Source organism: Xenorhabdus szentirmaii DSM 16338 (assembly GCF_002632585.1).
Lineage (GTDB): Bacteria > Pseudomonadota > Gammaproteobacteria > Enterobacterales > Enterobacteriaceae > Xenorhabdus > Xenorhabdus szentirmaii.
Genome location: NZ_NIBV01000003.1, coordinates 1 through 57,671 on the forward strand (window position 1 = coordinate 1; position 57,671 = coordinate 57,671).

Consider the following 57,671-nt stretch of genomic DNA (forward strand, 5'->3'; position numbering starts at 1 on the left):
TTCCTTTGGCGAGAAAGATGCCTACTATAGCAACTGACCGCCTTTCTTAGAAATTGCACTTATTAGTCGAATCCAAGATATATTAATAAATAAGAACCATAAAAATATACTCTCATATATAATTACTGAGTTTTATGAAACATGAAGAACACATAAAAACATTAAATAAATACTCACAATTTGAATAATGAAAAATAGTTATCGCCTAATAATACAATCACATAGGTTTAATTATCATTGATAACAAAAGATATACTGATAGCTTATTTCAACAACACTCCCCCAAATATACTCTAAATATTTTTATTGACTTTTATTTGGCAAAAAAAACAAAAAATAAAGACTTGATTTGATTTGTGCTTTATGAGATTAATATTTATTGTCTTTACCATTCCTAACAAACCCCAATAATACACTTTAAATATAATAACAATAGTTAATTATTTTTTTGAGTTCCTTTCAATTAATTAAAACCATGAAATTTTGATTAAATCCCTTTTAATGACTCGATTATTCCGCATTTGCACTTGGTAATTAATAAAAAATAACAATAACTTAAGGAAAATCATGCAGAGAGCAACATTATTAAACGAAGTCAAGTACCTATTTTTATTATCAGGCCCCATCATCATCACTCAGCTGGCCAGAACCGGGATGGGCGCTATGGATGCCATCATGTCAGGTCATTATTCAACTAATGATTTGGCTGCTGTGTCCCTGGGAGGCAGTATTTGGTTTCCCATTTTTATATTGGGGCATGGCGTTATTATGATGTTGTCTGCTGATGTGGCAAAACACAGATCCCATAATGATATTGAAGAAATAAAAGAGAGCACAAATAGCTACATATCTGCCTCATTTTTTCTGTCAATCCCCATTATTATTTTCCTGTTTGCAGCTGTGCAACTTTTGTCTTTCATTGGTGTTAATGAAGAAGTGGTGAACATTACGGAAGGGTATATCACCGCAATGGCATTTGGCGTACCCGGCCTCATGATATTCAATGTATTTCGTTCATTACTGCAAGGGTTGGAAGATACAAAAATTGCCATGTATATCTCCTGCCTTGCTTTTGTCATTAATATACCTATCAATTATGCGTTCATATTTGGCAAGTTTGGTCTGCCGGAGATGGGAGGTATAGGCGCAGGCATTGCGACGACTATAGTCAATACGCTTAGCGCCATTGCACTAATTTTTTATTTTTTATATAAAAAAGAATATAAAAAATACCAATTTAAGCTCTCTCTTAAATTTAATAAAAAATTAAAGCAGCTATTTTCAGTGGGTATTCCAAGTGGAATGGCTCTTTTTATTGAAGTACTCTTTCTCGACATCATTTCATTTGGCGTTGCTACCCTTGGCCCCATTTACATTGCGGCAAATAACATCATATTGGTCATAGCTGCATTGATGTTTACCGTAACCGGTGGCTTTTCTACTGTTACCACTGTGAAAGTAAGTTACCTCAATGCCAAAAGAGATTTCCAATCAATGTTGCGTTTTAGCATCATAGCCACCGCAACAGGATTATTCATATCCTTTGTGCTCTGCACTATTTTCTACCTATACCCTGGTGCTATTATTAAGTTGTATACAAAAGACATGCTGGTGATCGATGTAGCCATGAGCATTGTGCTCTTTTTATGTTTTTTTCACTTATTTGATGCTTTTCAATTCATGTTGTCAGGTATTTTTCGAGGGTTGCATGAAACTAAAATAGTCTTCTATGCCCCGATCGCAGGTTATTGGCTCATCGGTATTCCTGTGGGTTTTATTCTGGGGCTGACAGATATCGTCACAGAGAAAATGGGATTGGTTGGCTTTTGGTATGGGCTTGTTGTGGGATTGATTATCAATGCAATCGTATTTTTAATCCTGTTAAGGGCAAAATTTAAAAGATTAACCAGATAAGCAGTCATGAGAGCCTGTCCTGTTTCATTCACTTGGGACAACTTAGGATCGGCTCTTCATCTTTTACCTTATTGTGCCGTATAACCGCCATCAATCGCGTAAAAAGCCCCGTCGTAAATGAACTTTCATCCGATAATAAAAATGCCACTGTTTTAGCCACTTCTTCTCTGCTTGCCATACGCTTCATCGGGGCGTATTTGCCATATTTTCCCTGACTTCAGCAGGGGATTTATTCATATGTGGTGTCTCAACATAACCCAGCCCAACCGCGTTAATACGAACACCTTTACCTGCAAATTCCAAAGCTGCCGAGTCGTTTGTTCAGCATCGCAAAATCAGCGGCCGGTAATAATGACTGTTGCTCCCCGCTGAAATAATTCTTTTGCAATTCCTTCTCCGATCCCCGTAGTTGCACCAGTGACAATTGCAATTTTTCCGTCAAAATAGCTCATCGTTCCTCTCCATACCGTTCGTGTCTTCACCCATTCATTGTTGTGCAAATACCCAATAAATGATGAACATATTGATATAATTGAAATAATAAGATGAGATTTATGTCACTTATTTGATTCCAAGAATGAACAGCAACGATTTTGCAGAAAGCTCAGGCGCACGAAAAATAAAGGCTAAGCTTTAGTTATTTACTTTTTTCAATGGTTTCACCAAGGATTCCAGTCCTTCAATTTTAATTGCTAAGGTCATTTCCATCAGTATCCCCAATTTACCCTGCGGAAACTCTCCCTTGCGGGCAAACCACAATAAATATTCCTCCGGTAAATCGATCAGCATGCGCCCCTTATATTTGCCGAATGGCATCGCTGTATTGGCTATTTCCAGCAAATTTTCTTTGTTCATTTCATCCACCTTTCTGACTACGTATAAAATTAAATATAAAAATAGACCCTGTATAAAAGAAAAAGTGGCATCTGCCAAGATGCCACTTTGTTTTTTCAATATGCAAATAGCCGGAAGGGATTAAAAACCAATGATCAACCCGGTAATTGCCGCAGACAGGAAACTTACCAGCGTAGAACCGAACAGCAGTTTCAGACCAAAACGTGCGACGGTATTACTCTGTTTCTCATTTAATCCTTTAATGGCACCGGCAACAATTCCAATGGATGAGAAGTTGGCAAAAGAAACCAAAAATACGGACAAAATGCCTTTCGAACGTTCGCTCAGTTCACCTGCGATTTCTTGCAATCCCTGCATCGCCACAAATTCGTTGGAAACCAGTTTTGTCGCCATGATGCTGCCCACTTTCAGCGCTTCATCACTGGGAATACCAATGATCCACGCCAGTGGGTAAAACACATATCCCAGACATTCTTGGAAAGTGATGCCAAATGCTAAATGAAAAATGGCATTGATACCCGCAATCAGGGCAATAAAGCCAATCAACATCGCAGAGACAATTAAGGCAACCTTGAAACCTGCCAGAATATATTCACCCAGCATTTCAAAGAAACTTTGCCCCTCATGAAGATTACTCATCTGAATGTCTTCTTCACTCTGAATGGAATAAGGGTTGATGAGCGACAGAACGATAAATGTACTGAACATATTGAGAACCAGTGCTGCAACAATGTATTTCGCATCCAGCATTGTCATGTATGCTCCCACAATGGACATGGAAACCGTAGACATTGCCGTCGCAGCCATTGTATACATCCGGCGCTCAGACATTTTTCCCAATACATCTTTATATGCAATAAAGTTTTCTGATTGCCCCAGAATCAATGAGCTAACCGCATTAAACGATTCCAGTTTGCCCATTCCATTCACTTTAGACAACACAGTGCCTATTGCCCGAATAATAATCGGCAACACTTTGATGTGCTGCAAAATACCAATCAGAGCAGAGATAAAGATGATAGGACACAATACATTCAGGAAGAAAAACGCAAGGTTAGCTTCTATCATGCCACCAAATACAAAACTGGTACCTTTTGCAGCATAAGACAACAAATGGACAAAGAGACTGTTAAACGCTTCAACAATCCCCAAACCCACATTCGAATTCAGGAAGAACCATGCCAGAAAAAGCTCAATGATAAGTAATTGGATAATGTAACGGATCTGAATATCCTTTCGGCTATTGCTTGCTAAAATCGCTAAGCCGCCAATCACAACCAATGCGAGTAAAAAATGGAAGATATGAGACATAAAAGAGCTCCAAACATGATACTGTGCAAATTTATAACTGCATTTTATGCAATGCGTAATAGTGGATTATGATAATAATCACATTAAATTACTATTACGCGGGTATAAATTTTTCTCTAACTCACCTAATCATGTCTTCCCTGGCACTGGTTTCAGATAGCTCGGATTCAGAAGAAACAGCGCTATTTCCCTAATAAACGAAGCATTTCTTCTTCATCAATCACAGGAATACCGAGTTCATTCGCTTTCGCCAACTTAGAACCCGCCGCTTCACCGGCGATAACCAGATCAGTTTTTTTCGAAACACTCCCAGTCACTTTTGCGCCCAACGCAGCCAGCTTATCTTTAGCCTCGTCTCTGGATAAACGGCTCAATGACCCTGTCAGTACGACTGTCTTACCGGCAAGCGGGCTGTCAATTTCATCCAAATTCGGGCTTTCAACGGATTCCCAGTGGATACCTATAGTATTGACCAAATCATCAATAACTGCCTGATTATGTGGTTCATTGAAGAAATTCACCACATGGCTGGCTACAATACCACCCACGTCTTGTACTTCAATAAGTGACTCAATGTCCGCTGCCCGTAGTTTTTCCAATGTTCCAAAGTGGGAAACCAGATTGGCGGCAGTCGCTTCCCCGACTTCTCTAATTCCCAAAGAGTAAATAAAACGTGCAAAAGTCGTTTTTTTGGATTTCTCCAAAGCATTAATCACATTTTGCGCAGATTTAGGCCCCATTCGCTCCAAACCCGTTAATTTTCCGGCAGTTAAGCGGAAAAGATCCGCAGGGGTTTTGACATACTCTTTATCAACAAGCTGCTCAATGATTTTTTCCCCCATGCCATCAACATCCATCGCCCGCCGAGAAACAAAATGCCTCAATGCTTCTTTGCGCTGCGCCCCGCAGAATAAACCTCCCGTACAGCGGGCAACGGCTTCTCCTTCAACACGTTCGATATCTGAGCCGCAAACCGGACAATGTTCCGGAAAAATCACTTCCTGTCGTTCTGTCAACTTGTCTTCATGAACAACACCTACGACCTGTGGGATCACATCTCCAGCACGACGAATAATAACAGTATCACCAATACGCAATCCTAGACGTTCTATTTCATCGGCATTGTGCAATGTGGCATTGCTGACCGTCACACCGGCAACTGATACCGGTTCCAAACGTGCCACCGGTGTAATTGCACCTGTACGCCCGACTTGGAATTCAACATCCCGCACGACAGTCATCTGCTCTTGAGCCGGAAATTTGAACGCAGTTGCCCAGCGAGGCGCCCTGGAAACAAAACCCAATGTTTCCTGTAGCTCAATAGAATTAACTTTGGCTACAATACCGTCAATATCAAAACCCAATGTAGGACGTTGCTGCTCGATATCACGGTAAAAATCCATGACTTGCTGAGTTCCCTGACACAGTTTCACTTTCTCACTGACAGGCAACCCCCACTGCTTAAATTTCATCAGGCGCTCATAATGGCTTTCAGGCAATTCACCGCCTTCCAAAACACCAACACCATAGCAATAAAAAGTAAGCGGGCGTTTCGCAGTAATACGAGGATCAAGCTGACGCAGTGATCCGGCAGCGGCGTTACGGGGATTGGCAAAAACTTTATTGCCTGTACGACGAGCTTCTTCGTTAAGTTTTTCAAACCCGGCCTGTTTCATGAATACTTCACCGCGAATTTCAACACGGGCAGGGATATCTTCCCCTTTCAGGCGCAAAGGGATCGCGCGGATAGTACGAACATTAGTGGTAATGTTTTCTCCCATCGTTCCATCCCCACGAGTTGCGGCCTGTACCAACTCTCCATTTTCATAGAGTAGGCTAACCGCCAAACCATCAAGTTTCAGTTCACAGCAAAACACCAAATCCTGACTATCTTTTAGACGATCGTGAACCCGCTTGTCAAATGCCAAATAACTTTCTTCATCAAATACGTTGTCTAAAGACAACATAGGGATCTCATGGCGAACTTGCTCAAAAGCCGTTAATGGTGCTGCACCGACACGTTGTGTGGGAGAGTCCGCTGTAATCAACGCGGGATGTTCTTCTTCCAGCGCTTTTAATTCTCGCATCAAACGATCATATTCTGTATCAGGGATCTCTGGTGCATCCATGACATGATACAAATACTCATGATGACGCAACAATTCTCTTAATTTTTTGATTTCTATTATAATATTTTCCATGATTTCTCACCAGAAATGAAAAAACCCCCGACTGGCGGGGGCTTTAAGACTAAACAGGGGATTTATTCACTGACGTTGAGCGTATTACGAATACGCGCTTTATAGTGTTCGATCATCTGCGGTGTAAGCATTTTACGCTCACCATCCAGAACCACTCCCCCTACATCAGAGGCAATGCGCTGTGCTGCCTGTAACATCAGTTTAAAATTCTGATTGGAATCACCATATGAAGGCACAAGCATAAACATAGAGATACCCGGTGTTGTAAAGTCTGTCATCTGATCTGGATCAAATGACCCCGGTTTTACCATGTTAGCCAAACTGAACAATACAGCACCACTGCCCGATGGATCCAAGTGACGATGAAAGATATTCATGTCACCAAAACGGAAGCCTGCCTGCAAAATGCTTTGAAGCAATACTTCACCATTCAGCTCCTGCCCATGATGAGCAGAAACATGCAGTACCAGTACTGTCTCTTTTGGAGACTGACCAGATTCAGCCGGCACTTTATTTTCTTCTGCTTTTGGCTGTCCTTCAACATCGTCAGCAATTGGCTCTGCTGCTCCAACTCCTGTTTGCTCTGCCTGATAAACCGAATCAAATAACCCCAGTTGTGGCTCTTCCCGTTGTTCTTCAACAACTTTTGCGGCAACGACTGGTTCATCCGATTGAGATCTCACAAGCAAAGGATCAGAATCATCATTTGGCATTGCCACTGATGATTCTGATGTACGACGTTTTATAACCGGCTCTTCATGATGTTCAATATGCGGTTTCCCCGAATTTTGAACATGCGGCTTCACCGCACTATCAGATGGCTCATCGCCATCATTATTTCCATTTCCCGTCTCTTCCTGACGCTCCTGTTTATGACGTTTAACTGGGCGATCACGAAAGAGTGATGAACGCTCTTTACGGCTGGTCCACAACCCATGTAATAGCAAAGCTATTATGGCTATCGCACCAACAACGATTAATATCAGACGCAAGTCCTGCATCATTGCTATCTCTGTTGTTTAAATTAATTGCCACCACGGCGGAATATTCTTTAGATAAGAGTATTTGTCAAACAGGACAAGTGCAAGTATCTATATACTTTTCTTATCATAAAGAGATATTCCCCCTGTTTTTCGGATGTTTTTTATACATAAAACTACTAGTCAGTAGAAAATCCTGCCTATATCATACCTTCTCAATCATCTAGGAGAGAATAAGAAAATATGACGAATTCGACAAAGTCGCGAAAACGTTTAAGTGGATTTCATTATATTGCTCAAGGTTGGCAACTGATTACCCGCCCTGGCATTAAGAGATTCGTTTTATTGCCTTTATTGGCTAATATCTTGCTTTTGGGTGGCTCATTTTGGTGGCTATACGGAAAACTGGATGTGTGGATACAATGGACTTTAGATAAAATACCAAACTGGATGCAATGGTTGAGCTATCTGATTTTTCCACTGGCTGTGATTTCTGTTGTGCTGGTTTTTACCTATTTCTTCAGCACACTGGCTAATTTTATTGCAGCTCCGTTTAATGGGTTGCTGGCCGAGAAACTGGAAGCTGACCTGACGGGTTTCCCAGCACCAGATACCGGCGTTATCGATTTACTCAAAGATACTCCCCGTATCCTAAAACGCGAATTGGTGAAGATTTTCTATTATATCCCCCGGGCTTTGGCGCTGTTATTGCTTTACTTTATACCCGGTATTGGCCAGACCATCGCACCCATTCTTTGGTTTATTTTCAGTGCATGGATGCTGTCTATCCAATACAGCGATTATCCATTTGATAATCACAAAGTCAGCTTTACTGCAATGCGCAATACCCTGCGGCAAAACAAGGTTGATAACCTTCAATTTGGCGCAGCAGTCAGCGTACTAACCATGATCCCCATCGTAAATCTGTTTATTATGCCTGTTGCTGTCTGTGGAGCGACCGCCATGTGGGTTGATCGCTATCGTGATCAGCATGCCCTGAATCGCTAATCACCAATCAAAAACCTTGAATTGGCAGGATAACCCTCTGACATATTTACAATTTGTTTGGGGGTTAATCATGAAGTGCCACAAAATCTTCTCTGCCTGCCATAAATAACCTAATAAATATAAATAATCATCAAATATTCTTTTATATAATAAGAATATATTGAAACTTTATTTCCATAAAGAAGATGTTAGCGTATGGTTAATCAGTATATAACGGTATTTTAGGGGTAATCAAACAATGAGCAAAATTTATGAAGATAATTCGTTGACAATTGGCCACACTCCGCTGGTACGCTTAAAAAATTTCGCTGATGGGCGTATTTTGGCAAAGATAGAATCCCGTAACCCCAGCTTCAGCGTAAAATGCCGTATCGGTGCCAATATGATTTGGGATGCTGAGCAGCGTGGTGTTTTAACGAAAGATAAAGAACTCATTGAACCAACCAGCGGAAATACTGGGATTGCACTCGCTTATGTTGCAGCTGCCCGAGGTTATAAACTGACATTGACTATGCCAGAAACCATGAGCCTTGAACGTCGCAAGTTGCTCAGGGCATTAGGCGCTAATTTGGTATTGACTGAAGGTGCAAAAGGCATGAAAGGGGCTATTGAAAAAGCCAACGAGATCCACGATAGCAACCCTGATCGCTACATACTCCTCCAGCAATTCAGCAACCCCGCCAACCCCAAAATTCATGAAAAAACCACCGGGCCTGAGATTTGGGACGATACCGAAGGTAATGTAGATGTGTTTGTCGCTGGTGTAGGAACCGGCGGTACGATTACCGGGGTTGCCCGTTACCTGAAAAATACACGAAAAAAACAAGTGACAATCGTGGCGGTAGAGCCTGAAGATTCTCCCGTTATCAGCCAGAAATTGGCAGGTGAAGAGCTTAAACTAGGGCCACATAAAATTCAGGGAATTGGGGCTGGTTTTATCCCTGATAACTTGGATTTAACATTAATTGACCGCGTATTTAAGATAAGTAACGAAGAAGCCATTAAAACCGCACGTGAACTTACTGAAAAAGAAGGCATTCTTTCAGGTATTTCTTCAGGTGCCGCTGTTGCTGCCGCTGTTAAATTATCTCAAGAAAATGAATACAAAGACAAAAATATTGTTGTCATTTTACCCTCATCAGCAGAGCGTTATCTCAGTACAGCACTATTCTCTGACTTAATTAACGATTAAAAGTTACTCTGTACCATTTTCTTTACGTTGACAAAAAAGCGCCTCTTAAGGGTGCTTTTTTGTGCATCAGATCAAAGTTTAAAGCTTTCCTAGATGATTTATTTAAGTAGCTTTAGTATTTAACCAGTAATTATTTTGATGCACGAAATTAATCGCTAAATGAGGCATCTAAAGCGTTGCTCAATTCAAGCCGTTACCCTGATAGTTTGTATTAATGCCAGCCATCGTGTGAATTAACATTAAATCAACAATGGAATGCATCAAGTGTGTTAATTTTTTGATAATGGTTAATATACCCAATGGGGTTCAAGTTAGCTAAAAAGCTCAGCTTGAGAATTGACGGATATACACTGTTTTTCATTATCAATTCAACGGTTGTACAAGCCAGCGCGAATTCAACGATTCTACCTTAGAATTCGCTTGGCTTATCAACGAACAACATTTAAGTTATTGAGGAAATACTATGTTCCAGCAAGAAGTTACTATTACTGCACCAAACGGCCTCCACACTCGTCCTGCTGCGCAATTCGTCAAAGAAGCCAAAGGCTTTTCTTCTGATATTACCCTGTCTTCCGGAGGCAAGTCTGCCAGCGCAAAAAGCCTGTTTAAGCTGCAAACGTTGGGATTAACTCAAGGTACAGTCGTAACAATTGCTGCGGAAGGCGAAGATGCTCAGAAAGCCGTTGAACATTTAGTAAAACTGATGGGTGAATTGGAATAATCTTCCCGCTTAATCAAGCCAATTTGTTTCTCTCGGTTCATCCCCGGAATGTAAAATCCGGGGATATTTAGAGCCTCCGCCCATGAAGGCTTAACAAAAGTAATCACACCCGCGGTAAGGTCATTAAGGTCATATAGTATGATTTCAGGTATCTTAGTATCACCAGGTATCGCTTTCGGTAAGGCACTATTACTGAAAGAAGAACCCATTATTATAAATCAGAAAAAAATCACGTCTGAACAAATCGAACACGAAATCTCCCGCTTCAAGCAAGGCCGCGACAAATCTTCCTCTCAATTAGAAACAATAAGAAAAACAGCAGAAAAAAATCTGGGCGAAGAAAAAGCCGAAATCTTCGAAGGGCATATCATGTTGCTTGAAGATGAAGAATTGGAACAGGAAATTGTCAGCCTCATCAAAAACAATCTGAGCACGGCAGATGCTGCTGTTTACTCCGTGATTGAAGATCAGGCTAAGGCACTGGAAGAGCTGGATGATGAATATTTGAAAGAACGTGCTGCCGATGTGCGTGATATCGGCAAGCGCTTGCTGAGAAATATTCTGGGTATGTCAATTATTGATTTAGGCTCAATTGAAGAAGAAGTCATTTTAGTTGCCAATGATCTTACTCCGTCAGAAACAGCACAACTCAATTTAGATAAGGTGCTGGGCTTCATTACTGATTTGGGCGGCCGTACATCTCATACATCCATTATGGCCCGCTCCTTGGAATTACCTGCAATCGTTGGTACGACCAATGCAACCACACAAATAAAAAATGGCAGTGACTTAATTCTGGATGCGGTCAACAACAAAATTTATATAAATCCATCCGATACTGAAATTGAACAGCTTAAAGCCGCAAAAAACGAATATCTGACAGAAAAAACGGAGCTGGCAAAGCTAAAAGACCTACCTGCCATCACGCTGGACGGCCATCAGGTTGAAGTCTGCGCAAACATCGGAACGGTACGTGATGTCACGGGTGCCGAACGCAATGGTGCAGAAGGTGTTGGTTTATACCGCACTGAATTTTTGTTTATGGATCGTGATGCCCTGCCAACTGAAGACGAGCAATTTGAAGCTTATAAAGCAGTGGCGGAAGCGGTTGGCAATCAGGCCATTATCGTCCGGACAATGGATATTGGTGGGGATAAAAACCTGCCTTATATGAACCTGCCAAAAGAAGAAAACCCATTTCTTGGCTGGCGTGCAATTCGCATTTGTCTTGACCGTAAAGAAATTCTACACTCTCAATTACGTGCTATCCTAAAGGCTTCTGCATTTGGTAAACTTCGGATCATGTTTCCAATGGTGATTTCAGTTGAAGAAATACGAGAGCTGAAATCTGAATTGTCACTGCTTAAAAATCAATTGCGCAGTGAAAACAAAGCATTTGATGAATCAATTGAAGTCGGCATTATGGTGGAAACCCCCGCAGCGGCAACGATTGCACATCATCTTGCAAAAGAAGTTGACTTTTTTAGTATTGGGACAAACGATCTAACTCAGTATACTCTGGCGGTAGACCGTGGTAATGAGCTGATTTCTCATCTTTACAACCCGATGTCACCAGCAGTGTTGAGCTTAATCAAACAAGTCATTGATGCCTCACACGCAGAAGGAAAATGGACTGGCATGTGTGGAGAACTTGCAGGTGATGAACGCGCGACACTATTGCTCTTGGGCATGGGATTGGATGAATTCAGCATGAGTGCGATATCAATTCCACGCATTAAAAAAATCATCCGTAATGCCAATTACAATGATGCGAAGGCACTGGCAGAGCAAGCGTTAACTCAGCCAACAGCACAGGAATTGATGGATTTGGTTGACACTTTTACCAGAGAAAAAACACTCTGCTAAACATATTAGCCAGGACACGGTCCCATTAAAATAATTAGGAGAAGATTTATGGGTCTGCTTGATAAATTGAAATCTCTGGTTTCAGACGATAAGAAAAACAGCGGCAGTATTGAAATTATCGCCCCATTGTCAGGTGAAATAGTCAACATTGAAGATGTTCCAGATGTTGTTTTTGCCGAAAAAATTGTAGGCGATGGTATAGCCATTAAACCAACTGGCAATAAAATCGTTGCTCCTGTTGATGGCACCATTGGCAAAATCTTCGAAACCAACCATGCTTTTTCTATCGAATCTGATAGTGGCATTGAGCTGTTCGTCCATTTTGGTATTGATACTGTTGAACTGAAAGGGGCAGGCTTCAAGCGCATTGCCGAAGAAGGCCAGCGGGTCCAAAAAGGCGATTTGGTTTTAGAGTTTGACCTGGCATTTCTGGAAGAAAGGGCTAAATCAACCTTAACTCCTGTTGTTATTTCCAACATGGATGAAATCAAAGAGTTATCCAAAGTTAGTGGTTCAGTTGTCGTGGGTGAATCCGTTATCATGCGCATCAAAAAATAACTGTTCATCTCAAATAATGTGAGTAGCACATGAAACGCCACTGTTTTATCAGGTAATTTTCTTAAGTTAGCCTGATAATACAGGGGCGATTTTTTTATTCACTCCCCATCATTGGAATTATCTCCATTAATGCGGTGAGTCCGGAGAAATTTCTTCCCACTTGCAGGATAACGGCTTTTGCCACTGCCAAAGACGCGTGATTATCAAGTTGGCATCGATACTGGGGTTCATACCCTTGCATATAAGCGTGTTTGCTCATGGCACGAACCACTTTTCTGGCATAGCCTTTTCCTCTGAAAGCCTCCAATGTCAGCACACCAATATCAGCAATTTGTGCATTCGACCAAGGATACATACTCGCAGCACTGACCAGATGTTCATGTTCAAAAGCTCCGAATACCAACCAATGCTCCAGCTCTACATAAGTGCTGCCCAAATCCTGCTCAGGAGCTGAAGATTGGAACTCCGAAAAAACTGTTTCATCCCCTTCTTTCGTTAGCTCACGTAAAGCCCCTTCTGACTTTTCCTGCATCAGGACATTTTTTCAGTATCAGAGAAATAAAAAACATAGTCAGCATCATACAAAATAATATCTGCTTCCTTCAATTTCTGCCGAAAAATAGATTCAGACATCTTATCTTGGTGATAAAGACCTGCTTTTTCAGCCAATTGTGGGGTCAAAACAGCCATGACCCGATGATCTGACGTTTCCAGCACTTTGACTCGGCTCTCTTCTTTCAGATCCTTATTAGTTACCAAGGTAAAAACATCATCACGATAGAGAACATTCCCATTCGATAATAATGAAGAAAACCCAAAATCCGTTATTATTTTTGAAAAAAAAGACATATTTTTTTACTCGTTTCGGTTGGAATCAATCATATTAATTTCATTTCATAAAACAGGTAAAAATAAGCCAATGGAAAATAAAAGGATGTGTTAATTAAATACACCGGTAGATAAATACCTGTCACCGCGATCGCAAATAATGGCTACGATAACTGCACCAGGGTTTTCTGCCGCAATGCGCAATGCACCGGAAACTGCACCGCCTGAGCTTACCCCACAAAAAATACCCTCTTGTTGTGCCAGCAAACGCATCGTTGTTTCAGCCTCTTTTTGCGTAATATCCAAAATGTGATCCACCAGATCTTTCTGATAAATACCGGGCATATAGGCCGGGGACCAACGACGAATACCGGGAATATGGCTGTTTTCTGCGGGTTGCAACCCTATTATCTGGATGTTGTCTGACTGCGATTTCAGATAGCGACTCACACCGGTAATCGTTCCTGTTGTCCCCATGCTAGAAACAAAATGGGTGATCCGCTTCTCTGATTGCTGCCAGATTTCCGGACCTGTGGTATTAAAATGAGCTAAAGAATTATCCGTATTATTGAATTGATCCAGTACCTTCCCTTCCCCATTTCTCTCCATTTCTTGCGCCAAATCCCGCGCCCCTTCCATTCCTATTTCCTTGCTGACCAGAATTAATTCAGCACCATAAGCACGCATTGATGCCTGCCTCTCAAGGCTCATATTCTCAGGCATTAATAATTTTAAATGATAGCCTTTGACTGCTGCAATCATCGCCAATGCAATGCCCGTATTACCACTTGTTGCCTCGATTAGCACATCACCGGGTGTAATTTCACCACGTAATTCAGCTTGCCGGATCATAGAAAATGCCGCCCTGTCTTTCACTGAACCAGCAGGGTTATTTCCTTCCAGCTTTACCCAAATTTCTGCATTAACACCTTTTGTTAATCGCTGTAATTTTACCAGTGGTGTATTACCTATAAAATTTTCCAAACTTGCCACAGAGTTACCCAATTCATATGAGAATGAAGAATCAAATAATCATATTCATAAAATTGTAGCAAGATGTTAAAGAAAAAAATCCCTGTTTTCTGCTTTGGCAAAATACAGGGATTTAATGATAATGCTTTTAAATCAAGCAGATTCAGCGAGTCGCAAGACCTTTAAAGGTTCTTCTTTCACATACAAGCGGGCTCCCGTTCCCCCCAGGAAATAATACTCTCCTCTGGCAGGTGTTGATAAATGATCCTGCAAAATCACTGACAACAATTCTTCTCCCCAACCGATAGGTTGTACAGATAAGACAGAAAAATGCCCACGCGGAATAACTTCAACAATCTGAACCGCCAAAGGACAAGAGGCTGTCCGCTGCATATTGAGTATCATATCCCACGGACGGAAAAAAACATCCACACTCCCCTGATGCAGGGGTTTGATATTTAATGGCAAAATATTGCCGCCAATCCAGAGCAAGGAATCTTTAATCTCCCCTTGCAGTTTGTTCACATTCCCCATGAATTCAAGTACAAAACGGCTTTCTGGTTCACGCCAAACCTGTTGAGGCGTACCCACCTGCTCAATGCATCCTTGATTCATAACAACAACTTTGTCAGCCACTTCCATGGCTTCTTCCTGATCATGGGTTACAAATACACTGGTAAATTTCAATTCTTCGTGTAATTGACGCAGCCAGCGGCGCAATTCTGCCCGCACTTGTGCGTCCAGCGCGCCAAACGGTTCATCCAATAAAAGGATTTGGGGTTCAACGGCTAATGCTCTTGCCAATGCGACACGCTGTTTTTGCCCGCCTGAAAGTTGCGACGGATAACGGTCAGCCAAGTGCGATAACTGCACCATATCAAGCAATGACATGACTTTATTACGCAATTCAGTGCTATCCGGGCGTTGGCGACGAGGAAGCACTGTCAGCCCGAAAGCCACATTATCGAAGACGGTCATATGGCGAAAAAGTGCATAGTGCTGGAATACAAACCCTACACGTCGCTCTTTCGCATGCATTCGGCTAACATCCTGACCATGAAATTTCAATTGGCCCGAACTTTGTTGTTCAAGCCCTGCAATGATCCTCAACAATGTTGTTTTACCAGAGCCTGATGGACCAAGCAGTGCAAGCATTTCACCAGACTCAATATCCAATGAAATGTCATTCAGTATCTGGGTACGGCCAAAAGATTTACTGATTTTATTGATTTCAATACTCATATCCCACTCCTGAACTACCCTTGCTGGCGACTTAAGCGCCATTGCAGCGCACTTTTAATCATCAGAGTAATAATTGCCATCAGAGCTAATAAAGCCGCTGCCGTAAAAGCACCAACTGTGTTGTAATCCTGATATAGCAATTCAACCTGCAAAGGCAATGTATACGTTTCTCCCCGAATCGCTCCGGATACCACAGATACTGCGCCAAACTCCCCGATGGCCCTTGCATTCGTCAAAACAACACCGTACAACAACGCCCAGCGAATATTCGGTAATGTCACTCGCCAAAACATCTGCCAGCCAGAGGAGCCAAGCAATATTGCCGCTTCATCTTCCTGACTGCCCTGGCTCAACATCACCGGAACCAACTCACGCACAACAAAGGGGCATGTTACAAATACCGTTACCAGCACCATTCCCGGCCATGAAAACATCAGCTGAATGTCATAATCGCCCAGCCAATTTCCCAACCAACCATTTGCTCCATAAAACAAAAGATAAAGCAGGCCAGCTACCACAGGAGAAACGGCGAACGGAATATCAATTAACGTCAGCAACAATTGTCTGCCCGGGAATTGGAAACGCGTCACCAACCACGCCGTCATTACCCCAAAAACCAGATTGATGGGTACAGTGATTAAGGCAATCATTACCGTCAGCCAGATGGCATGAAGCATATCGGGATCAAAAAAATTCCGGGCAACAGTATCGATTCCCTGAGAAAAAGCAGTCAAAAAAATCCATGCTATCGGGATCACCAGCAATAAAACCGAGAAAAAAATACCTGTGCCAATCAGCAGCCATTTTCCCCAATTGACAGGAGAACGCTGTATTAGCGTGTATTCAGAAAATGCACTCATGAATGCCCACCTATCCGCTTACCGAAGCGGCTTTGTAATACATTAACACTGAACAGCAATAACAATGATGTCGCCAAGATGACCGACGCGATTGCGCTGGCAGCCGGGTAATCAAACTCTTGCAGGCGCACAAAAATCATCAGGGAAACCACTTCAGTTTGCCATGCAATATTGCCTGCAATGAAAATCACAGCGCCAAATTCTCCCAGACTACGAGTAAAAGAAAGTACCGTTCCAGCCATTAACGCCGGTGAAACCTCAGGTAATATGACCTGACGGAATGTTTGCCAACGGCTTGCACCCAGTGTTTGTGCTGCTTCCTCATATTCCGGACCAAGCTCTTCAAGAACTGGCTGTACAGTGCGGACGACAAAAGGCAGGCTGGTAAATGCCATTGCGACTGCAATGCCCAGCCAAGTATTGGTCACCTTGATATCAAAATTGCTGAGCCAAGCACCATACCAACCTGTTGCTGAAAACAGTGTTGCCAGTGTTAATCCCGCAACTGCCGTCGGCAAAGCAAAAGGGAGATCCATCAAACCATCAAGCAGGTTGCGTCCCGGAAATTGGTAACGTGTTAATACCCACGCCATTAACATACCAAATATCATATTGAACAGGCTGGCCGCCGCCGCCGCCAGCAATGTAACCTGATAAGCAGCAACCACTTGTGGATTAGCAATCACTTGCCAGTATTGCTCCCAAGTCATACTGGAAAGCTGCATCATTAAGGCACTTAACGGCAACAATAAGATAAGGCAGGTATAAAGCAGGCTGCTGCCCAGACTTAATCCAAAACCGGGCAAGACGCGTTTACTGGATGCCCCTATCATTCGCGTTCTTCCATCATTAAGCGATCAAACACACCACCTGAATTGAAGTGCGTTTTCATGACCTGAGGCCAACTACCGAATTGTTCTTCCAGACGGAACAATTCAGTTGCAGGAAAACGGGACTGCTGAGCCGCCATAACCTCTTTATCAAGTACGCGATAGTTAAAACTGGCAATGATATTCTGGGCTTCGTAGCTATATAAGTAATTTACATATGCTTTGGCTACCGCTTCAGTGCCATTTTTTTTGACATTTTTATCTACCCAGGTAACAGGAAATTCAGCCCGAATATTCACTGAAGGCACAATTACATGGTACTTATCTTCACCATACTGTTTACGGATATTATTAATTTCCGATTCAAAACTTACCAAAACATCCCCTAATTCCCGTTCAATAAAGGATGTCGTCGCACCACGGCCTCCGGTATCAAATACCGCTACATTGCGCAAAAGACGCTGCATCAGTTGATGAACCTTTTTGGGTGCATTGGGATTTTTCTGCTGAAATGCTCCCCAAGCAGCCAGATAGGTATAACGGCCATTACCTGACGTCTTTGGATTCGGGAAAATCAATTTCACATCACTGCGCAGCAAATCATCCCAGGTATGAATTTGCTTGGGATTCCCTTTACGGACTAAAAAAGCCATCGTGGAATAATAAGGAGAGCTGTTATTCGGTAAGCGTTGCTGCCAGTCAGCGGGAATAAGTTCAGCCCGATCATGCAGGATTTGAATATCAGTAACCTGATTATAGGTGACAACATCGGCCCTCAGCCCATGTAAAATAGCCAGTGCCTGCTTAGATGAACCGGCATGGGATTGCTTGATGACCAGCTTATCTTGTGGATGTTGCTTATTCCACTGTTTCTCAAATTCAGGATTCAGGCTCGAAAATAATTCCCGGGCAATGTCATAAGAGCTATTCAACAACTCAATAGCCAAGGCATTGGCACTATAAATGCTGAAACTGATTAACATTGATAGGGCCACCAATCCACTCAATAGCTTATTTTTTATTGCCTCTGTTTTCATCCGACACCTTACCCATCACCCATTTAACAACCACTTTTCTATACCCGACAGGTTTTAACCCTATAATTTTTTAATCCAATAGGTTTTTAACCCCAATCGCTTTCAAGCTGTGATACAAAAACCAAACGCATTCCCCAGTCACACAGTTATCCATGCTGATATAACTCACCCTATGACTGGGTTACATGACTGGACTACGTGGTTAACGTTGGTAATGCTGAAACTTGAACGACTGAGGTTATACTGTATCCAGAATATTTATAACAGGGTAGTTCATTAGCCCCTGTTTTATATACCGAATTTTTATGAGAAATGATGAAACGCGATAAGATGTGAAGACATCACTATTCCCACTCAGGAATAAAATATTCTTCCATTATAAAAGTGGGAAAAATGATTATTTATTAAATGATTAAATGAAGCTGAAAACTTTTATTCTGATTGCCAGATAATGCGTGATATTTTCCAATCTTTGATAACATCATCGGAAGGCAATAGCTCTTCCGGACCATTCCAAATCCCCGTAAATACATAGCTGACATGTGGGCTTTGTGGGGCAGTGCAAATAACCGCAGATTTTACACTAAAATCACGGGATCGTTGACAGGTGCCAAAAGCTTTGTCATACAATGCCGAGAAAGGCGTCCCTATTTCTGTTCCCCAAACCGTTTTAATTCCCTCATCCAACACATCAATACGGTTCACTTTGCCATTCGGAAGGCCATAAAACTCCAGTTTCACCTGATCTTCATCCATTCCCTGAACAATACTGATTAACTTACCATTTTTCGTTTCCATACCACTACGAAGATGATATTTCCCTTCCAAAGCCTTCTCAATCGCAGATGGAACCATATTTGTCTGGTCATTAATCTCTCCCAATCCCTGCCCGGAGATTTTCAAAGAATTACTGAACCAATTAGATGGCGATAAGGCAGACCATGAAAGCCCTGATGTTCCAGCGCAGGCCGTTAACAACAATGAGCAACCCACTAAACTACAGGATGCTATAACCTTTTGTTTAGAAAAGAAGTTAAATACTGAAAATTTATGCATTACGGTTTCTTACCTTAGGACTCGATAGAGTGCAATTTGACATACATCAGACCACATGCTCAAAAAAACATTCCATCTTAAGCACAAAAATACTCATATACATTAGTGACAATAACATATCAAAAATGAAACATTATAGAATTGTTTATACAATGTTCAATAATATTGACCATTGAGATACAAATCATACAGGATTTGCAAAAATAAAATACAGGTGATTTATGAGTTACTTATTTGTTTTTTCATTGATTTTATCTACATACAACACATCTGACATAGCAAACATAGCATGTTCAAAATGGATCTTTCCCATTCATTTTTATGGCACACAAACTAACCTCATCTATGACTGGAAAATATTTATGCCTTTCCCTCTGCGCCAAATGAATTATCAATCCCCCTCTGATTGGTTTCCATTAAAAGGAAACGTTAAACCTCCCATTCCTGAACATTATTTTTTATATCTAGATAAGAATAACGATATAAAAATTGATATCGTTTCCGATAAAAATATAAAAAGCTCCCACATATCAAAAGATGTCATGGAAAATAAAAACAAATATCAAACTTATTATATTCATCATATAAAAAGAACAATAAAAAACTTATTAAATAATAATAGCAATAGCTGAGCGGTATAAAACCGCTCAACTATTTTATTTAATCAATAATTAAACGTTTTTTGAAAATTGCATTTTCTTGCCCTAAATAATCATATTCCATCTTTTCACACATACAAATCGTTGCGTCATTTTCTTCTGGAACCATGATCAAAATATTTGGGCATCCTCTTGCCAGCAATTTTTTTTCCAGACGGGAAATCAATGCATTAGCAATCCCTCTGCCTCTGAATTCAGGATGGACACCTAAATAATAAGCATGACCACGATGCCCATCGTAACCTCCCATCACTGATCCAACGACTTCTCCGGCAATTTCAGCAACCAAAAATAAATCAGCGCCATGACTTATCTTGCGTTCAATATCTATTTCTGGATCATTACCAGAATTAACCAAATCACAGTGTTCCCAAAGTGTGATGACGGCTTCAAAATCATCTTGCCGAAATACCCGAATTTCCATAATTAGCCCGCCTATTTAATAAGCAATTAAATCAGTGTTAATTATTACTGTTTTTATCTGGGGATCAATATGAAAATGCGTTTAATGGTACTAACAGGTATACTGTCGATAGCCATAAACTAACCAAAATGAAAGCAAAAATGAATGTACCTAATCTATCTCAAGTGAAAAGTTTTTTCCTCTCATTGCAGGATCAAATCTGTCAGCAACTTGAACAAATTGATGGTAACTCAACCTTTCAGGAAGAGTGCTGGCAACGGGAAGAAGGCGGAGGCGGGCGAAGCCGCGTGTTAACAGCAGGCAATATTTTTGAACAGGCCGGAGTCAATTTCTCCCATGTCATGGGCGCTTCTCTACCTGGATCAGCGACTGCACACCGCCCTGAATTAGCGGGGCGCAGCTATCAGGCCATGGGAGTTTCTCTCGTTATCCATCCACTGAATCCCTATATTCCAACCAGCCACGCTAATGTACGTTTCTTTATTGCCGAAAAAGAAGGCGAAACTCCGGTTTGGTGGTTTGGCGGTGGTTTTGACCTCACGCCTTATTATGGTTTTAAAGAAGATGCAATTCATTGGCATACCGTTGCCAAAACAGTATGTCAGCCATATGGCGATGATATTTATCCCAAATATAAACAATGGTGTGATGATTACTTTTTCATAAAGCACAGGAATGAGCCTCGTGGCATTGGTGGCCTATTTTATGACGATTTAAACTCACCGGATTTCGATACCTGCTTTAACTTCACCCAAGCCGTTGGCAATGGTTTCTTGTCTGCTTATTTGCCAATTGTAGAACGAAGAAAAGATATGGCTTGGGGGGATCGCGAGAGGCAATTCCAATTGTATCGGCGAGGCCGCTATGTTGAATTCAACTTAGTTTGGGATAGGGGAACACTCTTTGGTTTGCAAAGCGGGGGAAGAACCGAGTCCATATTAATGTCCATGCCACCCTTGGTACGCTGGGAATATGGCTATTATCCCGAACCCGGTTCTCCAGAAGATGCACTCTATTCCTTGTTCCTGATAAAAAAAGATTGGATATAACCCACCCAACAGGAATGTGAGAGCCTATCTCCATTCCTGTTTTACTAAATTTCCATTTTAAAACAATAATCAAATACCCAATATCCATATTAGGTTACTGATAAAACTATCTATTATTTTTCGTTAGCAAGAGTTTGCCATAAATAGTCAGTATTTACCCTAATGACTTATTCATTAATTGTCGTTAACATTCTCTCGTCGCCTAAAGAAATCGATGAAACCTAATTTAACCAAGCTTACAAATGTCTCACATTATATTAATTTAAGGATAAGAATATTTGACAACTAAACATCAGCCAATTTCAGTAAGTTCCAGAAAGAACTTGCCATTATATTTACGAAACATAATCAAGAGATCATTAACACAACATCAATACCAAAATAGAAAATAACCACAGGATTATCCTGAAATAAAAACCCATCACAAACAAAACCGCTTATTACAATTAATAGGTTAACTCTTTTTTATCAAAATAAAAAAGCTTTCCATTGGTAGCTAATCCCCATATTTAGATTAATAATTATCTCAGGGCCCTAAAGAAAAAACATACACACAACATCCAAAAAAGCGGGGTACTTTTATGTACAACAATAAAATCCAATTAAGCAGTTCTGGTATTATTCCTCCTTTTCTCTTGGAATATGTTGTTAAAGATTGTGACCAAATAGATAAGGATTATATATTAAAAACATTAACCCATGTTTATAGGTTAATGAATACTTCATTAGAAGTAGACGCTTCAATGCCCAACTATCAACCTGGAGTTCATGATCATTTGTATCGAATGGTTTATAGCGCAGAAAGCAGAGAGGAATACCCAGGAAGTATATTGGTCTTACGTGAGGAAATGAGTAAAAGTAAAGATGAGATGGCTAATGAAGCTTATGATCATCTTGGAAAAATATATGATTTCTATAAAAAAATCTTTAACAGGAATTCAATTGATAACGGAGGTCTTAATTTAGTGGCGACTGTGCATTATCAGAAAAATTATATGAATGCATTTTGGGATGATAATCAGATGGTTTTTGGAGATGGCTATCAGCCTTACTTCAACAGATTTACTTCTTGCATTGATATTACGGCTCATGAACTGACTCATGGGGTCACAGAAAGTGAAGCAAACCTTGATTATGCCTACCAGTCCGGGGCATTAAATGAATCCATCTCAGATGTGTTTGGTATTATGGTAAAACAGTATGTTCATAATCAAAAATCCACAGAGTCTGATTGGTTGATAGGTCAGGGATTATTAGGGCCTGCATTAAACCCTAACAATGATCCCAATATTGCTCTGAGATCACTCAAGGACCCAGGAAAGGCCAACATTCAGGATAATCAGGTCGGCCACATGGATCAATATACAGATCTGCCATTTAAAAATGACAATGGGGGTGTTCACAAATATTCCGGAATTCCTAGCAAGGCTTTTTATTTATTGGCAACAGAACTCGGCGGCTATGCGTGGGAGAAAGCCGGTAAAATTTGGTATAATACCTTATTAGACAACCGGTTATATCACAAATCTGATTTTAATGATTTTGCAAAATTAACAGTTGATAATGCGGAAAAATTATTTGACAAGCAAATCTCAGATATTGTGACTCGCTCTTGGAATCAAGTGGGACTTTTAATTTAAAATGAAAACACTCTCTCTGTTAATCGACATCAATGGCCAGGGAAGGCCTTGATTCTATATCTATCGCTATCCTCCTCCCTTCACTACCTACATTACCTTCAGGTATGTCCTTCATAAAAATACTCTTTTTTTCTTCCGCCAAAAAAGTCAATTCACTATCAATATTAAATTATAGAAAATTTACATTTATAGTAGTGACTAACATAGTTAATTTAGCTAATATTTTATTAACGTCGAAAAGACGAAGATTCTGGTAGTTTAATAAAAATAATCATTCATACAACAGGGCATTATTATGAGCAAAGATGAAAAAATTAAAAAAAATATAATCCCTCCTTCTTTATTGGAATATATTTCAAATAACTGTGATGCAAATGATAGACAATGTATATTGCAGACATTAAATCATGTTAATAAATTAATGAAAAAATCAATCAAAGAAGAAGTTCCAATCTCTAAAGATAACGTAACAAGCAATAATAAAGAAAAAATTGCCGAATCGGAAAGTCACTGATAATGATTCGGAATATAATGTTTAGTGTCGGGGCTGCCTAGCTGCATCTGGCTTACTATGCGACAGCTCTGATGCTGATTTATTACTTACCGAAATAAAAAATACAGACACATAAATTAATAGAATAAAAAATAATTTTAATATTAACTTATAGTTACCCAATGAATTATATAGTGGTACTTGTAAATATAATATTTAATATCATCCGATTTCACTTCCTCTCTTTATTATATAAACAAATTCAATCATATCCATTAAAGTACTGGGTCATCAGGTAAGCCCTTAATAAGAAAGGGCTAATATTAGCCCTTTCTTTGTGATTGATATCTGAATTTCGAAATTTCAGTATTTTTTAACTAATTAACGTTTCTTCAAATGTGCCATTAAACGTTTGCGTTTACGAAGCTGAGTTGCAGTTAACGTATTTTTCTTATTTGCGTAAGGGTTAGCCCCTTCCTTAAATTGGATCCGAATCGGTGTTCCCATTACGTTTAGAGAACGACGGAAATAGTTCATCAAATAACGCTTATAAGAATCAGGCAGATCGGTCACCTGATTACCGTGGATAACAACAATAGGCGGATTATATCCCCCCGCATGAGCATATTTCATCTTAACTCTACGACCCCGGATCATTGGGGGTTGGTGATCGTCTTCAGCCATGCGCATGATACGAGTCAGCAAGGACGTGTTCACACGGCGGGTCGCGCTCTCATAGGCTTCCAAAATTGATTCGAACAAATTACCAACACCACTGCCATGCAGTGCAGAAATAAAATGAACACGGGCAAAATCCACAAACCCTAATCGTAGATCCAGCATATCTTTCACGTGATCTCTGTCTTCCTGACTCATGCCATCCCATTTATTGACAGCAATGACCAGAGAACGACCACTGTTAAGAATAAACCCCAGCAAAGAAAGATCCTGATCTGAAATCCCTTCGCGAGCATCGACTACCAACAAAACAACGTTAGCATCTTCGATCGCCTGAAGGGTTTTGATTACAGAGAATTTTTCAACTGTTTCAGTGACTTTCCCGCGCTTACGTACACCCGCTGTATCAATCAGGACATATTCACGCCCATCACGTTCCATCGGAATATAAATGCTGTCACGGGTTGTCCCCGGCATATCAAAAACAACAACGCGTTCTTCTCCCAGAATGCGGTTGGTTAAGGTGGATTTACCGACATTTGGACGACCCACAATGGCAAGTTTCAGCGGCAAAGTCGTTGGATCAAACTCTTCCTCTTCTTCCTGCTCAGCAAACTCATCTTGCTCAGCTTGTTCTATCTCAGCCCAGTAAGCAGCATTGGCTTCTTCTTCGGTAAGTTCAACTTCTTCTGTTTCCTCTTTATTGGAAAAAGGAAGCAATGCACGTTCAATCAGTTGTGTAACACCACGACCATGAGAAGCAGCGATAGAATAGATATCTCCCAGACCCAATCCATAAAATTCTGCAATGGAAGTGTCAATATCAATGCCATCCGTTTTGTTTGCGACTAAAAAGGTGGCTTTTTCGCGGCTGCGCAAATGCTTGGCAATCGCATGATCCGCAGGCATCAGCCCAGCTCTCGCATCAACCATAAAGAGAACGATATCGGCTTCTTCGATAGCCATCAAAGATTGCGTAGCCATATGTGTCTCTACGCCCTCTTCTGTACCATCAATACCTCCTGTATCGATGATAATAAACTCCTGCCCTTCAACCTCTGCGCGTCCATATTTACGGTCACGGGTTAAGCCAGGGAAATCCGCTACCAGCGCATCTCTGGTTCGGGTCAAACGGTTAAATAAGGTGGATTTTCCAACATTAGGGCGCCCAACCAGCGCAACGACAGGTATCATTTTTGATGCCTCATGACTAAATTTAAATCGATATCTTGCTGAAAGTACTTCACTCAATATTATGCACTACGCAAGATACTAAAAAGACGAAACGGCCCCTGTCACTGTCAGCACAGGAGCCGTAATAATTTCGTGTTATTACGTATAACGTTAAAACACGGTCCGGAATCAACGGGTGTACAGGTAAACTGTTCCGTCCTTCGCTTGTATCATCAGTTTATCACTGACAACAACCGGGCGACTCAGCAGGCCCGAACCATCAACCTTATTCTGAGCAACAAATTTGCCGTCAGCCATATTCAACCAATGCAGATAACCTTCACCATCTCCGACAACCAGATAACCATTATACATTTCTGGTGCAGTCAAGTTACGGTGCAAGAGATCATTTTGCGTCCATAATGTAACCCCATCGCTTTTACGAAGCGATAGGATGCGGTCATTCTGATCAACAACAAAAATATTATCGCCAGTAACAACCATGTCATTTATCGAACCCAGATCACGTTTCCAGATAATCTGACCTGAACGCATATCCATCGCCACTAAATCGCCATTATAGGCAATAGCATAAATAACATTGTCAGAAACAACCGGAGTCATATCCACGTCATTTAAGCGATCAATTTCCGTCGCCCCAGTCGCCTGAGAAATACGCTGTTGCCAAATTAACTGCCCCTGAGAAAGTAGAACAGCGCTGATGCGGCCATTGTCCCCTCCCACGATTGCTGCACCATAAGCCACAGCCGGGGCTGATTCACCGCGTAATGATAATGGCGGAGTATCCATATTAACAGACCAAACGACAGCGCCGTTTGCTTCATTCAATGCCTGCAACATACCGTTGCCGGTATGGATCAAAATAAGGCCTTCGCTGACGACCGGGCGTGACAACGCTTCACCAGCAACCGTTGACTCCCATTTGATGCTGCCGTCTTCCGTATTCAGTGCAATAACTTTGGCTTTTTCTGTTCCAACATAAAGATTATTGCCGGATACAGTCAAACCACCTGAAAGTAATGCTGGCAGGCGAGATGAAAAAAAGCCGGTATTTTCCGATAAATCTGTCGCCCACAGCTCTTTGCCGCTATCTATATCAAAGGCTTTGACAAGCCCTTTGCGGTCAGCTACATAAACAGTTGAACCTTGCCATGTTGGTGACAAATGGGAATAGTAATTCCCCACTCCGCTACCAACAGATTTATCCCATACAGTACGGGGACTGAATTGGTTTTCAACCTTCGGCAGCGGCGACATCGCTACCGAATCCTGTTCGCTCGAACAACCCGCCAGCAGAACAGACGCAACCAGACCAACCAAGAGTGCTTTTCGCAATTGCATTAGAAGTTAACTCCCTTAGTTGGATAAGTCATTAAGTTTCATTTGAATGAGATCTTTCACTCTTGGGGAGCCATCATAACCAAGCCCCTTAGAGTACGCTGCACGTGCGCCAGCAAGATCACCTTTTTTCGCCAGAGCATCGCCGCGGATATCCTCGACGATGACCTGCCAGCTTTTGCCCTTAACTTGTTCCAGTGTTTTCAATGCAGCGTCCGTCTTATCTTCCGCCAGTTGAACCCGTGACAAACGAAGGTTGGCCAGTGCCTGAATGTTTTCATCTTTAACTTTACCAGACGCTATCAGCAAACTTTTTTCTGCCTGAGCCAGATCATTTTTCTCAATCGCATTCTTTGCCAATTCAAATTCCGCCATCACACCGTAGATATTATTCGTTTGATTTGCGAAGTTTTCTACAGATGCAATGTTTGCTGCCGGATCGGTTATCAACGATTGATTTAATTTGTCAAATTCCGCAGCCGTTTCATGCAACCGGTTTGTTTGATGATTCTGCCAATAATTCCAGCCAACCAGCGCACCAATGCCTAAAAACAAACCAACAGCAAGGTATTTCCCGTTGGTGGCAAAAAAACGCTTTATCGCGTTAACTTGTTCAGTTTCAGTGGTATAGACTTCCACAGAATCTTTCTCCTTAGCCTAACAATTCGCTCAGACGTGCTGCGATCATTTGTTGTGACAACGTTTCTTGTTCACCATTGCGTAAATCTTTCACCGAAATATTGCCAGCCTGAATTTCATCTTCTCCAAGGATCAAGGCTATTTTGGCTCCATGCTTACCCGCACGAGTCAATTGTTTCTTAAAGTTACCGCCACCATGATTCGTCATTAAACGGACATCAGGCAGTTGATCGCGGAGTTTTTCTGCCAGTATCAGTGCTGCCTGCTGGCTGCCTTCACCAAAAGAAGAAAGGTAAACATCAGCAACAGTGAGATCCGCAGCAAAGTCAGGATTGACTTCCTGCACCAACAGCACCATCCGCTCCATGCCCATGCCAAAACCAACAGCCGGTGTCGCTTTTCCACCCAACTGCTCAACCAAACCATCGTAACGCCCGCCTGCACAGATAGTTCCCTGAGCACCCAATGCAGATGTTACCCATTCAAAAACGGTACGGTTGTAGTAATCAAGCCCACGAACTAAACGTTGATTCAGGCGATATTTGATACCCGCTCCATCGAGAATTTGACACAAGCCATCAAAATGTTCTTTTGATTCGGCATCAAGATAGTCAAAGAGTTCCGGTGCATCATTAAGAAGTTGCTGAACTTCAGGATTTTTTGAATCCAGTACACGCAGCGGATTAGTATACATACGACGCAAGCAGTCTTCGTCAAGCCTCTCTTTATGCTGCTCCAAAAACGCGACTAAAGCTTCACGATACTTTGCACGAGCTTCCTGTGAACCGATAGAATTCAATTCAAGCGTAACATGCTCAGAAATACCCAACTCACGCCACCAACGTGCCGTCATCAAAATGATTTCCGCATCAATATCCGGCCCTTGCAAGCCAAACACTTCTGCACCCAATTGATGGAACTGGCGATAGCGACCTTTTTGCGGACGCTCATAGCGGAACATAGGCCCGATGTACCATAAGCGCTGCTCCTGATTGTACAGCAGACCATGCTGGATACCGGCACGGACACATCCTGCGGTACCTTCTGGGCGTAGGGTCAAACTTTCTTGATTGCGGTCGTCAAAAGTGTACATCTCTTTTTCGACAACATCAGTTACTTCCCCAATTGCACGTTTGAATAACGGGGTCTGCTCTACAATCGGTGTTCTAATTTCACTGAAACCATAACTTGACAACACACGCTTCAACGTAGATTCAACTCGTTGCCAGATTGCTGTTTCGACAGGAAGGCAATCGTTCATGCCACGAATAGCTGGGATATTTTTTGTCACGTTTTATCTCTTATTAGGATTTCCACAATAGTGTTGATTATAAAAGCGAATACTTACAAGGTTCAATGAGCAAAAAACGATTGCAGCAAGCTCACATATCCAATCAAACACAATCAATCAAAAACACTACCAATCAAAAGCACTACAGAGCAAAAACTATAGTGAGAAAGCGTATGCTGGCGCATGATAGCACGAGCCAGCAGCAGATATGTTACTCATCAATCTGATTGACACTGATCCGGTTATTGGCATCAAGGATCGCTGCCTTGGCCCGAATTTTTGCTTCAAGTTGATCAATCAAATTATTATTATCAAAGCGCTCTTTCTGACGGATGCCATCTTCATAAAATCCGCTTTTTGTTTTCGCACCCGTTACACCCAGTGTTGAAACTTCCGCTTCTCCGGGCCCATTCACAACGCAGCCAATGATAGAGACATCCATCGGTGTAATTAAATCTTCAAGGCGCTGCTCAAGCGCATTCACTGTGCCGATGACATCAAATTCCTGACGGGAACAAGTCGGGCAAGCAATGAAATTAATGCCTCTTGAACGGATACGAAGTGCTTTCAGAATATCAAAGCCAACCTTAACCTCTTCCACTGGATCTGCCGCCAGAGAAATACGCAAGGTATCACCTATCCCTTCAGACAATAAAAGCCCCAAACCAATTGAAGATTTTACGGCACCGGCACGCGCTCCACCGGCCTCGGTAATTCCGAGATGCAAGGGTTGATCAATTTTTTTCGCTAATAAGCGATAAGCACCCACAGCCAAAAAAACGTCCGATGCTTTGACGCTAACCTTGAACTGGTCGAAATTCAGGCGGTCGAGAATATCTACATGACGCATGGCTGATTCGACCAGTGCTTCTGGCATTGGTTCACCATATTTTTCCTGTAGATCTTTTTCCAGTGAGCCGCCATTGACCCCGATTCGGATTGGAATGTTATTGTGGCGGGCACAATCGACCACTTGACGGATACGTTCCTCATTACCAATATTGCCGGGATTGATTCGCAGACAATCCACACCATACTCAGCGACTTTCAATGCAATGCGGTAATCAAAGTGGATATCAGCAACGAGGGGAACATTAACCTGCTGCTTGATGGACTTGAACGCTTCAGCTGCATCCATGGTTGGAACAGAAACACGAACGATATCAACACCTACACGTTCCAGTGCCCTGATTTGATTAACCGTGGCTTCAACATCAGTTGTTCGTGTGTTAGTCATTGATTGCACCGCAATAGGCGCACCATCCCCAACGGGAACATTACCGACATAAATACGTGTGGATTTACGTCTTTTTATCGGTGATTCATTATGCATTTTTACATTACCCCCCTACATCCCTGTATTTTATTTATAAAAATTACAACTATGCTGTGGTGAATAATACACGCTATGATAAATAGAACACAGGCGAACTTGAATTCTCATTCAATGTTCGCCTCAAATCTTTAGCGAGATAAATGAGCCGAAACCATTATTAAGCTTATTTCAGCGTCAGTTTGGCGGCGATTCCTTTCCTGATGAAGGTACTCAAATCTACGGGTTTTCCCTGGAACTGGATATCCACATTCTTAGGAACACCGATTTTCAATGAATATGGCACTTCACCAGAAAGATTCAGGCTGTCGCCTTTATATTTCAAACCACGAAATAAAACCTCACCCTTAGCATCTAAAACTTGCACCCAACATTCTCCTTTGAAATTCATTAATAGCTGATGGGTACTAGGGGCATTGATGCCACCAGCATCAGACGATGCCGGGTTAGCAACAGAATTTGCTCCCGCATTGTTAAGAGCAGGAGAGGTCTTTTCCAAAGCAGCGGCAGTAGACGTTGCAGCCTGAGTTGTTGCGGATTGATTGACAGGTACTGATGAAGCCGACGTACCGGTGTTTACTTGTGTATTGGCATTCACTTTCGTGCCACTTTCCTGTGCCATTTGTGCAGGGGAAGCGACGACGGGTTTGTTTTCATTGAGAGAAGCGGATGATGTATCCGCACTTGCTGCTGAATTCCCCAAATTCTGCTCATCGCCAGTAGCAATATGAGCATTAGATTGCGCAGCCATTGATGACAATTCTGTTTGCTGTGCTTTATAGTTTTGCCACCACCATAGGCAGGTCATTCCCAATAATACAATGATGACCACCCATGTTAGCTTCATTAACCAACCATCACGTTTTTTGCGCGTTTTTCCTGCTGAAAAACTTTGCATTGGGGAGGTTTTTATCGTTTTACTCGGTATCTGTTTATCCAAAACACCTAAAATTTCAGGTTCAGGCACTTGGACAAGTTTCGCATAAGCTCGAATATATCCACGAAAAAAAGTAGGTGCGATATTTGACGGAACAGTATCTTCTTCAATATCACGAACAGTGGACAGCTTCAGACACAAGCGATCTGCCACATTTTGCTGAGAAAGCTCAATTTTTTCGCGAGCCTGACGCAGAATCTGACCGGCTGTCAGATTGGCTTCTTCTGGGTAAGTTTCAGTCTTCATTAGCTAAGGACACTGGTACTGTTCAGGTTAAAGAATTTACGCAAATTAAATCAATAGAACATCAACTCAATTTGTGCAGCGAAATCATCTTAATCGTATGTACTACATAAAAAATACTAATACATACAAAAAGGTAGTACATAAAAAGCGGTAGTGCATGAAAATAGTCAAATACAAACATTTCCGAACTTAAAAATTACCTACCGCAATTCTCATTACTTGCATTTTGCCCCCCGTGCCCAGCAGCTAATTTTTTAGCCTCTTCATCCTGATTTTGTTCACAAAGGAAAATATTATAATAATGACGTATTACAGTATCACTTCCTGCTGCATACTGCATAGCCATTCTATAATGTTGGCTGGCGGTTTCAGACTGACCTGCATATTGCTCATGCAATGCCATACCCAGATGCGCCTCGGGATGACGAGGCTCCGCCAGTAAAACTTTTTGGAAATGGTACTTGGCCGCCGATAAATTCCGTTCCGCCAAATACGCCTTCCCTAGCTGTAATCGTGTATCTATTGCAACGACCTGATGCGCCCGGTGCGCTGACTGCTCAGCACATCCCGCCAACAGAGCAAAGCAAACCATAGAACAAGTTATTGATTTCCGTATCATACCATTTTCATTTATAAGGTTATGTCAAACTTCGTCGAGATTTTTAGCTATTAATCTAGATTAAACAAAAAATTAGACTGTTTTTACCTGAATTGGTTCACCTGCCAAGCGTTTTTTCAGTGTTCTCTTCGTTCTATCAATTACATCACCAGCAAGTTGGCCGCAAGCAGCATCAATATCATCCCCTCTGGTTTTACGCACAATAGTTGTAAAACCATACTCCATCAGTACCTTAGAGAAACGATCGATTCTGCTGTTGGAGCTGCGTCCATAAGGCGCACCCGGGAACGGGTTCCATGGGATCAGATTGATCTTGCTGGGTGTATCTTTCAAGCATTCTGCTAATTGATGAGCCTGCTCAACACTGTCATTGACGTGATCAAGCATGACATATTCTACAGTGACACGCCCTTGATTCGCATTGGACTTTGTCAGGTAGCGGCGTACCCCGGCCAAAAACTCTTCAATATTATATTTGCGGTTAATCGGTACGATTTCGTTACGAATATCATCGGTAGGTGCGTGCAAAGAAATGGCCAATGCAACATCAATCATATCACCCAATTTATCCAGCGCAGGGACAACACCGGATGTCGATAATGTCACACGACGTTTTGACAGGCCGAAACCGAAATCATCCATCATGATTTCCATTGCAGGCACGACATTGTTCAAGTTAAGTAAGGGTTCTCCCATTCCCATCATCACAACATTGGTGATGGGACGACGGCCACTGGATTTCAGTGAGCCAATAATCTTGGCGGCACGCCAGACCTGACCGATAATTTCAGATACCCGCAGGTTACGGTTGAAACCTTGTTGGGCAGTAGAACAGAATTTACACTCTAACGCGCACCCTACCTGAGATGAAACACACAGTGTCGCACGATCATCTTCTGGGATATAAACCGTTTCAACCTGCTGATCGCCAACAGTGATGGCCCATTTGATAGTGCCATCAGAGGAGCGTTGCTCTTCTGCAACTTCCGGTGCTTTAATTTCAGCGACTTGTTGCAATTTTGCCCTGAGCGTTTTATTGATGTCTGTCATCAGTTCAAAATCGTCATAACAATAATGGTAAATCCATTTCATGACCTGATCGGCACGAAAAGGCTTTTCTCCCATATCGATAAAAAACTGACGCATTTGCTTACGATCAAGATCGAGTAAATTGACTTTCCCGTTTTTCTTTTCAGGAGTGACAGATACGGCAGGGGTTGAAGATGATACGGTTTCGTTAAGTTGGGACATTTTTTACATCGCCTCGTTGTTACACTTTCGGCTCTGTGCTGATTTGGTTTCAGCACTAAGTTCTCATGCGGTGACTGCCAATTCAATAATCATGCTATATCTGGCAATATTTCATACCATAAATATCAAAAATATCGGATGAACATTGAAATAAAATAATAAACGCCCCGCTAAATCAAATCAGCGGGGCGTCATATTGTACAAACTTTACTGCTCAGATGCTATGAGTAACTGAATAATCAGTAGCGAGGAAAAACCTCGTCATCACTGAAAAAATACGCAATTTCGCGGTTTGCTGATTCAATGGAATCTGAACCGTGGACAGCATTTTCAGTAAAGCTGTCAGCATAATCTGCACGCAGCGTACCCGCCAGAGCGTTATCAGGGTTGGTTGCACCCATCAGGTCGCGATGACGCTGAACCGCATTTTCGCCTTCAAGAACCTGCACCATGATTGGGCCTGAAGTCATGAACTCGACCAAACCGTCAAAAAAAGGACGGCCTTTGTGCTCAGCATAAAAACCTTCTGCCTGTTCGCGAGTTAAGTGCAGCATTTTGGCCGCGATGATTTTCAACCCTGCGCTTTCAAAACGAGCGTAGATAGAACCAATAACATCTTTCTTGACTGCGTTAGGTTTAATAATGGAAAAAGTACGTTCAATTGTCATTCGATAACCTCTTTGGCACTTTCAGCGATGATTTGTTTTAATTTTTAGCTCCCAAGCAAAACTGAGGAGCAAATCTACCCTGTCTCTGACAGGAATAAAAATAGGCGTTGATTATAGGAGGAGACTTTCTGCTTGCCTACAAAAAACACAACATTTTATTAAAGCTTTCTTAGCGAAAATTATCATTTTTTAGCATAAATCACATTTTTACCCAGTTACACACAACAAGATAACGTGAGCTAAATGGATTTACGGATATCCCGCTTTGAATACTGAACAAAATATCTTCACTGTTCCGTTCATTCTTGCGTGTGGAATTAATTCTATAAAATAATGCCTGTTCAGGCGAACAAATCCCGAGCAGGCATTCTGACCAAGATCATTGAATTGTCATTTTTTCCATAAATCAATTATAAAACCCTTTCTGTGACACATTGAATAAAAGGTTTAATTTCTTCGGCTCTTTTTTCATTGATTGGTTGTTTCGTTTCATCAGAGACTTCAAATTTTCCCGTGAACTTACCATCCGCATTTTTATTTTTTTTATCCGATGTTCCAATGATACTAATCGTATATTCATGCCCCTCAGGGAGTAAATCCGTACACTTTCTCAGCTCTCCCTGATGGGAAGGATCTTGCTGCATTCTCTTAGAATGCGTATCTGCCGTTGATAAACCAGCAAATACAGAGGGGATATAAAATGCACTCAACAACAGAGCATACAAAATACTTTTCATTTTTTTCCTCACTAACTATATTGAACAATTGACTGACTCAGTTGGCTCACATTTTTTCAATCTGATTTAATGATGAAAAATGAATTATTCACCATCGAATTCCAATATATCTCCGGGTTGGCAATCTAAATAGTGGCAAATGGCATTTAAGGTAGAAAAACGAATCCCTTTAACTTTCCCCGTTTTCAAAAGAGAAAGGTTCTGTTCAGTGATACCAATAGCTTGTGCTAAATCTTTGGATTTAACTTTCCGTTTTGCCATTATCACATCCAAGTTCATAAGAATTGCCACAGTATCTCCTATATAATGCTTTGGTTTTCTTCGTATATATTACATGCCTGATAGAGAATACGGGAAATGATAGCCAAGCAAGCCGAAATAAAAATAGCGACAAAATGCCCTCCGGTTACCGTTAATGTCAAAAAACGTTCACCTGCGGGCGCAGATATTGTTAACCACAGCGTTAATAATGGCTCACAGATAACGTCTAAAAGACTCCAGAAAATCACTCCCCAACCTGCATATTCCAAATACTTAACAGTACCTTTTGAAAAATAGTCACCTTTTCTGTACTTGCTGAATAGTCGATAAAAAGCCCAGAAACTGCCAGCCAGCGATAATAGCGGTATCGTTGATATCAGTATCCCACCGGTTAATTTCCAGAAGCTAAAAGCCACATTATCAAAATGAGGTAATATTCTTTCTGTCAGTGAAAAACCCAATCCATATTTTTCCAAAATTAGCTTTGGCTCTAACCAGCTGAAAATATTAATTGCAATCATAATGATGATAATCAACAGCGACAATTTGGACATCACCAAACTGAGTGTTGTTATCCGTGTAAGTTTTTCAGAATGTGTCATGCTCATGTATCCTTAATTAAACATGACTGCATTATAGATGCATGTTATCGTTTTACAATAAAAAATCAATGTAAAACGATAATTTTTAGTTTGATTCAAGTTATTGCCTGTAAATTACTTCAACACAAAATTGACTGAACTCACTTGCCCGCTCAAATCCAAAACAGTGAGCTGATATTTACCTGATTGTGAGAATAGGTGATTCCATGATTGATTATTGTCTGTCACTGCAATTTGTTCACCATTCAAAAACCACCACTGTTGCCCATTTCCTCCCTGTGTTGTCACTCGCAAATCCAATGTGCTTTTACCCGGAAGACGCTTCAATATATCCCCTTCACGTACTCCAATAATCAAAAGCGGTGCCTCCTCCATTTTCATGGGGGGACATTGGGGATTAACAGGAGGAAGCAGGTTAACTCTCCGCTCTTTCGTGGGCAGCCAAGCTTCTAACGCGATTGGCCATAAACTTACAGTCTCAGGCTGAGCATCAGGACAATCCGGGGCAACACGCAATCTATTTTTATCTAACCATATCCGCTCGTTGATCCCTAAGATCCCTTCCTGCCCGGCAGCGGGTAATGTCGGCGGGATCGTATTGTCCAGAATCCAACTCAAACGACGCTGACGGCAATTGTGGTTTTTCAAGGTCCGGTTTTCTTGAGAAGCCTCCCTTCCACCAGGCCAGCAAATAGTGGCCTGACTGACACTCGATGGCCGGGGATCAACAGGCACACGCATTGAGCTATAGCGTAATTTTCCCATTAACAATTCATTGATCTGATTCATAATGGGGATCGCCGTAGCATAACCAAACTGCCCGACAACAGGTGTACCATCCGGCCTGCCAACCCAAACCCCTATGGTATAGCGGGCATTCAGGCCAATCGCCCACGCATCGCGATAACCATAACTTGTACCGGTTTTCCATGCCAGCGGCACTTCAGCAGATAAAACATTATCGGGTTGAGGACGACTGCCACCCGCCATGATTCTTCGGACAATCCAAGCTGATCCGACAGAAAACAACTGCCTGTCCTGTATTTTCTGCTGTGGTATAAAACGCAACGGAGACATTTTTCCCTGACGGGCAAAGGCACTGTAAGCCGCGACCAATTCATCCATGCGAGCCGATGTTCCCCCTAAAATCAGGGATAAATTCGGTTCACTGCCAAGCGGAAAACGCAACCTCATTCCTGCATTACGTAAGTTGGCTGTAAATCGCTTAGAACCATAGAACTCAAGTAATTGCACTGCGGGTAAATTCAGGGATCTGACCAATGCTTCACTGGCGCTTACAGGCCCATTAAATCCACTATCAAAATTACCCGGGCGATAATTATCGAAACGACGTGGAACATCCTGCAATAAGGATTCGCCATGAATGAGCCCATCATCCAATGCCATGGCATACAAAAAAGGTTTCAGTGTAGAACCCGGTGAACGCCATGCACTTATCATATCGACATGACCGAAACGACTGTCATCGCGAAAATCGGCAGAACCAATATAAGCTTTGACTGACATATCGGTGTGATCAACGACAAGTATGCCAATCGATGTTTTAGCCGCTAATTGATATTTCCAGTTAAGCACCATATCTTCCAGCTGGCGCTGTAATCCGCTATCAATAGTTGTCTGGATTATTTCCTGATGATATTCATTTGCCATTCTCCTCGCCAGCAATGGAGCAAGATGAGGCGTTTGGCGGGGCGCCAGCCATATATTTTCTTCTTTGATATCAGCAAGTTTTTTTGCCGGCCAGACATTATATTGCGCCAGCCGTTCCAGTACCTTATCACGTGCAGCCTGTGCCCGTTCAGGATAGCGATCTGGCCTCAATCGGCTGGGAGCTTGGGGCAATACAGCCAATAATGCAGCCTCACCGGAAGAAAGCTCAGAGGGTGATTTCCCCAGATAAGCCCAACTTGCCGCACCAACACCTTGCAATGTTCCACCAAAAGGGGCACGGTTCAGATACATTTCCAGAATTTCATTTTTTGAATAATGCCATTCCAGTTGCAGTGTACGCCAAATTTGTTTGAATTTTCCGGAGACAGTACGTGAATGCGGATCAATTAACCGGGCAACCTGCATGGAAATGGTGCTGCCTCCTGACACTATTTTTCCTGCCCGAATATCTTGCCATGCAGCCCTGAGTAAAGAGATGGGATTGATGCCGGGATGTTGGTAAAACCAACGATCTTCATAGGTTAGCAATGCCTGAATATATTCCGGTGAGGTTTGTTCCAGAGTGACGGGATAGCGCCAGACACCTTCGCTGTCAGCAAAGCGCCACAACGGAGTATTATCAGCTCCCACCACCACTCTCGCCATTTTGGCATCATGGATTGGCAGCGGCCAGATTTTATCTGCCAACCACACTGTGGCAGGAAGAATTGTGACGAGAAAAATCAATAAAATAGCCCAAACAGGCAAATAAATACGGGAGGACAATTTTCTCATTAAACACGGTATCCGAAAAACTGTATCCGAAAAGGAAGAGCCCCTATTTATGACAATAGGGGCTGATAATGATTAGCGGACAACTTCCAGTTTTGAGTTAGTTGCACCCACTGCACGCCAGTTAGGCACATACATGGATTCAACCTGTGGTGCAGGTATCTGATAAACTCCCGGTGCAACCGCTCGGGCCAGATACAAGAGTGTTACTGATTTATAAGAAGGTACAGCAACAGCGGCAACAAAACGATCATCACGATATTCAATGTGACGAATGTCAGCTTGCTGCATTTCCTCAATCAAATCTTGTAAACCTGTCGCACTTTCACTCAGGCTGGCACTGCTATTTGCCAGATTCTGATTCTCAATTTCCAGCCCAGCCGGCAATAAATCGACAACTAATGCATCTGGTACCGTTTGAGTCGCACGGACTTCCAGTTTTACAACTACCATATCACCACTTTTCATCTGACCGATGTAAGCCGGGTTTCCTTCCAAATCAAAGTAAGTTCGATTTATGCTCAGAACATTAGAAGAAGGAGCCGGCGCTTTCAATGGGTAACCCACAATATTCAAACGCGAATAGAGGATGCTGTCACCACGGTTTTTGATTGCTATGCCCTTCGCTATCTGATCTGTTGACAGTGTTTCAGTTAGTGCACTATCACGTTTAATGAACGGTTCCTGCTGATTAATCAACGCTTCCCAAGGTTGTTCAGTTGTACCGATGAAGTAACGCCCTGCCAGATAAAGTGCGTTACTTTCTTGTGTTGAGAAGTAACTGCGAGTCGTCAGCTCATTGGATAAATTCAGTAATTTCCCATCACGTTCTTTCGTCAACATATTGTGCTCAGCCAGCAAAGCAACAATCAAGGCGTTATCCCGAATAGTACTGCCATAATCTCCCAATCCATAACCCGAGACACGTGATTTATTAACCCCCAAATGAACAGCTTCATCGCCTCGGGTATTATCTCCCATCATTTTTAATGCAATGCCCAACTGTACCAGAGATAAACCACTTTCAGCCTGTGCATGACGCTCATAAAGTTGCCTTAAACCGCTCAATGGCGCTTTTTGCTGACCAGCCAGAACCAAACCAGCATAAGCCTGCACAGAAAATTGTGTTGCAGGGTGTGATCCCATGTAACGATCACTGATAATGGTTTTATCCTGTAAATAACGTAATAAACGGTTATTTGCTTCTTTCAGGGAGTCAACCGGAACACTGTAGCCTTGCTGAGTTGCACGGAACAAGAAATCTGTCGCATACGCAGTCAGCCAGAATTCTTCATCGCCATTACGATCCCACAGTGAAAAACTTCCATCATGGCGCTGCATACTCAGCAGGTGTGTGATCCCGGCTTCAATAGCTTTTCGACGTTTTTCATCATCTTGGGTATTGATGCCTAATTTTTTCAATTCAGCTTCATTGGAATAAAGTGATGGGTAAAGCCCGCTGACGGTTTGTTCCAGACAGCCATAAGGGTAAGCATATAGCTCACGAATATAGCGTGAAATTTGCAAAGGCGGACGACTGGTCAGCATCAATTGGCCTTCCAGCGTTTCGGGTGCCAATCCTGAAATTGCCGTTGGTGGTAGTTGCCAATTTTTATCTTTATGTAGCACTTCTGCAAATTGCAGAGTTTCAGCCGGATGAGCGGGGCGGACACCAATCTTCCAGCTATTTTTATACTGTTCCAAATTTTCATCAGGCAAATTCAGTCCATCAATGGTCAAGAATACTTCACCTTGCCCAAATCCATGATCTGCCTGAACGGGAATATGAACTGTGGTTCGTTTCCCTTTCTCCAATATAAGTTTTTTGCTTGTCAGATTTTGTAATTTAATCAACCCCTCCGCCGTAACATTCAATGTCAGAGCTTGGGGATGTTCAGTTAAGTTTGTCAGATCCAACGACAATTGGGATTGATCGCCTCCGGCCATAAAGCGGGGTAATGACATTTGAGTCACGATGGGTGCAGCAACCGTGATTTTTCGTTCACCATGGCCGAACTCTTCATCACTCCATGCTTGGGCCATCAACCGCAATTCCCCATTAAAATCAGGGATTGGCAGGATTATTTCACCTTCACCATTCACATCCAACATTATTGGCTTAGCTTGTTCTGCAATGATATTGACTTCTGTCAGCGGTTTTTTACCACCCCGATCATACGTATCATCATCCGCATCTCCTCCAAAACGTAAATTTGCCTGACGCCCTTCAGCTTCAATCAAACGCCCATAAACGTCATACTGATCAACGCCATAACGTTTACGACCGAAAAAAGCATCATAGGGATCGGGGGTCTTAAAATTTGTAATGCTCAATACCCCGGTATCTACCGCTGAAAGCAAGACATTCACTTGTTTAGGAAGCGCTTTCCCTTTCTGGGGCATGGCCTTGATTTTAACTGCCAAATCCTGATTCGGGCGTATTTTATCAGGAGCGCTTAAGGCCACATTCAATTTACGCCCCTCATCCGTCAAGGGCAGATGCAATACACCAATCGCCCGCTTAGGCGTAGCCTGACGTGATTTATCCCCCGGGCGCACAACAACAGCAGTAAGATACAAATCATGGCGAGCCCATGCCTGATTTATTGGAACTTCAATATCCAAACCTTTTTCCGGCACATTAATTTCTTTCCACCACAGCGGGCCATCACTGGATTCCACCAGCAAATAACCTTTACCTTCATGTGGAGCAACCATACGCAATTTCACTTTATCGCCTAACGTATAGGCGGGTTTATCCAACGATAATTTCACTTGATCTGGACGAACCGCCCCTGTCCCGTCAGTGTTATCCTGCCATGAGTAACCCGCCCAGAAATTCAAGCTAGTGACGAGCTGATTTTCCGGATTAATGACTTCAATGCGATAAGAACCCCAATCAACGGGGAAACTGATTTTAGCTATGCCATTTTCAGCGATTTGGATGTGCTCATCCGCCATAACCAAATCTTTTTGGTTATAACCGGAATCCCAACCGTCATTGTCCGACCAACGCCAATAATAATCACGGCGTTCATAGACTAAACGCGCCCTTAATTCTGAAGCAGCGTATTTTTTGCCTTTGGCATCAGCATAAACGATTGCAAATTCCGCCAGCGAATTTTCATCCACGTTATAGCGGCTTTCATCCCGACCAGAGCGATAGTCATAAATTGTTTTTTTATTGAATAATGGGCGCACACCAACTAGCTGTTTTGCAGGCCAAATGGCTTGTTCAACCCGACGAGTGACCGGACGCCCTCCAGACTCAAGCAAACTTGCCTGAACCACAACCTTTACGGGAGATTTAACTGATTCCCAATTCTCACTATCGATGGATAGCACCGTTTTACCTTCACTATCTAAGGTGACATCAAACTCGTCTAATGCCCGGTATACATCGCTTTCATCTGCCACACCAAATTCATATCCCGGTAATGTCGCAACAGCTTCACGGACCGGACGTAAAAACATTTGTCCCTGCAAACGATTTTCTGCTGCCGGAGCACCATACAGGTAACGGCCGGTGACAGAGAATTCAACATCTTCATTTTTCAATAGAGGTTGATCATCAATGTTTCCTTTGATTTCTAACGCCATGCGTTCAGGCATGAAATCTTCAACGTTAAATTTGTAATAACGTGGCGCATTATCACCTAAGTCAAACCGCAGTGCCCACATCCCCGTTTCAGCCTCACGGGGGATCGGGTAACGATACTGGTACAGTTCATTTTCAGCTTGCCAGACAAAACTACGAACAACTTGATCCCCTGCTTTCAATACATCCACTTTGACAGGTTGCGATTTCAGTGGGCGACCATCAGCATCACGCAGTAATCCGTTAACAATCAAGGTTTCTCCCGGCCTATAAATATCCCTTGGGCCAAAGACAAAAAACTGCTTGCTATATCCTTCAGGGCCACCGATATCAAATTCAGAAAGATCTAACGCGGGGTAATGTAAATTGATAATACTGGTTCGTCCATTCTGGCTAGCCAGTAATAATTTAGCCTTATCATTTTTTTCAAGGGAGACATGGCCGTCATTATCTGTCGTTGCTTTTGACAAAAGTTGGCCTTTTATATCCAACAGGCGGATCTCAACACCTTTTAGGCTAGTTCCTTCTTCCAATGACTGAGCAAATACATCCATTCTGTTCAGGTAACTATGTACAGAGACGCCTATATCACTCAATGTGAACAAGGTAATAGGATTGCTGTAGGTATATTTTCCCGCTTGCTGCATAACAGCCAGATAAACCCCTTCTTTTTGCAACTCTTTGATATTGCTTATTGGCAATAATAATTTTTCGCGGGTATTGGCGGCAGGATTAAGATCAAAACGACCTGTGTAGACTAATTCTGTTTCTTCTAATAATTCCTTTGATTCCCAGTAGAACATACTGTCACGGGATTGCCAGGAGGAAATAAATGAAGGCAGGGCTTCGTCTTTGATTCGGAAAAAATTCACATCTATACTGTTAACATTGAGTGCCAAAACAGGCAATCCTTCCGCTATCTTACTCGGTAAGATCAATCCCTTGCTGGCAAAGCCAACAGTTGGTGTGATAGGCCGTGTAACAAATTTATTTTTATAGACGCTCGCCAACCGGCGACCATTTATGCCTTTTATGCCCTCATCAATGGTCAATTGTAATTCCCGGGCTGGCGGTAAATGGCGCAACCGGAGTTCCATTTGATTATTGGATAATTCCCATCCGCCATCTAATTTTCCCGATTTCACATCAATAAGATGCATTTTTTGTGAAAAATCCTGATCTGGCTCCAGAGGGACGGAGAATGTCACCACCATAGTGCTGGCACCATCCAATTGCAGCTCAGAGGCATCCACAATAGTGACATCTTTGCCTGCATAGCGTTGTTCTGGTGATTGAGAAACCTGTGTTTTGGTAACAGAACCTTCTGAAATAGCTTCCTCACCGTTTTGATTCACAGATTGAGACTGTTTTTCAGTAGCTGACTCAATTGACTGACTATTTTGGGGAGATTGCTGGGAAGAGGATATATTATTTTTTTCTGCGAGTTCTGTTTTCTCGGTATTCTCAGATTGATCACACCCAGATAGCATAAATACCGTAAATAATGAAATAAGCATCACTGCAAGGTATCGTTTTTTCCTTGCCGACCTTTGCCAGAATTGACATTGATACATAACCATAGCCTTTGTTGTTTGCCGAATATCTCGGAATTCTATCTTTATGGATATTCATATAATGCAGGGATCAAAATGAGAACGGTTCCAGTCCTTCCTTTAACTACATTGCCATGCAAATCCATTAATGGCATTTATGATACTTGGTATTCCGCATAACCAAAACACAGAAAAAAATAACGAAATTTTTACCCAGAATAAAACTCACATTGCACTTTTGCCCTATGTTTTTCCAAATTTTCGATACTTCTCGCAATTTCTCACAATATTTGCTTGCTTGTTGCAAATAAATTACGAGGATGTCATAGGGCAAAAGTTTATTGCCATGCAAATCAATGTGAATACAAGCGTTAATACAAAAATGGAAGTTATTGATTAACGACAGGAATGGTACCCCGTAGCCAGCTTCCTAATTTTCGTTGATAGAAAGGCTGAGTATGTTGAATCAGATAATGGCTGATGCCCCTTTCTTTTTCGTCGAGCAGGCAAAAATCCACTGAGTCATTTTCATCAAGGTATTCGCAAGCTGATTCACCGGCTTGCTGAATGATTGAGTTAATTTCATTTTCTGCTGTGGTTTCACTGAATTCCAACCCAATAAGTAAATTGGGCTTTTCGTCCATATTTTTATCATGGGCCATGATCAGAAAAGCGCGCCGAACAGGTTTATGCTGTTTGAGTAAATCAATCAACGCTTCAATGAGCTGAGTGGGTTGCTCTTCCGGCAGGCTGAAAGTAATTTGGCTTTCTCCGGGAACTTCTATTTCTGTTGCGACAGGCCCATTTGACAAGTGCATGAAAAATCTCCGAACAGTGCTGTTTGAACTGAAGTTAAGCGTGTTGAAAAGGTCAATTATAGCCCCTCATCAGAGGGGCCATAAGAAAGGTCACTTGAAGATTCTACTACTGATTATTTGAGTTTTAATTGGATTTTATTTAGCTTTAGCCAACAGTAAGTTAGCAATAGTACGCACACCCTGTCCCGTCGCACCAGCAGACCATTGGTCAACAGCGGATTTTCGGTAGGTGGCAGAGCAGTCAATATGTATCCAGCCTTTTTTGTAGTTTTCTACAAAGTGTGACAAAAATGCTGCTGCTGTACTTGCTCCCGCTGAATGAGAAGGCGATGCAATGTTATTCAATTCCGCAAAGTTGGACGGCAATTGACTACGATGGAATTCAGCCAGCGGTAAACGCCAGAATAATTCATTTTCACTGTCCGCCGCTGCCAGCAATTCTGATACCAATTGATCATCAAAGCTGAGCACAGAATGGTAATCGTTTCCAACTGCAATTTTTGCAGCACCGGTCAATGTTGCGGCATCAATAATCATTTGTGCTTTTTCTGCACTGGCATCAATCAAACCATCAGCCAGAACCAAACGCCCTTCAGCATCAGTATTCATCACTTCAACCGTTTTACCATTACGATAACGGATGATGTCTCCCAATTTGAAGGCATTACTGCTGACCATATTATCCGCAATGCACAGGAATAATTTTACCCGATGCTTCAAGCCACGGCTGATTGCCAAAGCCAATGCACCTGTTAACGTCGCAGAGCCTCCCATATCCGCTTTCATGGAGTCCATCGTATTGGAAGGCTTGATGCTGTATCCGCCTGAATCAAAAGTAATTCCCTTGCCAACCAGACAAGCGAACACGGGTGCTTTGGCATCTTTCGTCGGGTTGAAATCCAATGCCAGGAAAACAGGGGCGCGGGAAGAACCCCGGCCAACGGTATGTACTCCCATATATCCCTGCTCACGCAGCTCATTGCCTTTGATGACACGATAAGTTACAGCATCACCTGCAACGCCATTCAGTAAATCAATGGCACGTTGGGCAAGTTGTTCAGGCCCTAAATCTTCAGCTGGCAGGTTGATGGTATCACGCACCCAATCAATGAGTTTTATTCTTCTTTCCAGTTCTTGTTTATCAGCTTCAGGTAATGATGGCCATTCAATGGTACGCATTCCCTTGGGTGAACGGAAACCAAGCCATAATGACCAGCTTTTTTCCAAATCCCAACCATTCCCGACTAAGGCAACATTACGGACTCCCTGTCCATCAATTTTACGCCCCGCACGTTGAATTGCCCCCAATTTCCCATGGCCTGCCAAGTGGATGGTGATCCCTTGATCACTTGGGCTAATTAATGCTTTTTCACCCCAACAAGCGTTAGCTGGTTCATAAGACAGTGTTACGGGCATGATTTGTTTTGTCATTTTTTCTCACTTCTTATTTTATTGTTCACTGTTTCACAGTAAGGAGCTATTAATGTAAAAAAACTGGCGATTGCCAGTTTTCCATTAAATGCCGACTATGCCAAGCTATTGAGCAGGAATAGGTGAATTGGCGCTATTTTTTGTGCGATGCATTACTCATATTCATCCAACCAAACAAGCAAAATCGCTTCTAATATTTTTTCGTTGGATTTCAGCGGATCATCATCAAAACCATCCAGCCCACAAATCCATTCATGCATATCAGTGAAACGCACGGTTTTAGGATCTAAATCCGGAAATTTATCGTACAGCGCTTCGCCGATATCACGGCTGTTAGACCATTTCATTTTTAATTCTCCTGTCAGTGCTCACGTGCATGGTTAATGGAGTATTTAGGGATTTCAACGACTAAATCTTCATCGGTAACTTTAGCCTGACAACTTAAGCGACTTTCAGGCTCCAGCCCCCATGCTTTATCCAACATGTCATCTTCCAGCTCAGAGCTTTCTTCCAGTGAGTCAAAACCTTCTCTAACGATACAGTGACAAGTGGTGCACGCACAGGATTTCTCACAGGCGTGTTCAATTTCAATACCATTGCGCAGTGCAACATCCAGAATAGATTCGCCTTCCTGAGCTTCCAATACGGCACCTTCAGGGCAAAGTTCGTTATGAGGTAAAAATACAATTTTAGGCATAATTAAATTTCATCCACAGAATGACCCGCCAAAGCCCGGCGGATTGATGTATCCATTCGACGCGCGGCAAATTCCTGCGTTTGTTTGTCCAATTGTTTGATTGCGCTTTCAATCGCATCAGGAGATGTACCCTGAGCACTTTCAATTAATACTTGAGCAGCGGCATCAATGGCTGTTTGTTCTTCCTGACTCAGCAAATCAGCATCTTTTTCCAGCGCACCGGTTAAACTTTCCAACACCCGCGCTGCTTCTACTTTCTGTTCTGCCAGTTTACGGGCCTGAATATCTTCTTGTGCGTTAGTCATGGAATCTCTGAGCATACGGGCGATTTCTTCATCAGATAAACCATAAGAGGGCTTAACCTGAATGGAGGATTCAATGCCCGTGGATTTTTCCAGTGCACTCACACTCAACAAACCGTCTGCATCAACTTGAAAAGTCACACGAATGTGCGCACCGCCAGCCGGCAATGGGGGAATACCCCGCAATGTGAAACGTGCCAGCGAACGGCAATCGTTGACCAGCTCTCTTTCACCTTGCACAACATGAATACTCATGGCGCTCTGGCCATCTTTGAATGTGGTAAATTCTTGTGCCCTTGCAACAGGTATGGTGGTATTGCGCGGGATGACTTTTTCAACAAGCCCGCCCATCGTTTCTAAGCCCAATGACAGTGGAATCACATCCAGCAAGAGCATTTCGCTATCTGGTTTATTGCCCACCAGAATATCAGCCTGAATTGCGGCACCAATCGCAACAACTCTATCTGGATCAATGGAAGTCAAAGGTTCGCGATCAAAGAATTCACCCACCATGCTACGCACCAATGGCACTCTTGTTGAGCCACCAACCATGACCACCTGCAAGACTTCATCAGCCGTAACGCCAGCATCTTTCAACGCCCGACGGCAAGAAAGCAATGTGCGTTTGACCAGCGATGTGATTAATTCATTGAATTCGGTACGAGTAATGCTGCCTTGCCAATCTACAAAGCGGATTTCTGCGCTATCTGCTTCACTTAAAGCAATTTTGGTTTCGGTTGCAATATCGAGCAACTGGCGATGCAGTCCATGGTTGTTGTCACTGATCCCAGCCTGTTCTTTGATCCAATTTGCCAGCAGTGAATCAAAATCATCACCACCCAATGCGGTATCGCCACCCGTCGCCAGTACTTCAAATACTCCCCGGCTAAGACGGAGGATAGATACGTCAAATGTCCCGCCACCCAGATCGTAAACGGCAATGACACCTTCCTGACCGGAATCAAGCCCGTAGGCAATAGCGGCGGAAGTTGGTTCATTCAAAAGACGCAGGACATGCAGACCGGCCAAACGCGCTGCATCTTTGGTTCCCTGACGTTGTGCATCATCAAAATAAGCGGGGACTGTGATAACGACACCATCAAGCTTGCCATCCAACGTTTCTTCTGCCCGTTGTGCCAACGATTTCAGTATGTCAGAAGAAACCTGAATAGGATCAACCAAACCTGCCGCCGTATTAATCAATGGCAGGCCATTTTCACTCGCCTGAAGCTGGTATGGCAGATTGGGATAACGCTGTTGAATGTCAGCCAGAGAGCGGCCCATCATTCGCTTGACGGAACTGATTGTATTGACAGGATCGGATGCAGCCTGCTGACGTGCCTGCCAGCCGACCCGGATATCTTCTTTGCGATATTGTACAACGGAAGGAAGTAAGTGACGATTTTCACTGTCTGCCAATGTTTCCGCCTGCCCACTACGGACAGTCGCAACCAGAGAGTGAGTTGTACCAAGATCAATCCCCGCGGCCAGACGGCGCTGGTGCGGTGCGGCAGATAAACCAGGTTCACTGATTTGTAATAAAGCCATGTGTGCCCCTATAAATCTAATTTGGCTAAAAACATTCAGCTAAAAACATTCAGCTAAAAACATTCAGCTAAAAACCTTTCGGCTAAAAGTCATCCAGCAACCGCTCTTCCAGTTGTTCAACTTGCTGTTGCAGTTTGTCCAGAAAGCGTAATTTACGGACTGTATCAGCTGCAATTGACCATTCAGCTGCATCAAGCTGTTGTTCCATCTGCTCACTACGGTTTTTTATCATTTTATTGAGGCGAGAGGAAAAATGGGTCAGCGCTGTTTCCGGCTCTGCGCTATGCTCAATGGCATCAAGTTCTTCGCGCAATTCCAACTGCTGCATCAGGAACGCAGTATCCTGCATGGTGTGCTGCTCGCTGGATAGATCGAAACCTTGCTGAGACAGCATATATTCTGCACGTTTCAGGGGATGTTTTAGCGTCTGATAGCCATTATTAATGGTAGCGGCTTGCTGAAGTGCCAGTGTTTTTTCACGTTCTGGCTGATTGGCAAAACGATCAGGATGAAACTGGCGTTGCAATTCCTGATAACGGGTCGCCAACAGTTCACGGTTAATCGCATAACGCGCAGGCAGCCCAAACAAAGTAAAATAGTCCATAAGTTACTCTTAATGTCGCAAAATGCAGTATCAAAAAACGGGGTTATACGTGGAAGCTTTCCCCACAGCCGCATTCGCTGGAAACATTGGGGTTGTTGAACTTAAATCCTTCATTCAGACCCTCTTTGACAAAATCCAACTCTGTCCCATTGAGATAAAGAATACTTTTACCGTCAATGATAACTTTCACGCCCTTGTCTTCAAAAACCTGATCTTCTTCATTAAGCGTATCAGCAAATTCAAGTACATATGCCATGCCAGAACAGCCAGAAGTTCGCACTCCCAAACGCAACCCAATGCCTTTTCCTCGATTGTCAAGAAAAGCCAAAATACGTTGGGCGGCACTTTCTGTCAGGGAAATTGACATACAACACCTCACTTTTAAAACTAGTAAAGGTGGATATTGCAACAATATCCACCAGAATTATTTTCTTTTATTGCGAAAGCGCGTTATTTAGCTTGACGCTTATTCTTATAATCAGCAATGGCGGCTTTAATCGCATCTTCAGCCAGAATAGAACAGTGGATTTTAACTGGTGGCAATTCCAATTCATCTGCAATCTGTGTGTTTTTGATTGCTTCAGCCTGCTCCAGAGATTTGCCTTTCATCCACTCTGTTACCAGAGAACTGGATGCAATTGCAGAACCACAACCATATGTTTTGAAACGTGCATCTTCGATGATACCTTCATCGCTGACCTTGATTTGTAGTCGCATAACGTCACCACAAGCAGGTGCACCTACCATGCCACTACCTACTGAAGGGTCTTCACTATCGAATGAGCCAACATTACGTGGGTTTTCGTAGTGATCAATTACTTTTTCGCTGTAAGCCATGTCGTTACTCCTGAAACCGTCTGATTAATGATGAGACCATTCGATGGTGCTGAGATCCACACCCTGTTTGAACATTTCCCACAATGGAGAAAGATCACGCAGGTGACCAATCGCGTTGTGAATCAACTTGATTGCATAGTCTATTTCTTCTTCTGTGGTAAAACGCCCCAAAGAGAAACGAATAGAACTGTGTGCCAGTTCATCATTCATGCCCAATGCGCGCAGGACATAAGAAGGCTCTAAACTCGCTGAAGTACATGCCGAGCCAGAAGAAACGGCCAGATCTTTCAGTGACATCATCAATGATTCACCTTCAACATAGTTGAAGCTGACATTCAGAATGTGTGGTGCACCCAGTTCCAAATCACCGTTCAGGTAAACTTCTTCAATATCTTTGATACCGTTCCACAAACGCAGACGCAAACCACGCAGGCGCTCTGCTTCTGATTCCAGCTTTTCTTTTGCAATACGGTAAGCTTCGCCCATGCCAACGATTTGGTGAACAGGCAATGTACCTGAACGCATGCCGCGCTCATGACCACCGCCGTGCTGCTGTGCTTCAATGCGGATGCGAGGTTTACGACGAACATACAGTGCACCGATACCCATTGGGCCATAAATTTTATGGGCAGAGAAAGACATCAGATCAACTTTCAGCTTGCTGAGATCAACCGGCAGTTTACCTACACTTTGAGTTGCATCAACATGGAAAATAATACCACGGCTACGGCACATTTCACCAATCGTCACGATATCCTGAACAATACCGATTTCGTTATTGACGTGCATAATGGAAACCAGAATGGTGTCATCGCGCATAGAAGCTTCAAGCTCTTTCAAATCGATCATACCATTGCTCATTGGCGCAAGATAAGTGACCTCAAAACCTTCACGCTCCAGCTGACGGCAAGTATCTAAAACCGCTTTATGTTCAGTTTTGCTGGTAATAATGTGCTTGCCTTTTTTCTGATAAAATTTTGCAGCACCTTTAATAGCAAGGTTATCTGATTCTGTTGCACCAGAAGTGAAGACGATTTCACGCGGGTCGGCTCCAACTAAATCAGCAATTTGATTGCGTGCAATATCAACCGCCTCTTCTGCCTGCCAGCCAAAGCGGTGTGAACGGGAAGCCGGGTTACCAAAAATCCCGTCCATAGTCAGATAGTTCATCATCTTTTCAGCAACACGGGGATCAACTGGTGTTGTTGCTGAATAGTCCAAATAAATGGGTAATTTCATTGCTCACATGCTCCGTAAGACACTTTTTTAGTACTTTTGTTTACCACTACACTTTTGTTTACAACATTCGTTTACAACAAAAGGCGTTGGCAACAATAAGTTTTTCCACAAGGTTACGCACGCAGGTTAACGTTAATCGTCTCTTGAGGCCTGCCGTTAGTTGTACGGCGCTTATCACTGTCTTGACGATCAGCCACATCTAATACTTCTTGGTTTTTCACCAACTCTTCTAAGCTAATGCTACTCAAGAAACTCGTAATACGATCACTAAGATCACGCCATAAAGCATGCGTCAAACAGCGATCACCGCCCTGACAACCTTCTTTGCCCTGACAACGAGTTGCATCGACTGATTCGTCAACAGCTGAAATAACTTCGGCAACGAAAATCCTGCCGGCATCTCTGCCCAGCAGATAACCGCCGCCAGGACCACGGACGCTAGAAACCAGACCATTTTTACGTAGGCGGGAGAACAACTGCTCAAGATAGGATAGGGAAATTCCCTGACGCTCAGAAATGTCGGCTAACGGTACCGGCCCTTCTTGTGAATGCAACGCCACATCGAGCATGGCAGTTACCGCATAACGTCCTTTTGATGTCAGTCTCATAACAAAAACTCCATGGTGAAATATGAGTCAAATTGTGACATTCCTGAGTATTTTAGTCAACTATTTAACCGACTAATTTACTCAACTATTATTTGAATGTCTTTTATCCTATTTCACCTGTCACCCTTGATTCAATGGCTGTTCCAAGACACGCTAACCAGCTGTATTTAAATTATTTTTTAGCCCACTTCTCCATGGAGGTCAGGATACCGCGCAAAATATTCAACTCCTGCATTTCTGGTCGGGCACGGGTATAAAGGCGTCTCAGCCTGTTCATTATTTGCCCCGGATGTGCTTTACGGATGAAACCAGATTCGCCCAATACTTGCTCAAGATGCTGATAAAAACGTTCCATATCCTCGATAGGCGGATATTCACTTTCCCCATACTCCGGAGAAGCTGTTTTTTCTGACTGTTCCTGCGCTGCAAGATATTCCATGCGAATTTCATAGCTAACCAATTGAACAGCCATCGCCAGATTCAACGAACCATATTCAGGATTCGTCGGAATATACAGATGGTAATGACATCTTTGCAGCTCTTCATTCGTCAGGCCAACACGTTCACGACCAAATACAATCGCAACGGGAGAACGGCTGGATGCTTTGACACAGCGTTCACCACATTCACGTGGTTCAATCATTGGCCAGGAAAGGGTTCGGGAACGAGCACTGGTGCCAATAACCAACTCACACCCTGCCAAGGCTTCTTCCAGAGTATTTACAATCTTTGCGTTACCAATGACGTCACTTGCTCCGGCTGAAAGCGCGATAGCGTGAGAATCAGGTTGAATAAGCGGATTCACCAGATAAAGATTGGATAATCCCATTGTTTTCATAGCCCTGGCAGCTGAACCCATGTTACCCGTGTGGGAGGTTTCTACCAGAATAATGCGGATATTCTCTAACATGACGGCTTTTAAATTCGATATAAGAGTCGAATATCTTAACACAGCATTAGTCATTTTGACGAACTACTGCTATACTTCGCGCCGATTTGTTTCCCGTTCTTTAAAATCCTAGTGGAAGATACCCATGCATCCGATGCTGAACATCGCTATACGCGCTGCGCGTAAAGCCGGCAACTACATTGCCAAGAGTTACGAAACCCCTGATGCCGTAGAGGCAAGCCAAAAAGGCAGTAACGATTTTGTCACCAATGTTGACCGTGAAGCAGAAAAACTGATCATCGACATTATTCGCAAGTCTTACCCTAAACACACCATCATCACTGAAGAAAGCGGTGAGCACTTAGGTGAAGACAATGATATTCAATGGGTTATCGATCCGCTGGATGGCACGACTAACTTTATCAAACGCCTCCCACATTTTGCTGTTTCCATTGCCGTGCGCATGAAAGGCCGCACTGAAGTGTCTGTGGTTTACGATCCAATGCGCAATGAACTGTTTACTGCGACCCGTGGTCAAGGTGCACAATTGAACGGTTATCGTCTGCGTGGTTCCAACGCACGTGATCTGGATGGCACTATCATCGCCACGGGCTTCCCGTTCAAAGCCAAGCAGCACAGCATCCCTTACATGAATGTGTTGGGTAAATTATTTGAACGTTGTGCCGATTTCCGTCGTACCGGTTCTGCGGCACTGGATATGGCATATGTTGCTGCCGGACGTGTTGATGGATTCTTCGAGATTGGCCTGAAACCATGGGATTTCCTGGGCGGTGAATTGCTGGCCCGTGAATCTGGCTGCATCGTTACCGACTTTGTCGGTGGCCATAACTATACCAACTCCGGCAATATCGTTGCGGGTAGCCCACGCATTGTGAAAGACATCCTGTCTGAAATGCGTGAAGAATTAACGGAAGCTCTGAAACGTTAATAATCCTGAGACATTAATAATAAAGTAAAAACCGCCTTTATCACTCCGGAAGGCGGCTGCTTTAGTTATAAAAAAGCATCACTTTATCAGTATGCTAAACTCCGTTTAAAACAACGGAGTTTATTTTGGTTACCTGAGCTTAAAAACAACACCCAAATATTTTTTCCACTGATTTTTCACTCAGGAATGATGAGCTTCTGCTTTTGGCCGTATAAATAAAGTCGGAAATGCAACTAATGCCATCATCCAAAATATGCCATTGCCTATACTTTCATACATAAAACCGGCAATAATACTCATGACTGCAATCCCGCCTCCCATTGCCAAAGCAGAGTAAGTTGCCTGTAACCGGATAATTTCATTTTCTTTTCTGGCACCAATGAAACGCATCGCTGCCAAATGACAAACGGTAAACGTACCACAATGCAAGAGTTGAACGATGATCAGTGCGTAGAGTTCAGTTGATGCTCCCATCAGTCCCCAACGAAGAATTCCACCAAATCCCCGATAACAAAAATAAATTACGTGCACTCCAGCGACGGAATAGTTGTTTGCTGAAAGTGAAAACAAGAACTTCTGACATGACCCCCAATGACCAGAAGTAGCCAATGGTTGATGAAGAATAACCCGCATTTTCCCAATAGATAGCACTAAAACTGTAATAACCTGCATGTGCCGCCTGCAATAGCGTCACACATATTAAAAATTGCCACACTGATTTTTCAGACAGAAGTGTTTTAAAAGAGACGACATTTGTGTTCGCTGTTTTGATTTTGCCGGCTGGCATAATAACGGGTTTTAACATCGTCCCCAGCAGCATACTCGTTACACTGAAAATTAAGCAAGCAAGGATAACTTGGTGTGTTCCAAACAGGTTACGGCCAATCCAATTATTCAGATCATCAAATGATATATTCCATCCAAAATCTAACGGGCTGATAGATAAATTTATTCCATTGGAAGACATGAGTATGCCTGTCAGCGAAGAGCTGATAACAAATGCAATCGAGCCCCAAACCCTGACTTTGCCATAATCAAACGTAAATTGTTTTTGCCATGTACCCGCCAGGGCATCTGATAAAGGGATTAATGGTGAAAAGAATAAGTTGAAACCAACGATGATAAAGAAAAGCCATATCCAATAACTGCTCACTGAGAATCCAATAGAGAAACACAAGGCTAATAATGAAAGTATCCTCAACGCGCTAATTAATTTAGATGGGTCTTTTACCATAGGTGAAATGATTAAACTGCCGAGAAAACGGGCAGCCATCCCAGCGCCCAGTAATACGCCTATCATTGAAGGTTCAATGCCTTCACCTTTTAACCACACAGCCCAAAATGGCAGGAATATGCCAAAAGAAAAAAAGTAAGTAAAATAACTTAACCCCAGCCAAAATGTTGATGGAACAGCCATCAAAAGTCTCCCTATTTCAAAAGCAAAAAACCCGCTCAAGATTAACATCATGAGTCGGGTTTCTATATTTTCTATCTTATCGATAACACTATTTAATCATATTGATATGAATCATATTTAATGGTGGCAATCGGCTTATAATGCCAATCAGCCAAATAGTGCTAACTGATGTCTTATTTTATGCGTACTTTATGCGTAAACAGGGTACTTCTTGCAGATTGCCAATACTTTCTGTTTCACGCTTTCAATCATCGCTTCATCATTGATGTTATCTAACACATCGCAAATCCAACCAGCCAGTTCTCTGGTTTCTTCTTCTTTAAAACCACGGCGGGTGATAGCTGGAGTACCGATACGAATACCAGAAGTGACAAATGGGCTACGTGGATCGTTAGGCACGCTATTTTTGTTAACCGTGATATTGGCACGCCCTAATGCCGCATCAGCGTCCTTACCAGTAATGTCTTTATCCACGAGATCCAGCAGGAACAGGTGGTTTTCAGTCTCACCAGAAACAACTTTATAGCCACGCTGCACAAAGACATCTACCATGATTTTTGCATTCTTGGCGACTTGCTGCTGATAAACCTTGAATTCAGGCTCCATTGCTTCTTTCAAGGCAACAGCTTTACCGGCAATAACATGCATCAGCGGACCACCCTGAGAACCAGGGAAAACAGAAGAATTCAGTTTCTTGTAAAATTCTTCATTGCCACCTTTTGCCAAAATTAAACCGCCACGTGGGCCGGCCAGTGTTTTGTGTGTTGTCGTAGTGACAACGTGAGCATGAGGAACTGGGTTTGGATAAACACCCGCAGCAACCAGACCTGCAACATGAGCCATGTCAACAAATAGGTAAGCACCGATTTCATCAGCAATTTCGCGCAATTTCGCCCAATCAACGACACCGGAATAAGCAGAAAAGCCCCCGATAATCATTTTTGGTTGATGTTTTTGTGCCTGGGCGCGCACGTCGTTGTAATCTATTTTGCCGCATTCATCAATGCCATAAGGCACAATGTTATACAGTTTGCCGGAGAAGTTAACCGGAGAACCATGAGTCAGATGGCCGCCATGGGCCAGATTCATGCCTAAAACCGTATCACCGGGATTCAACAGGGCCATGTACACCGCAGCATTTGCCTGAGAGCCGGAATGTGGCTGGACGTTAGCATAGTCTGCGCCAAACAACTCTTTTGCCCGATCAATCGCAAGTTGCTCAACAACATCAACATACTCGCAGCCACCATAGTAACGTTTACCCGGATAGCCTTCTGCGTACTTGTTAGTAAGCTGAGAACCTTGAGCCAGCATTACTCTTGGGCTGGTGTAGTTTTCAGAAGCAATCAATTCAATGTGTTCTTCCTGCCGACAAACCTCTTGTTCCATTGCCTGCCACAGTTCGGGATCGTAATTCGCAATATTCATTTCACGCTTTAACATTTAGTTCTCCTGACTCAGCTACATCACTAAAAAATACCCTTGAGGGCCAGAACGTCACACAGTGTAAACTCTTTTTCTCGAATGAGATAGTCTTGACAAGATAATTTACGCAAACGTTTGCATTGCATATTAATTACTTGTTAATCACTTGGTTACCCTAGAATGGCTGCCTATAAGATAAACGATTTCAAATTTATCAATGATATTTGTGAGATTGATCGGCATTCATTGTGATATATATTCCAGTTTTTTGATTTAAATCAATATGATCTTCTTTTATTGACTCCGCATATTCCCAAACCCAATAAGTTGCATTTAAAATACAACTTATTGGGTCTGATATCATTTGAGAAAATTCAGGAGACTATCATGTTAGACAGTCAGGTCATCAAAACTATAAAATCCACTATTCCGCTTATCGTCTCTACAGGCCCTAAGCTAACCGCACATTTTTATGAACGAATGTTCAAGCATCACCCTGAATTGAAAGATATTTTCAACATGAGCCACCAGACAAACGGTGCTCAGCGTGAAGCGCTTTTCAACGCACTTTGCGCCTATGCTTCCAACATTGATAATCTACCCGCTCTTCTGCCAGCCGTGGAAAAAATCGCCCATAAGCACACGAGTCTGAATATTCGGCCTGAACATTACCAGATTGTCGGAACACATTTACTGGCAACGATTGATGAAATGTTTCATCCCGGTGACGAAGTTCTCAGTGCTTGGGAAAAAGCCTATAACGTATTGGCCAATGTTTTTATCAATCGGGAAGAAGAAATTTATCAGACCGGTGAAGAGCAGGAAGGGGGTTGGCGTGATCTGCGCCCGTTCCGTGTCAGTCAGAAACAACCACAAAGTGATATCATTACCAGCTTTGAATTCATGCCTGTTGATGGTGGTAAGGTCATGGATTACAAGCCCGGGCAATACTTGGGGATCTACATAGAATCTCCGGAATTTGAAAACCGTGAAATCCGCCAATATTCGCTGACTGGGGCACCAAACAATACCCGTTATCAAATTGCCATTAAACGTGAGTCACAAGGCAAGGTTTCCAACCACATGCACGATAACATAAAAGAAGGTGATGTCGTGATGTTGGCAGCACCGCGCGGTGATTTTTTCCTTGATGTTCAACAAAATACTCCGGTTACACTCATTTCCGCCGGTGTTGGTTTAACGCCAATGATGAGTATGCTCGAACATTTGTATAACCAGAATCATACAGGCAAGATAAATTGGTTTCACGCAACAGAGCACGGCAGTTATCATGCTTTTGCTGATAAGGTAAATGAAATTTCTCTGTCCATGCCGAATTTATATTCACAAGTTTGGTATCGCATACCCAATGATGTGGATCAGAAAGGTGTTAATTATCAGCATACTGGATTTATGGATCTCTCTCTTGTAAAAGATGCAATAACAACAGAAGAAATGCAGTATTATTTCTGTGGGCCTGTCGATTTTATGCAATATATCGCCCAACAACTTCTGGCAATGGGTGTTGATAAACAAAATATGCATTATGAATGTTTCGGGCCACATAAAGTAATTTAAGACAATATTATTCATAAATTGAGTGATAACGGTTACAAGGCGGAAGGTTTTGTATTCAATCTCCCATTTGAGTATGAAATCATTGTCAACGTTTCCGTTATCACCTTTTTTCTATTTATTATTCGTCATTCGCCATAAGAAATATATTCAGGATACAGAATACAAATTTAATCATTAAGAATGATAAGTTCTCTTTCTATAAAATAAATTACTCCTCAAATTGCT

Annotated in this window: 52 protein-coding genes and 2 pseudogenes; 12 read left to right on the top strand and 42 right to left on the bottom strand. The window is 42.5% G+C overall.

Features of this window, described 5'->3' with window-relative positions:
• Window positions 1-567 precede the first annotated feature (567 nt).
• The gene (locus Xsze_RS18685; protein ID WP_099137995.1) at window positions 568-1,914 is read left to right on the top strand and encodes an MATE family efflux transporter; all 1,347 of its coding nucleotides are present in this window, start codon (window positions 568-570) and stop codon (window positions 1,912-1,914) included.
• A gap of 68 nt (window positions 1,915-1,982) precedes the next feature.
• Here Xsze_RS18685 and Xsze_RS23410 read toward each other — a convergent pair.
• From Xsze_RS23410 to zipA, 6 genes and pseudogenes are all read right to left on the bottom strand, one after another.
• Window positions 1,983-2,226 (bottom strand): annotated as a pseudogene (locus Xsze_RS23410) (SDR family NAD(P)-dependent oxidoreductase); the annotation flags it as partial.
• 23 nt (window positions 2,227-2,249) lie between these two features.
• The gene (locus Xsze_RS21885; RefSeq protein WP_141557185.1) at window positions 2,250-2,366 is read right to left on the bottom strand and encodes an SDR family NAD(P)-dependent oxidoreductase; all 117 of its coding nucleotides are present in this window, start codon (window positions 2,364-2,366) and stop codon (window positions 2,250-2,252) included.
• Between the two features lie 181 nt (window positions 2,367-2,547).
• Complete coding sequence (locus Xsze_RS18695) at window positions 2,548-2,769, bottom strand: DUF3820 family protein (RefSeq protein WP_038234473.1); 222 nt, start codon at window positions 2,767-2,769, stop codon at window positions 2,548-2,550.
• Window positions 2,770-2,889: 120 nt separating this feature from the next.
• Entirely contained in the window at window positions 2,890-4,080 is a 1,191-nt protein-coding gene (locus Xsze_RS18700) for a NupC/NupG family nucleoside CNT transporter (protein WP_038234476.1), read from the bottom strand.
• A 182-nt stretch (window positions 4,081-4,262) separates the two neighbouring features.
• Window positions 4,263-6,281, bottom strand: a complete 2,019-nt coding sequence (gene ligA / locus Xsze_RS18705) for an NAD-dependent DNA ligase LigA (RefSeq protein ID WP_038234478.1) — start codon at window positions 6,279-6,281, stop codon at window positions 4,263-4,265.
• 62 nt (window positions 6,282-6,343) lie between these two features.
• Window positions 6,344-7,285 (bottom strand): cell division protein ZipA, encoded by a 942-nt coding sequence (gene zipA, locus Xsze_RS18710; RefSeq protein WP_038234480.1) that lies wholly within the window; start codon window positions 7,283-7,285, stop codon window positions 6,344-6,346.
• Between the two features lie 219 nt (window positions 7,286-7,504).
• On the opposite strand from zipA, the gene cysZ reads away from it, so the two are divergent.
• The 5 genes from cysZ (at window position 7,505) to crr (ending at window position 12,606) form a co-directional block, all read left to right on the top strand.
• Complete coding sequence (cysZ, locus tag Xsze_RS18715; RefSeq protein ID WP_038234482.1) at window positions 7,505-8,269, top strand: sulfate transporter CysZ; 765 nt, start codon at window positions 7,505-7,507, stop codon at window positions 8,267-8,269.
• 238 nt (window positions 8,270-8,507) lie between these two features.
• Window positions 8,508-9,461, top strand: coding sequence for a cysteine synthase A (gene cysK / locus Xsze_RS18720; RefSeq protein ID WP_038234484.1), 954 nt, complete (start codon window positions 8,508-8,510; stop codon window positions 9,459-9,461).
• 463 nt (window positions 9,462-9,924) lie between these two features.
• A complete protein-coding gene (gene ptsH, locus Xsze_RS18725; protein ID WP_038234486.1) occupies window positions 9,925-10,182 on the top strand; it encodes a phosphocarrier protein Hpr in 258 nt (85 codons plus the stop codon).
• A gap of 138 nt (window positions 10,183-10,320) precedes the next feature.
• Complete coding sequence (gene ptsI / locus Xsze_RS18730) at window positions 10,321-12,048, top strand: phosphoenolpyruvate-protein phosphotransferase PtsI (protein WP_038234488.1); 1,728 nt, start codon at window positions 10,321-10,323, stop codon at window positions 12,046-12,048.
• Between the two features lie 48 nt (window positions 12,049-12,096).
• Window positions 12,097-12,606 (top strand): PTS glucose transporter subunit IIA, encoded by a 510-nt coding sequence (crr, locus tag Xsze_RS18735; protein WP_038234490.1) that lies wholly within the window; start codon window positions 12,097-12,099, stop codon window positions 12,604-12,606.
• 94 nt (window positions 12,607-12,700) lie between these two features.
• On the opposite strand, the gene Xsze_RS22885 is transcribed toward crr, so the two are convergent.
• The 8 genes from Xsze_RS22885 to Xsze_RS18770 all read right to left on the bottom strand — a co-directional run bounded on the left by Xsze_RS22885 (window position 12,701) and on the right by Xsze_RS18770 (window position 19,431).
• The gene (locus tag Xsze_RS22885; RefSeq protein WP_244431734.1) at window positions 12,701-13,138 is read right to left on the bottom strand and encodes a GNAT family N-acetyltransferase; all 438 of its coding nucleotides are present in this window, start codon (window positions 13,136-13,138) and stop codon (window positions 12,701-12,703) included.
• The gene (locus Xsze_RS22890) at window positions 13,138-13,455 is read right to left on the bottom strand and encodes a hypothetical protein (protein WP_244431735.1); all 318 of its coding nucleotides are present in this window, start codon (window positions 13,453-13,455) and stop codon (window positions 13,138-13,140) included. Before Xsze_RS22890 ends, Xsze_RS22885 begins: the two co-directional genes overlap by 1 nt.
• A 90-nt stretch (window positions 13,456-13,545) precedes the next feature.
• Window positions 13,546-14,427, bottom strand: coding sequence for a cysteine synthase CysM (gene cysM / locus Xsze_RS18745; RefSeq protein WP_038234492.1), 882 nt, complete (start codon window positions 14,425-14,427; stop codon window positions 13,546-13,548).
• Between the two features lie 132 nt (window positions 14,428-14,559).
• Window positions 14,560-15,648 carry a sulfate/thiosulfate ABC transporter ATP-binding protein CysA gene (gene cysA, locus Xsze_RS18750; protein WP_038234494.1) on the bottom strand — a complete coding sequence of 363 codons (1,089 nt, stop codon included), beginning with the start codon at window positions 15,646-15,648 and terminating at the stop codon, window positions 14,560-14,562.
• Between the two features lie 14 nt (window positions 15,649-15,662).
• Window positions 15,663-16,508: a sulfate/thiosulfate ABC transporter permease CysW gene (cysW, locus tag Xsze_RS18755; protein WP_038234496.1), complete on the bottom strand. Its 846-nt coding sequence runs from the start codon at window positions 16,506-16,508 to the stop codon at window positions 15,663-15,665.
• The gene (cysT, locus tag Xsze_RS18760) at window positions 16,505-17,341 is read right to left on the bottom strand and encodes a sulfate/thiosulfate ABC transporter permease CysT (protein ID WP_038234498.1); all 837 of its coding nucleotides are present in this window, start codon (window positions 17,339-17,341) and stop codon (window positions 16,505-16,507) included. The genes cysW and cysT overlap by 4 nt, the downstream gene beginning before the upstream one ends.
• Window positions 17,338-18,375 (bottom strand): thiosulfate ABC transporter substrate-binding protein CysP, encoded by a 1,038-nt coding sequence (gene cysP, locus Xsze_RS18765; RefSeq protein ID WP_038234500.1) that lies wholly within the window; start codon window positions 18,373-18,375, stop codon window positions 17,338-17,340. The genes cysT and cysP overlap by 4 nt, the downstream gene beginning before the upstream one ends.
• 432 nt (window positions 18,376-18,807) lie before the next feature.
• Window positions 18,808-19,431, bottom strand: coding sequence for an RpoE-regulated lipoprotein (locus Xsze_RS18770; protein WP_051462284.1), 624 nt, complete (start codon window positions 19,429-19,431; stop codon window positions 18,808-18,810).
• Between the two features lie 221 nt (window positions 19,432-19,652).
• Between Xsze_RS18770 and Xsze_RS18775 the strand changes: the two genes are divergently transcribed.
• Entirely contained in the window at window positions 19,653-20,063 is a 411-nt protein-coding gene (locus tag Xsze_RS18775) for a hypothetical protein (protein ID WP_038234502.1), read from the top strand.
• A gap of 28 nt (window positions 20,064-20,091) precedes the next feature.
• On the opposite strand, the gene Xsze_RS18780 is transcribed toward Xsze_RS18775, so the two are convergent.
• Window positions 20,092-20,514, bottom strand: coding sequence for a GNAT family acetyltransferase (locus Xsze_RS18780; RefSeq protein WP_038234504.1), 423 nt, complete (start codon window positions 20,512-20,514; stop codon window positions 20,092-20,094).
• A gap of 140 nt (window positions 20,515-20,654) precedes the next feature.
• Here Xsze_RS18780 and hemF point away from each other — a divergent pair, with 140 nt between their 5' ends.
• The 3 genes from hemF to Xsze_RS18795 all read left to right on the top strand — a co-directional run bounded on the left by hemF (window position 20,655) and on the right by Xsze_RS18795 (window position 23,717).
• Window positions 20,655-21,563, top strand: a complete 909-nt coding sequence (gene hemF, locus Xsze_RS18785; protein ID WP_038234506.1) for an oxygen-dependent coproporphyrinogen oxidase — start codon at window positions 20,655-20,657, stop codon at window positions 21,561-21,563.
• A 581-nt stretch (window positions 21,564-22,144) separates the two neighbouring features.
• On the top strand, window positions 22,145-23,203 hold the full coding sequence (locus Xsze_RS18790; protein ID WP_038234508.1) for a M4 family metallopeptidase: 1,059 nt from the start codon (window positions 22,145-22,147) through the stop codon (window positions 23,201-23,203).
• Window positions 23,204-23,498: 295 nt separating this feature from the next.
• On the top strand, window positions 23,499-23,717 hold the full coding sequence (locus Xsze_RS18795; RefSeq protein ID WP_038234510.1) for a protealysin propeptide domain-containing protein: 219 nt from the start codon (window positions 23,499-23,501) through the stop codon (window positions 23,715-23,717).
• Between the two features lie 360 nt (window positions 23,718-24,077).
• Here Xsze_RS18795 and der read toward each other — a convergent pair whose 3' ends face one another.
• The 25 genes from der to trmJ form a co-directional block, all read right to left on the bottom strand.
• Window positions 24,078-25,568 carry a ribosome biogenesis GTPase Der gene (gene der / locus Xsze_RS18800; protein ID WP_038234512.1) on the bottom strand — a complete coding sequence of 497 codons (1,491 nt, stop codon included), beginning with the start codon at window positions 25,566-25,568 and terminating at the stop codon, window positions 24,078-24,080.
• A gap of 168 nt (window positions 25,569-25,736) precedes the next feature.
• Window positions 25,737-26,909 (bottom strand): outer membrane protein assembly factor BamB, encoded by a 1,173-nt coding sequence (bamB, locus tag Xsze_RS18805; protein ID WP_038234515.1) that lies wholly within the window; start codon window positions 26,907-26,909, stop codon window positions 25,737-25,739.
• Between the two features lie 15 nt (window positions 26,910-26,924).
• Window positions 26,925-27,545 carry a YfgM family protein gene (locus Xsze_RS18810; protein ID WP_038234518.1) on the bottom strand — a complete coding sequence of 207 codons (621 nt, stop codon included), beginning with the start codon at window positions 27,543-27,545 and terminating at the stop codon, window positions 26,925-26,927.
• A gap of 13 nt (window positions 27,546-27,558) precedes the next feature.
• The gene (hisS, locus tag Xsze_RS18815) at window positions 27,559-28,836 is read right to left on the bottom strand and encodes a histidine--tRNA ligase (protein WP_038234521.1); all 1,278 of its coding nucleotides are present in this window, start codon (window positions 28,834-28,836) and stop codon (window positions 27,559-27,561) included.
• A gap of 211 nt (window positions 28,837-29,047) precedes the next feature.
• The gene (gene ispG, locus Xsze_RS18820; protein ID WP_038234524.1) at window positions 29,048-30,169 is read right to left on the bottom strand and encodes a flavodoxin-dependent (E)-4-hydroxy-3-methylbut-2-enyl-diphosphate synthase; all 1,122 of its coding nucleotides are present in this window, start codon (window positions 30,167-30,169) and stop codon (window positions 29,048-29,050) included.
• Window positions 30,170-30,335: 166 nt separating this feature from the next.
• Entirely contained in the window at window positions 30,336-31,352 is a 1,017-nt protein-coding gene (gene rodZ / locus Xsze_RS18825) for a cytoskeleton protein RodZ (protein ID WP_038234527.1), read from the bottom strand.
• Between the two features lie 196 nt (window positions 31,353-31,548).
• Entirely contained in the window at window positions 31,549-31,971 is a 423-nt protein-coding gene (locus Xsze_RS18830) for a tetratricopeptide repeat protein (protein WP_038234529.1), read from the bottom strand.
• Between the two features lie 72 nt (window positions 31,972-32,043).
• Window positions 32,044-33,222 (bottom strand): dual-specificity RNA methyltransferase RlmN, encoded by a 1,179-nt coding sequence (rlmN, locus tag Xsze_RS18835; protein ID WP_038234531.1) that lies wholly within the window; start codon window positions 33,220-33,222, stop codon window positions 32,044-32,046.
• Between the two features lie 239 nt (window positions 33,223-33,461).
• Window positions 33,462-33,890, bottom strand: coding sequence for a nucleoside-diphosphate kinase (gene ndk / locus Xsze_RS18845; protein ID WP_038234533.1), 429 nt, complete (start codon window positions 33,888-33,890; stop codon window positions 33,462-33,464).
• A gap of 410 nt (window positions 33,891-34,300) precedes the next feature.
• Window positions 34,301-34,627, bottom strand: a complete 327-nt coding sequence (locus tag Xsze_RS22895; RefSeq protein WP_244590085.1) for a hypothetical protein — start codon at window positions 34,625-34,627, stop codon at window positions 34,301-34,303.
• Between the two features lie 84 nt (window positions 34,628-34,711).
• Complete coding sequence (locus tag Xsze_RS18855; protein WP_422645806.1) at window positions 34,712-34,906, bottom strand: helix-turn-helix domain-containing protein; 195 nt, start codon at window positions 34,904-34,906, stop codon at window positions 34,712-34,714.
• A 20-nt stretch (window positions 34,907-34,926) separates the two neighbouring features.
• Window positions 34,927-35,490 (bottom strand): DUF2975 domain-containing protein, encoded by a 564-nt coding sequence (locus tag Xsze_RS18860; protein ID WP_038234538.1) that lies wholly within the window; start codon window positions 35,488-35,490, stop codon window positions 34,927-34,929.
• Window positions 35,491-35,604: 114 nt separating this feature from the next.
• Window positions 35,605-37,956: a peptidoglycan glycosyltransferase PbpC gene (pbpC, locus tag Xsze_RS18865; protein WP_038234540.1), complete on the bottom strand. Its 2,352-nt coding sequence runs from the start codon at window positions 37,954-37,956 to the stop codon at window positions 35,605-35,607.
• A 72-nt stretch (window positions 37,957-38,028) separates the two neighbouring features.
• Window positions 38,029-43,125 carry an alpha-2-macroglobulin gene (locus Xsze_RS18875; RefSeq protein WP_038234542.1) on the bottom strand — a complete coding sequence of 1,699 codons (5,097 nt, stop codon included), beginning with the start codon at window positions 43,123-43,125 and terminating at the stop codon, window positions 38,029-38,031.
• 368 nt (window positions 43,126-43,493) lie between these two features.
• Window positions 43,494-43,922, bottom strand: a complete 429-nt coding sequence (locus tag Xsze_RS18885; protein ID WP_038234547.1) for an enhanced serine sensitivity protein SseB C-terminal domain-containing protein — start codon at window positions 43,920-43,922, stop codon at window positions 43,494-43,496.
• A 135-nt stretch (window positions 43,923-44,057) separates the two neighbouring features.
• Window positions 44,058-45,353 (bottom strand): aminopeptidase PepB, encoded by a 1,296-nt coding sequence (gene pepB / locus Xsze_RS18890; protein ID WP_038234549.1) that lies wholly within the window; start codon window positions 45,351-45,353, stop codon window positions 44,058-44,060.
• A gap of 152 nt (window positions 45,354-45,505) precedes the next feature.
• Window positions 45,506-45,700 (bottom strand): Fe-S cluster assembly protein IscX, encoded by a 195-nt coding sequence (gene iscX / locus Xsze_RS18895; protein ID WP_038234551.1) that lies wholly within the window; start codon window positions 45,698-45,700, stop codon window positions 45,506-45,508.
• A gap of 14 nt (window positions 45,701-45,714) precedes the next feature.
• A complete protein-coding gene (gene fdx / locus Xsze_RS18900) occupies window positions 45,715-46,050 on the bottom strand; it encodes an ISC system 2Fe-2S type ferredoxin (protein WP_038234553.1) in 336 nt (111 codons plus the stop codon).
• Between the two features lie 2 nt (window positions 46,051-46,052).
• Window positions 46,053-47,900 carry a Fe-S protein assembly chaperone HscA gene (gene hscA / locus Xsze_RS18905; RefSeq protein WP_038234556.1) on the bottom strand — a complete coding sequence of 616 codons (1,848 nt, stop codon included), beginning with the start codon at window positions 47,898-47,900 and terminating at the stop codon, window positions 46,053-46,055.
• 82 nt (window positions 47,901-47,982) lie between these two features.
• Window positions 47,983-48,504, bottom strand: coding sequence for a co-chaperone HscB (gene hscB / locus Xsze_RS18910; protein ID WP_038234558.1), 522 nt, complete (start codon window positions 48,502-48,504; stop codon window positions 47,983-47,985).
• Window positions 48,505-48,547: 43 nt separating this feature from the next.
• Entirely contained in the window at window positions 48,548-48,871 is a 324-nt protein-coding gene (gene iscA, locus Xsze_RS18915) for an iron-sulfur cluster assembly protein IscA (RefSeq protein ID WP_038234560.1), read from the bottom strand.
• An 83-nt stretch (window positions 48,872-48,954) separates the two neighbouring features.
• Window positions 48,955-49,341 (bottom strand): Fe-S cluster assembly scaffold IscU, encoded by a 387-nt coding sequence (iscU, locus tag Xsze_RS18920; RefSeq protein WP_038234562.1) that lies wholly within the window; start codon window positions 49,339-49,341, stop codon window positions 48,955-48,957.
• A 24-nt stretch (window positions 49,342-49,365) separates the two neighbouring features.
• Entirely contained in the window at window positions 49,366-50,580 is a 1,215-nt protein-coding gene (locus Xsze_RS18925) for an IscS subfamily cysteine desulfurase (protein ID WP_038234564.1), read from the bottom strand.
• Between the two features lie 113 nt (window positions 50,581-50,693).
• The gene (gene iscR, locus Xsze_RS18930) at window positions 50,694-51,188 is read right to left on the bottom strand and encodes a Fe-S cluster assembly transcriptional regulator IscR (RefSeq protein ID WP_038234566.1); all 495 of its coding nucleotides are present in this window, start codon (window positions 51,186-51,188) and stop codon (window positions 50,694-50,696) included.
• A 172-nt stretch (window positions 51,189-51,360) separates the two neighbouring features.
• Complete coding sequence (gene trmJ, locus Xsze_RS18935; RefSeq protein ID WP_038234569.1) at window positions 51,361-52,098, bottom strand: tRNA (cytosine(32)/uridine(32)-2'-O)-methyltransferase TrmJ; 738 nt, start codon at window positions 52,096-52,098, stop codon at window positions 51,361-51,363.
• A 124-nt stretch (window positions 52,099-52,222) separates the two neighbouring features.
• On the opposite strand from trmJ, the gene suhB reads away from it, so the two are divergent.
• Window positions 52,223-53,026 carry an inositol-1-monophosphatase gene (gene suhB, locus Xsze_RS18940; RefSeq protein WP_038234572.1) on the top strand — a complete coding sequence of 268 codons (804 nt, stop codon included), beginning with the start codon at window positions 52,223-52,225 and terminating at the stop codon, window positions 53,024-53,026.
• Window positions 53,027-53,206: 180 nt separating this feature from the next.
• On the opposite strand, the pseudogene Xsze_RS18945 reads toward suhB, so the two are convergent.
• Window positions 53,207-54,443, bottom strand: a pseudogene (locus Xsze_RS18945) (3-phenylpropionate MFS transporter).
• A 189-nt stretch (window positions 54,444-54,632) separates the two neighbouring features.
• Window positions 54,633-55,886: a serine hydroxymethyltransferase gene (glyA, locus tag Xsze_RS18950; RefSeq protein WP_038234575.1), complete on the bottom strand. Its 1,254-nt coding sequence runs from the start codon at window positions 55,884-55,886 to the stop codon at window positions 54,633-54,635.
• A gap of 309 nt (window positions 55,887-56,195) precedes the next feature.
• Here glyA and hmpA point away from each other — a divergent pair, with 309 nt between their 5' ends.
• Window positions 56,196-57,446, top strand: a complete 1,251-nt coding sequence (hmpA, locus tag Xsze_RS18955) for an NO-inducible flavohemoprotein (protein WP_408909179.1) — start codon at window positions 56,196-56,198, stop codon at window positions 57,444-57,446.
• The last annotated feature ends 225 nt before the right edge of the window (window positions 57,447-57,671 follow it).

What these genes read in the sequence shown, in the direction of transcription:
- cysP (WP_038234500.1), bottom strand. Translation starts at nt 18,375, where the DNA reads ATGAAAACAGAGGCAATAAAAAATAAGCTATTGAGTGGATTGGTGGCC.
- Xsze_RS21885 (WP_141557185.1), bottom strand. Translation starts at nt 2,366, where the DNA reads ATGAGCTATTTTGACGGAAAAATTGCAATTGTCACTGGTGCAACTACG.
- zipA (WP_038234480.1), bottom strand. Translation starts at nt 7,285, where the DNA reads ATGATGCAGGACTTGCGTCTGATATTAATCGTTGTTGGTGCGATAGCC.
- cysW (WP_038234496.1), bottom strand. Translation starts at nt 16,508, where the DNA reads ATGAGTGCATTTTCTGAATACACGCTAATACAGCGTTCTCCTGTCAAT.
- ptsH (WP_038234486.1), top strand. Translation starts at nt 9,925, where the DNA reads ATGTTCCAGCAAGAAGTTACTATTACTGCACCAAACGGCCTCCACACT.
- Xsze_RS18925 (WP_038234564.1), bottom strand. Translation starts at nt 50,580, where the DNA reads ATGAAATTACCCATTTATTTGGACTATTCAGCAACAACACCAGTTGAT.
- trmJ (WP_038234569.1), bottom strand. Translation starts at nt 52,098, where the DNA reads ATGTTAGAGAATATCCGCATTATTCTGGTAGAAACCTCCCACACGGGT.
- pepB (WP_038234549.1), bottom strand. Translation starts at nt 45,353, where the DNA reads ATGACAAAACAAATCATGCCCGTAACACTGTCTTATGAACCAGCTAAC.
- ptsI (WP_038234488.1), top strand. Translation starts at nt 10,321, where the DNA reads ATGATTTCAGGTATCTTAGTATCACCAGGTATCGCTTTCGGTAAGGCA.
- Xsze_RS18780 (WP_038234504.1), bottom strand. Translation starts at nt 20,514, where the DNA reads ATGGAAATTCGGGTATTTCGGCAAGATGATTTTGAAGCCGTCATCACA.
- iscR (WP_038234566.1), bottom strand. Translation starts at nt 51,188, where the DNA reads ATGAGACTGACATCAAAAGGACGTTATGCGGTAACTGCCATGCTCGAT.
- rlmN (WP_038234531.1), bottom strand. Translation starts at nt 33,222, where the DNA reads ATGTCCCAACTTAACGAAACCGTATCATCTTCAACCCCTGCCGTATCT.
- fdx (WP_038234553.1), bottom strand. Translation starts at nt 46,050, where the DNA reads ATGCCTAAAATTGTATTTTTACCTCATAACGAACTTTGCCCTGAAGGT.
- Xsze_RS22885 (WP_244431734.1), bottom strand. Translation starts at nt 13,138, where the DNA reads ATGCAGGAAAAGTCAGAAGGGGCTTTACGTGAGCTAACGAAAGAAGGG.
- glyA (WP_038234575.1), bottom strand. Translation starts at nt 55,886, where the DNA reads ATGTTAAAGCGTGAAATGAATATTGCGAATTACGATCCCGAACTGTGG.
- Xsze_RS18700 (WP_038234476.1), bottom strand. Translation starts at nt 4,080, where the DNA reads ATGTCTCATATCTTCCATTTTTTACTCGCATTGGTTGTGATTGGCGGC.
- Xsze_RS22895 (WP_244590085.1), bottom strand. Translation starts at nt 34,627, where the DNA reads ATGAAAAGTATTTTGTATGCTCTGTTGTTGAGTGCATTTTATATCCCC.
- cysK (WP_038234484.1), top strand. Translation starts at nt 8,508, where the DNA reads ATGAGCAAAATTTATGAAGATAATTCGTTGACAATTGGCCACACTCCG.
- suhB (WP_038234572.1), top strand. Translation starts at nt 52,223, where the DNA reads ATGCATCCGATGCTGAACATCGCTATACGCGCTGCGCGTAAAGCCGGC.
- Xsze_RS18855 (WP_422645806.1), bottom strand. Translation starts at nt 34,906, where the DNA reads ATGAACTTGGATGTGATAATGGCAAAACGGAAAGTTAAATCCAAAGAT.
- crr (WP_038234490.1), top strand. Translation starts at nt 12,097, where the DNA reads ATGGGTCTGCTTGATAAATTGAAATCTCTGGTTTCAGACGATAAGAAA.
- cysT (WP_038234498.1), bottom strand. Translation starts at nt 17,341, where the DNA reads ATGATAGGGGCATCCAGTAAACGCGTCTTGCCCGGTTTTGGATTAAGT.
- Xsze_RS18795 (WP_038234510.1), top strand. Translation starts at nt 23,499, where the DNA reads ATGAGCAAAGATGAAAAAATTAAAAAAAATATAATCCCTCCTTCTTTA.
- iscU (WP_038234562.1), bottom strand. Translation starts at nt 49,341, where the DNA reads ATGGCTTACAGCGAAAAAGTAATTGATCACTACGAAAACCCACGTAAT.
- hemF (WP_038234506.1), top strand. Translation starts at nt 20,655, where the DNA reads ATGAATGTACCTAATCTATCTCAAGTGAAAAGTTTTTTCCTCTCATTG.
- hscA (WP_038234556.1), bottom strand. Translation starts at nt 47,900, where the DNA reads ATGGCTTTATTACAAATCAGTGAACCTGGTTTATCTGCCGCACCGCAC.
- iscA (WP_038234560.1), bottom strand. Translation starts at nt 48,871, where the DNA reads ATGTCAATTTCCCTGACAGAAAGTGCCGCCCAACGTATTTTGGCTTTT.
- Xsze_RS18790 (WP_038234508.1), top strand. Translation starts at nt 22,145, where the DNA reads ATGTACAACAATAAAATCCAATTAAGCAGTTCTGGTATTATTCCTCCT.
- Xsze_RS18860 (WP_038234538.1), bottom strand. Translation starts at nt 35,490, where the DNA reads ATGACACATTCTGAAAAACTTACACGGATAACAACACTCAGTTTGGTG.
- cysZ (WP_038234482.1), top strand. Translation starts at nt 7,505, where the DNA reads ATGACGAATTCGACAAAGTCGCGAAAACGTTTAAGTGGATTTCATTAT.
- Xsze_RS18830 (WP_038234529.1), bottom strand. Translation starts at nt 31,971, where the DNA reads ATGATACGGAAATCAATAACTTGTTCTATGGTTTGCTTTGCTCTGTTG.
- rodZ (WP_038234527.1), bottom strand. Translation starts at nt 31,352, where the DNA reads ATGAAGACTGAAACTTACCCAGAAGAAGCCAATCTGACAGCCGGTCAG.
- iscX (WP_038234551.1), bottom strand. Translation starts at nt 45,700, where the DNA reads ATGAAATGGTCTAACAGCCGTGATATCGGCGAAGCGCTGTACGATAAA.
- Xsze_RS18885 (WP_038234547.1), bottom strand. Translation starts at nt 43,922, where the DNA reads ATGCACTTGTCAAATGGGCCTGTCGCAACAGAAATAGAAGTTCCCGGA.
- Xsze_RS18875 (WP_038234542.1), bottom strand. Translation starts at nt 43,125, where the DNA reads ATGTATCAATGTCAATTCTGGCAAAGGTCGGCAAGGAAAAAACGATAC.
- cysA (WP_038234494.1), bottom strand. Translation starts at nt 15,648, where the DNA reads ATGAGTATTGAAATCAATAAAATCAGTAAATCTTTTGGCCGTACCCAG.
- hscB (WP_038234558.1), bottom strand. Translation starts at nt 48,504, where the DNA reads ATGGACTATTTTACTTTGTTTGGGCTGCCTGCGCGTTATGCGATTAAC.
- Xsze_RS18775 (WP_038234502.1), top strand. Translation starts at nt 19,653, where the DNA reads ATGAGTTACTTATTTGTTTTTTCATTGATTTTATCTACATACAACACA.
- Xsze_RS18695 (WP_038234473.1), bottom strand. Translation starts at nt 2,769, where the DNA reads ATGAACAAAGAAAATTTGCTGGAAATAGCCAATACAGCGATGCCATTC.
- ispG (WP_038234524.1), bottom strand. Translation starts at nt 30,169, where the DNA reads ATGCATAATGAATCACCGATAAAAAGACGTAAATCCACACGTATTTAT.
- pbpC (WP_038234540.1), bottom strand. Translation starts at nt 37,956, where the DNA reads ATGAGAAAATTGTCCTCCCGTATTTATTTGCCTGTTTGGGCTATTTTA.
- Xsze_RS18685 (WP_099137995.1), top strand. Translation starts at nt 568, where the DNA reads ATGCAGAGAGCAACATTATTAAACGAAGTCAAGTACCTATTTTTATTA.
- Xsze_RS22890 (WP_244431735.1), bottom strand. Translation starts at nt 13,455, where the DNA reads ATGTCTTTTTTTTCAAAAATAATAACGGATTTTGGGTTTTCTTCATTA.
- der (WP_038234512.1), bottom strand. Translation starts at nt 25,568, where the DNA reads ATGATACCTGTCGTTGCGCTGGTTGGGCGCCCTAATGTTGGAAAATCC.
- bamB (WP_038234515.1), bottom strand. Translation starts at nt 26,909, where the DNA reads ATGCAATTGCGAAAAGCACTCTTGGTTGGTCTGGTTGCGTCTGTTCTG.
- Xsze_RS18770 (WP_051462284.1), bottom strand. Translation starts at nt 19,431, where the DNA reads ATGCATAAATTTTCAGTATTTAACTTCTTTTCTAAACAAAAGGTTATA.
- ndk (WP_038234533.1), bottom strand. Translation starts at nt 33,890, where the DNA reads ATGACAATTGAACGTACTTTTTCCATTATTAAACCTAACGCAGTCAAG.
- ligA (WP_038234478.1), bottom strand. Translation starts at nt 6,281, where the DNA reads ATGGAAAATATTATAATAGAAATCAAAAAATTAAGAGAATTGTTGCGT.